This is a genomic window from Alteromonas australica (assembly GCF_000730385.1).
GTDB classification, from domain to species: Bacteria; Pseudomonadota; Gammaproteobacteria; order Enterobacterales; family Alteromonadaceae; genus Alteromonas; species Alteromonas australica.
Genome location: NZ_CP008849.1, coordinates 2190238 through 2247908 on the forward strand (window position 1 = coordinate 2190238; position 57671 = coordinate 2247908).

Annotated in this window: 41 protein-coding genes (1 of these 41 running past the window's edge); 33 read left to right on the plus strand and 8 right to left on the minus strand. The window is 44.8% G+C overall.

All coding sequences use genetic code 11. The annotated features are described in order from the left end of the window. Window positions 1-56: 56 nt before the first annotated feature. Window positions 57-758, minus strand: a complete 702-nt coding sequence (locus EP13_RS09645; RefSeq protein WP_044057107.1) for a sensor histidine kinase — start codon at window positions 756-758, stop codon at window positions 57-59. A gap of 241 nt (window positions 759-999) precedes the next feature. Between EP13_RS09645 and cysB the strand changes: the two genes are divergently transcribed. Continuing rightward, complete coding sequence (gene cysB / locus EP13_RS09650; RefSeq protein ID WP_044057108.1) at window positions 1000-1974, plus strand: HTH-type transcriptional regulator CysB; 975 nt, start codon at window positions 1000-1002, stop codon at window positions 1972-1974. A 78-nt stretch (window positions 1975-2052) separates the two neighbouring features. On the opposite strand, the gene EP13_RS09655 is transcribed toward cysB, so the two are convergent. From EP13_RS09655 to pabB, 3 genes are all read right to left on the minus strand, one after another. After that, complete coding sequence (locus EP13_RS09655) at window positions 2053-3426, minus strand: L-serine ammonia-lyase (protein WP_044057109.1); 1374 nt, start codon at window positions 3424-3426, stop codon at window positions 2053-2055. Between the two features lie 115 nt (window positions 3427-3541). Beyond that, window positions 3542-4114: a CoA pyrophosphatase gene (locus tag EP13_RS09660; RefSeq protein ID WP_044057110.1), complete on the minus strand. Its 573-nt coding sequence runs from the start codon at window positions 4112-4114 to the stop codon at window positions 3542-3544. Further along, entirely contained in the window at window positions 4101-5531 is a 1431-nt protein-coding gene (gene pabB, locus EP13_RS09665) for an aminodeoxychorismate synthase component I (protein WP_044057111.1), read from the minus strand. Before pabB ends, EP13_RS09660 begins: the two co-directional genes overlap by 14 nt. 181 nt (window positions 5532-5712) lie before the next feature. Here pabB and EP13_RS09670 point away from each other — a divergent pair, with 181 nt between their 5' ends. Both EP13_RS09670 and rmuC read left to right on the plus strand, forming a co-directional pair. Next, the gene (locus EP13_RS09670; protein WP_044057112.1) at window positions 5713-7242 is read left to right on the plus strand and encodes a fumarate hydratase; all 1530 of its coding nucleotides are present in this window, start codon (window positions 5713-5715) and stop codon (window positions 7240-7242) included. Window positions 7243-7331: 89 nt separating this feature from the next. After that, entirely contained in the window at window positions 7332-8720 is a 1389-nt protein-coding gene (rmuC, locus tag EP13_RS09675) for a DNA recombination protein RmuC (protein WP_044057113.1), read from the plus strand. Here the strand turns inward: rmuC and EP13_RS09680 are convergent. Next, on the minus strand, window positions 8699-9970 hold the full coding sequence (locus EP13_RS09680) for a GGDEF domain-containing protein (protein ID WP_044057114.1): 1272 nt from the start codon (window positions 9968-9970) through the stop codon (window positions 8699-8701). The two genes, rmuC and EP13_RS09680, sit on opposite strands and share 22 nt — an antisense overlap. Window positions 9971-10101: 131 nt before the next feature. Here EP13_RS09680 and EP13_RS09685 point away from each other — a divergent pair, with 131 nt between their 5' ends. Continuing rightward, window positions 10102-10839, plus strand: coding sequence for an SOS response-associated peptidase family protein (locus EP13_RS09685; protein ID WP_044057115.1), 738 nt, complete (start codon window positions 10102-10104; stop codon window positions 10837-10839). Between the two features lie 98 nt (window positions 10840-10937). Here the strand turns inward: EP13_RS09685 and EP13_RS09690 are convergent, their stop codons facing one another. Then, complete coding sequence (locus EP13_RS09690) at window positions 10938-14921, minus strand: S8 family serine peptidase (RefSeq protein WP_044057116.1); 3984 nt, start codon at window positions 14919-14921, stop codon at window positions 10938-10940. A 412-nt stretch (window positions 14922-15333) separates the two neighbouring features. Here EP13_RS09690 and EP13_RS09695 point away from each other — a divergent pair, with 412 nt between their 5' ends. The 28 genes from EP13_RS09695 (at window position 15334) to rmf (ending at window position 55202) form a co-directional block, all read left to right on the plus strand. Then, window positions 15334-16521 carry a thiamine pyrophosphate-dependent dehydrogenase E1 component subunit alpha gene (locus EP13_RS09695; protein WP_044057117.1) on the plus strand — a complete coding sequence of 396 codons (1188 nt, stop codon included), beginning with the start codon at window positions 15334-15336 and terminating at the stop codon, window positions 16519-16521. After that, a complete protein-coding gene (locus EP13_RS09700) occupies window positions 16521-17498 on the plus strand; it encodes an alpha-ketoacid dehydrogenase subunit beta (RefSeq protein ID WP_044057118.1) in 978 nt (325 codons plus the stop codon). The genes EP13_RS09695 and EP13_RS09700 overlap by 1 nt, the downstream gene beginning before the upstream one ends. Window positions 17499-17508: 10 nt before the next feature. Next, the gene (locus EP13_RS09705; RefSeq protein ID WP_044057119.1) at window positions 17509-19164 is read left to right on the plus strand and encodes a dihydrolipoyllysine-residue acetyltransferase; all 1656 of its coding nucleotides are present in this window, start codon (window positions 17509-17511) and stop codon (window positions 19162-19164) included. A gap of 108 nt (window positions 19165-19272) precedes the next feature. Next, a complete protein-coding gene (locus EP13_RS09710) occupies window positions 19273-20139 on the plus strand; it encodes a 23S rRNA (adenine(2030)-N(6))-methyltransferase RlmJ (protein WP_044057120.1) in 867 nt (288 codons plus the stop codon). A 2-nt stretch (window positions 20140-20141) separates the two neighbouring features. Next, entirely contained in the window at window positions 20142-21995 is a 1854-nt protein-coding gene (locus EP13_RS09715; RefSeq protein ID WP_044057121.1) for a protein kinase domain-containing protein, read from the plus strand. Next, the gene (tesB, locus tag EP13_RS09720; protein ID WP_044057122.1) at window positions 21988-22848 is read left to right on the plus strand and encodes an acyl-CoA thioesterase II; all 861 of its coding nucleotides are present in this window, start codon (window positions 21988-21990) and stop codon (window positions 22846-22848) included. Before EP13_RS09715 ends, tesB begins: the two co-directional genes overlap by 8 nt. 37 nt (window positions 22849-22885) lie before the next feature. Further along, complete coding sequence (locus EP13_RS09725) at window positions 22886-23413, plus strand: gamma carbonic anhydrase family protein (RefSeq protein WP_044057123.1); 528 nt, start codon at window positions 22886-22888, stop codon at window positions 23411-23413. 477 nt (window positions 23414-23890) lie between these two features. Further along, window positions 23891-25012: a pyridoxal-phosphate-dependent aminotransferase family protein gene (locus tag EP13_RS09730; protein ID WP_231497848.1), complete on the plus strand. Its 1122-nt coding sequence runs from the start codon at window positions 23891-23893 to the stop codon at window positions 25010-25012. 339 nt (window positions 25013-25351) lie between these two features. Further along, entirely contained in the window at window positions 25352-26053 is a 702-nt protein-coding gene (locus tag EP13_RS09735) for an SIMPL domain-containing protein (protein ID WP_052364354.1), read from the plus strand. Window positions 26054-26062: 9 nt separating this feature from the next. Next, a complete protein-coding gene (locus tag EP13_RS09740) occupies window positions 26063-26524 on the plus strand; it encodes a GAF domain-containing protein (RefSeq protein ID WP_044057124.1) in 462 nt (153 codons plus the stop codon). After that, window positions 26521-26811: a hypothetical protein gene (locus tag EP13_RS09745; RefSeq protein WP_044057125.1), complete on the plus strand. Its 291-nt coding sequence runs from the start codon at window positions 26521-26523 to the stop codon at window positions 26809-26811. Before EP13_RS09740 ends, EP13_RS09745 begins: the two co-directional genes overlap by 4 nt. Window positions 26812-26828: 17 nt before the next feature. After that, window positions 26829-27497, plus strand: a complete 669-nt coding sequence (gene proQ / locus EP13_RS09750) for an RNA chaperone ProQ (protein WP_044057126.1) — start codon at window positions 26829-26831, stop codon at window positions 27495-27497. 3 nt (window positions 27498-27500) lie between these two features. Then, a complete protein-coding gene (gene prc, locus EP13_RS09755) occupies window positions 27501-29543 on the plus strand; it encodes a carboxy terminal-processing peptidase (RefSeq protein ID WP_044057127.1) in 2043 nt (680 codons plus the stop codon). Window positions 29544-29626: 83 nt separating this feature from the next. Then, complete coding sequence (locus EP13_RS09760; RefSeq protein WP_044057128.1) at window positions 29627-30961, plus strand: sodium-dependent transporter; 1335 nt, start codon at window positions 29627-29629, stop codon at window positions 30959-30961. A 25-nt stretch (window positions 30962-30986) separates the two neighbouring features. Continuing rightward, window positions 30987-32462: a Na+/H+ antiporter NhaC gene (gene nhaC / locus EP13_RS09765; protein ID WP_044057129.1), complete on the plus strand. Its 1476-nt coding sequence runs from the start codon at window positions 30987-30989 to the stop codon at window positions 32460-32462. Window positions 32463-32495: 33 nt separating this feature from the next. After that, a complete protein-coding gene (gene pepN, locus EP13_RS09770; RefSeq protein WP_044057130.1) occupies window positions 32496-35093 on the plus strand; it encodes an aminopeptidase N in 2598 nt (865 codons plus the stop codon). Continuing rightward, the gene (locus EP13_RS09775; protein ID WP_044057131.1) at window positions 35074-35316 is read left to right on the plus strand and encodes a DUF2835 family protein; all 243 of its coding nucleotides are present in this window, start codon (window positions 35074-35076) and stop codon (window positions 35314-35316) included. The genes pepN and EP13_RS09775 overlap by 20 nt, the downstream gene beginning before the upstream one ends. A 295-nt stretch (window positions 35317-35611) precedes the next feature. Next, a complete protein-coding gene (locus tag EP13_RS09780; RefSeq protein WP_044057132.1) occupies window positions 35612-37687 on the plus strand; it encodes a DUF1302 domain-containing protein in 2076 nt (691 codons plus the stop codon). A gap of 12 nt (window positions 37688-37699) precedes the next feature. Then, window positions 37700-39067 (plus strand): DUF1329 domain-containing protein, encoded by a 1368-nt coding sequence (locus EP13_RS09785; RefSeq protein WP_044057133.1) that lies wholly within the window; start codon window positions 37700-37702, stop codon window positions 39065-39067. A gap of 75 nt (window positions 39068-39142) precedes the next feature. Beyond that, complete coding sequence (locus EP13_RS09790; RefSeq protein ID WP_231497849.1) at window positions 39143-40192, plus strand: WD40/YVTN/BNR-like repeat-containing protein; 1050 nt, start codon at window positions 39143-39145, stop codon at window positions 40190-40192. 14 nt (window positions 40193-40206) lie between these two features. Next, window positions 40207-42525, plus strand: a complete 2319-nt coding sequence (locus EP13_RS09795; RefSeq protein WP_044057134.1) for an efflux RND transporter permease subunit — start codon at window positions 40207-40209, stop codon at window positions 42523-42525. Window positions 42526-42697: 172 nt separating this feature from the next. Further along, a complete protein-coding gene (locus EP13_RS09800; RefSeq protein ID WP_044057135.1) occupies window positions 42698-47536 on the plus strand; it encodes an NAD-glutamate dehydrogenase in 4839 nt (1612 codons plus the stop codon). Window positions 47537-47611: 75 nt separating this feature from the next. Continuing rightward, on the plus strand, window positions 47612-48619 hold the full coding sequence (pyrD, locus tag EP13_RS09805; RefSeq protein WP_044057136.1) for a quinone-dependent dihydroorotate dehydrogenase: 1008 nt from the start codon (window positions 47612-47614) through the stop codon (window positions 48617-48619). Window positions 48620-48702: 83 nt separating this feature from the next. Continuing rightward, window positions 48703-50799: a bifunctional 23S rRNA (guanine(2069)-N(7))-methyltransferase RlmK/23S rRNA (guanine(2445)-N(2))-methyltransferase RlmL gene (gene rlmKL / locus EP13_RS09810; RefSeq protein WP_044057137.1), complete on the plus strand. Its 2097-nt coding sequence runs from the start codon at window positions 48703-48705 to the stop codon at window positions 50797-50799. Beyond that, the gene (locus EP13_RS09815; protein WP_044058886.1) at window positions 50796-51029 is read left to right on the plus strand and encodes a glutaredoxin family protein; all 234 of its coding nucleotides are present in this window, start codon (window positions 50796-50798) and stop codon (window positions 51027-51029) included. The genes rlmKL and EP13_RS09815 overlap by 4 nt, the downstream gene beginning before the upstream one ends. Then, complete coding sequence (gene uup, locus EP13_RS09820) at window positions 51026-52966, plus strand: ATP-binding cassette ATPase Uup (RefSeq protein WP_044057138.1); 1941 nt, start codon at window positions 51026-51028, stop codon at window positions 52964-52966. Before EP13_RS09815 ends, uup begins: the two co-directional genes overlap by 4 nt. A 12-nt stretch (window positions 52967-52978) precedes the next feature. Beyond that, the gene (locus EP13_RS09825) at window positions 52979-54733 is read left to right on the plus strand and encodes a DUF3466 family protein (RefSeq protein WP_044057139.1); all 1755 of its coding nucleotides are present in this window, start codon (window positions 52979-52981) and stop codon (window positions 54731-54733) included. Between the two features lie 292 nt (window positions 54734-55025). After that, a complete protein-coding gene (gene rmf, locus EP13_RS09830; protein WP_044057140.1) occupies window positions 55026-55202 on the plus strand; it encodes a ribosome modulation factor in 177 nt (58 codons plus the stop codon). A 93-nt stretch (window positions 55203-55295) separates the two neighbouring features. On the opposite strand, the gene fabA is transcribed toward rmf, so the two are convergent. After that, window positions 55296-55814 (minus strand): 3-hydroxyacyl-[acyl-carrier-protein] dehydratase FabA, encoded by a 519-nt coding sequence (fabA, locus tag EP13_RS09835; protein ID WP_044057141.1) that lies wholly within the window; start codon window positions 55812-55814, stop codon window positions 55296-55298. 130 nt (window positions 55815-55944) lie between these two features. Here fabA and EP13_RS09840 point away from each other — a divergent pair, with 130 nt between their 5' ends. Then, complete coding sequence (locus EP13_RS09840) at window positions 55945-56220, plus strand: hypothetical protein (RefSeq protein WP_044057142.1); 276 nt, start codon at window positions 55945-55947, stop codon at window positions 56218-56220. A gap of 63 nt (window positions 56221-56283) precedes the next feature. On the opposite strand, the gene EP13_RS09845 is transcribed toward EP13_RS09840, so the two are convergent. After that, a protein-coding gene (locus EP13_RS09845) for a cryptochrome/deoxyribodipyrimidine photo-lyase family protein (RefSeq protein ID WP_044057143.1) crosses the window boundary here: on the minus strand, window positions 56284-57671 show its 3' portion. Its footprint extends 145 nt past the window's final position; 1388 of the gene's 1533 nt are visible here — the last part of the coding sequence; its start codon lies beyond the right edge, outside the window; the stop codon is at window positions 56284-56286.

A 57671-nucleotide genomic window follows, 5' to 3' on the forward strand; every position in this document is an offset into this window, starting at 1 on the left:
TTATGTATTGCTATCGTTCGATAGTTATAACGTGTTTTCTATTCTATCGGCTAATGTTACGGTATTTTTACCTCAAAAACACTTCCACCTAGATCACCGCCGTTGGAAAGCGATATTTCACCACTATTTTCACCCTGTGAATGCGCGGCTGCAATTAAACGCGCAAAGAATAATCCTAAGCCCGTACGCCCTTGACTAAGTTGAAACTCAGACAAAGATTCGTGACTCTTTTCAAGCATGGATGGGGGATAACCCGCACCGTCATCTTCTACTTTAATGTTGAGGTGTGCGTTTTGCACTGAAGCCGAAATGATAATCTTCGAAGTTCCGTAACGAAGGGCATTGACTAATACATCGTTAATTAGCAAATAAATAAGTTCACTGTCTAAATACCAGCTTAGTTCGGAATCCACCTGAATGGTAATGCCAATTTTCTTTTGCTCTACGTACAGGCGGTTAGACCCCACCACATCATCTATTAGATCGGCGATGAAGCACTCATCCACAGTAATGGGTAAGCTTTCTAACTCTGAACGATATAACGACAATATTTGAACTAAGTTAGTATTTAACCGTGAGGCTTCGTAATGCACATTAGCGACTTGCTCTCGCGCTTCAACATTGTCAGAAGGCAATTCTCCCGCCAGGTTTTCAATGGACTGAATAAGTAAAAACAAAGAGTTTTTCATATCATGAACAGCAGCCGCTAATACGGATGAAAAGTCTATGGGAGAGGATAGCTGCTTATTATCAGTCATTTTTTTAACCTTATATTTTCTTCAACATAGTGACGCTACGCCACACTACATGCCGCTTATCGGCCAGAAAATAAAATACTCGGTAAGTTACAAGTGGTTAGTATCACTTATTTCGCTGTAAAATGCCTACCTTTTTCGCAGTCAAAACTGCTTTTTGTAATAGTGTATAGCAATAAATAGTAGTTTTGGTTATAAGGATAGCGTTATAGTAGTAGTACAACAATGACGAGTGGTGTTCACAATGAAATTACAACAGTTACGGTACATCGTAGAAGTACTAAACAATAATTTGAACGTATCTGCAACCGCAGAAAGTTTATTTACCTCGCAGCCGGGCATCAGCAAACAAGTGCGCATGCTGGAAGACGAGTTAGGCGTTCAGATTTTTGGCCGTAGCGGTAAGCACCTCACCCACGTAACCGATGCAGGGCATGATGTTATTAATATTTCTCGCGAAATTTTAGCCAAGGTAGAAAGCATCAAAGCCGTTGCCCGTGAACACACCTTACCCGATCAGGGTAAACTCAACATTGCAACTACCCATACCCAGGCTCGCTATGCATTGCCTGATGTTATTCAAGGGTTCATGTCAAAGTATCCCAAAGTTTCCTTACACATGCATCAAGGCACACCGTCTCAAATTAGTGACTTAGCGGCCAAAGGTGAAGCTGACTTTGCCATTGCCACTGAAGCTTTGCACTTATATAACGACCTGGTCATGTTGCCTTGCTACCACTGGAATAGAAGTGTCATCGTAAACAAAGATCACCCTTTGTCGAAAAAGGGCACTATCGACATTAGCGATATTGCCAAGTACCCCCTTGTGACTTATGTTTTCGGTTTTACTGGCCGTTCAGAGTTAGACCAAGCATTTGAGCGCGCTAACCTTACCCCTAAAATCGTATTTACCGCCACCGACGCTGACGTAATCAAAACGTACGTAAGATTGGGCGTGGGAATTGGTGTGATAGCGTCTATGGCAGTCAGTGAAGAGCTAGACGACGATTTAGTGAAAATTGATGCCAGCCATTTGTTTGATTACAGCACGACCAAAATCGGGTTCAGAAAAGGGTCGTTTCTACGCAGTTACATGTATGACTTTATTGAGCGCTTCGCACCTCATTTAACTAAAGATAAGGTGGAAAAAGCCATGATGCTTAAAAACAATGATGAAGTAGAGAAAATGTTTAAAGGCGTTACCTTGCCAGTGAAATAAGGCGAACGCTGTCACCAGTGCATTTAATATTACACACCAAGGTGTTCCATTAAATGTACTGGTCGATATAGACGCCCGTTAACACTCAATAATGTTGACTGCTAAACCGCCTCGTGCGGTTTCTTTGTATTTGGTTTTCATGTCGTTGCCCGTGTCACGCATGGTTTTAATTACCTTATCTAACGACACTTTGTGTTCACCGCTGCCTCTTAAGGCGAGTCTAGACGCATTTATTGCTTTAATTGCGCCCATCGCGTTACGCTCTATACAAGGCACTTGAACCAAGCCTCCCACGGGATCACAGGTCAGTCCAAGGTTATGCTCCATGCCTATTTCTGCGGCATTCTCAACCGCCGACACCGTGCCCCCCATAATTTCAGCGAGCGCGCCAGCAGCCATAGAACAGGCCACACCAACTTCACCCTGACAGCCCACTTCAGCACCAGAAATTGATGCATTTTCCTTGTATAAAATGCCTATTGCACCCGCCGTGAGTAAAAACCGACTTGCCAGTTCTTCATCAACAGGGCGAATAAATTTATCAACGTATTGCAACACAGCCGGCAAGATACCCGCAGCGCCATTAGTAGGTGCTGTGACCACTCGGCCACCCGCCGCATTTTCTTCATTTACCGCTAGGGCAAATAAATTTACCCAATCCATGGTTTGCATAGGATCGCTAGTGTGTTCCGTTTGCAAACGTCGATAAAGCGCAGGGGCTCTGCGCACGACTTTAAGTCCACCCGGTAATATGCCTTCCGTTTCGATACCACGTTGAATACAGGCTTTCATGGTTAGCCATATATGGTGCAGTTTTTGTTTTACTTCATGACGAGGTCGAAACGTAGTTTCATTGGCCAGCATCAGCGCGCTAATACTCAATCCATTGTTTTTACATTGAACGAGCAAGTCTGCCGCGCTTTTAAAGGGGAAGGGCACCTTTGACTGTGTCTCTGCCGCCAACGTCTTGGTTTCATCAAAGTCTTCATCTTTAATGATAAAACCGCCGCCAATACTGTAGTAAGTTTGTTCTGCCACTATCTGTTCGCCACAATAGGCATATAGCGTTAATGCGTTTGCATGCTTTGGTAATGTTTTACGACGATGAAATACAATGGCATTTTTATTGGGGAACGATATAGCATGCGATCCATTTAGCGCTAAGCGCTGTGTGGTATGTACCTCTTCTAATAGAGGGTCTATTTTATCGACATCAATAAGGTCGGGAAGTTCGCCGCATAAACCTAGAATAACCGCTTTGCCGGTTCCATGGCCCACGCCGGTTTGCCCAAGGGAACCGAACAATTCCACGGTAACTTTATCAATGGCGTTAAATTGGGCTTCATCATTAGATAATGTTTTCACGAAATCAGCAGCGGCGCGCATGGGTCCAACAGTGTGTGAACTCGAAGGCCCTATACCTATACTGAACATATCAAAAACACTAATCATTATAACAAACCTCAACGATGACTTAGACTTAAGATCATGCATGTATAGTAAGGATAGTACAATACAGAAAAGCTAATCAGATGATTAGAAATGCTAATGAGGTGTAAAGAAATATTTAAGGGTGGATATGATGTGACAAGTTCCGCAGTATGGCCGCGGTAACACCCCAAATCATTTTATCTTGCCAAGGTATAAAATAAATAGGAAAAGGGCGTTTGTCGCGATGAGTGGTATGAACCAGATGATTGCGCCTGTCTAATAAGTGGGCGAGGGGAACTTCAAAAGCACTTTCTACTTCATTGGCATCTAACTGTGGTTGAAAGTTCGGGTCGACAAAACCAATGACAGGGGCAACTTTATATCTGCTCACCGTTCTGTAGGAAGGCAATAAACCTATGACTTCCACATTTTGTCGCGGTAACCCTATCTCTTCATTCGCTTCCCTCATTGCCGCTTCGACTACAGTTTCGTCGCTCTCTTCAACTGCGCCGCCAGGAAAACTAATTTGTCCAGGATGATGTCGTAAATGATGCGCGCGTTCGGTTAGCAAAACATGCAATTTATCGCCGTAATCTAACAACGGAATAAGCACCGCCGCCGGACGAGCTTCAGCTTTAAGTGGGTAATCCGGCTCTCTTCGCGTTAACCGTAAATGATGAAATTGGTGTAAAAATTCAGTCCTTGTCACTATTGCTCCCAAACTGTGACGATAACACAGGGAGGATTTTTGAAACCTTATCTAATGTTTCCTGAAACTCATCCTCGGGCACAGAATCAAGAACTATCCCGCCGCCTGCCCAACAGTGTATTTGTTCTTTTTCGGCAAGTAAGGTTCGAATACAAATGCTTGAATCGAGATCCTCTCTAAATCCCATATAGAACATACTGCCACAATATATGTTTCTGCGGTGTATTTCTAGCTCATCAATGACTTCCATCGCGCGAATTTTCGGCGCTCCAGTAATAGAACCACCCGGAAACGCCGAGGCAAGTAACTTAAGAGGACTAACGTTATCATGGAGTACCCCTGTTACCGTGCTTACCAAATGATGCACGGCTTCATAGCTTTCTAGGGCAAAAAGCGAGGGCACAGTGACACTATGCGGTACGCAGTGCTTGGAAATATCATTGCGCAGTAAATCCACAATCATTAAATTTTCCGCCCGATCTTTTTCCGCCGTTAACAATGAGGACGCGCTTGCAGCATCTTCTTCTTTATCGGCAAAGCGTGGGCGCGTACCCTTTATGGGTTTGGTTTCAACGATTTTATTGACGACCTTTAAAAATCGTTCCGGGGAAATACTGGCGATACTGCTATTAGCAAGTTTCATATATGCCGAGAAAGGCGCTTGATTTGCCACCCTTAATGCCTCGTACGCTTGCCAAACAGAGCCGCTAAAGCCAGCCGTAAAACGCTGCGCAAAATTGACTTGATAGCAATCGCCGGCTTTTAAATAGTCATGTATCTTTTCGATGCACCTAATATAGGTTTCTTTGGATAAATTCGATTGCCAATCACTGGTAAGACGAAACCCTTGGTTATCGGCTTTCGGTACGCTATCGAAGGTTCGCAGATTCGGGATTGTGGTGCCATCTGCGCTACAGTAATACATTTTACCTGTTAGGTTGTCTTCAATTAATGAGTATAAATAAAGCCCAGCGGCGAAATCTTCTGTCTGGTAGTGGCTTTCAGCGTATGAAGGTAAAGCTTCGTAATAGCGTCCTGTGTCGTAACCAGCCATTCCAGCAACACCAATCATAAACGGCAACACGTTTGCAATATCAGGCGCTGATGGCGCTATCGATAGGTGTTTAACCATACTATGAAGGAAGTGCTCGGCTGCCTCAAAAGGCGGGGAGTCTATTTCTTCTTTCTTGTTTGTTAATAGGCAATGCGTGCGCGTTTGCCCTTGATATGCTGTTACCGTGCGAACAGGTTGCCACAGCATAATACTGAATCGACCATCGCTTTTTGTTGAATCACAATTATCGAACAAGATAGCCCAAGGATCGTTTGCATGTGGCGCAAATATATCCACTAAGCGTCTATTATGGGTGTCGTTGTATTCAGTTATGGTTATTGACGAGAGAGGTAACACGGACATGAAAATCTAAACTCTGCGCTAGGTAATGATAATAATAGTTAGAATACCCACCAAGGGTGTTGCTAATGCGCCCGAATCATCGCCAACTAAGGCTGTTTTCGTGGTGCGATTGTTTTAGATGCGCTAGTATACGCTTTTTTACCAAGCCAAGACCACGAAAGCTCAATAAAAAGAGGATGCCATGACCGTTATCCGTCAACAAGACTTCATAGATAGCATTGAAGATTCCCTGCAATTTATATCCTACTATCATCCGCTCGATTACGTAAAAGCAGTAGAAGAAGCTTATAACAGAGAGCAAAGCCAAGCTGCAAAAGATGCCATGGCGCAAATTCTCATAAACTCCAGAATGTCTGCTGAAGGTAAACGCCCGCTCTGTCAAGATACGGGTATTGTGACCTGCTTTGTTAAAATAGGCATGGGTGTAACCTGGGACAAAACCGACATGACGGTACAGGAGATGGTTGATGAAGGTACACGTCGTGCCTACCTGAACCCTGATAACCCATTACGCGCATCCATTGTTGCCGATCCTGCTGGCGCAAGAAAGAACACGAAAGATAACACGCCTTCTGTGGTGCATATTGATATGGTACCAGGGGAAAAAATTGAAGTCATGATCGCTGCGAAAGGTGGCGGTTCTGAAAACAAATCAAAAATGGTAATGCTAAACCCCAGTGATGATATTGCTGATTGGGTGGTTAAAACCTTACCGACTATGGGCGCTGGCTGGTGTCCACCGGGCATGCTAGGCATCGGCATTGGCGGTACTGCAGAGAAAGCCGCAGTACTTGCAAAAGAAAGCCTTATGGATCCGGTTGATATTCAAGAACTCATAGAGCGTGGCCCAGAAACCACCGATGAAAAGCTTCGTCTTGAAATTTTCGACCGTGTTAACCGTTTAGGTATTGGCGCACAAGGCTTAGGTGGGTTAACTACCGTGGTAGATGTTAAGATTAAATCACTGCCTACCCATGCTGCGTCTAAGCCAGTGGCAATGATCCCTAACTGTGCCGCCACCCGTCACGCTCACTTCTATCTTGATGGCTCAGGCCCTGCGGAACTTACGCCGCCAAAATTAGAAGATTGGCCAGAGGTCACATGGGAAGTGAGCGAAAACACCCGCCGCGTTAATCTTGATGATGTCACGAAAGAAGATATACAAGACTGGAAAGTCGGTGAAACCGTGCTTCTGTCAGGCAAGATGCTTACCGGTCGAGATGCTGCACACAAGAGAATCCAAACCATGATGGAAAATGGCGAAGGCTTACCCGAAGGTGTGGATTTAACCAATAGGTTCATCTACTACGTAGGACCCGTCGATGCAGTTGGCGACGAAGTCGTCGGCCCAGCAGGCCCGACTACGGCAACGCGCATGGATAAATTCACCGACCTTATGCTAGAAAAAACCGGCCTTATCGGCATGATTGGGAAGGCTGAACGTGGCCCAGCAACAGTAGATTCTATTGCCAAGCACCAAGCCGTTTATCTGATGGCGGTAGGTGGCGCAGCTTATCTTGTATCTAAAGCTATTAAGAAATCTCGTGTGGTCGCGTTTGAAGATTTAGGTATGGAGGCTATCTATGAGTTTGAGGTAGAAGATATGCCTGTTACCGTAGCCGTAGACAGTACCGGGGCAAACGCCCACAAAAATGGTCCAGCCATTTGGAAAGCGAAAATAGAAGATTTAGATAGCACATTGTCGAAATAGGCTAGAATCTCGCTTTTTTTTAAAAACAGGTGCCATTGGCGCCTGTTTTTGTTTATAGTGCTGTATAAAATAACAGTGCTCGTATTCATATGACTTTTGACGTTTCTAACCCCGTTTATCTTCTTTTCCCATTATTTCTTGTTCTCATCATAATGATCTGGGCGTTTTCAAAGCAGCGTTTAAAAACAATACAACAGCAGCTTGACGCCGCTAATGCATTGATTGAACAACACCAACACCATCAGACAACGCTTCAGAAAGAACTTGGCTCCCTCAGTGAAAAAGCGCGTCATTACGATATCGTGTTAGAAGAGAAGCGCGAGCTTTCTAATGCGTATAACAACTTACAGTCAAACTTTATGAAAGTTCAGTCGCAAAATGAAGCGCAAAAAGCGCGATTAGATGCTCTTATGCAAAGCCATGAAGAAAAATTGGCGCTAATGAGCAGTGCTGAACAACGTTTACAGTCGCAATTTGAAAATTTGGCTAATCGCATTTTCGACGAAAAAAATGCCCGCTACCATCAGCAAAGTAAGCAAGATATTGAAGCACTACTTGCCCCATTTAAAACCCAATTAGATAGCTTTAAACAACAAGTTACCGAGCAACACATCCGAGAAGGTCAAGAAAGGGCTTCCTTAAAAACCGAAATTCTTGGGCTAAAAGAACTGAATCAAAAAATCACTCAAGAAGCAGCTGCACTCACTAACGCGTTAAAAGGGGATAACAAAACCCAAGGAAATTGGGGGGAAGTGATCCTAGAACGAATTCTAAAAGAGTCAGGGTTACGTGAAGGTCATGAATTTGAAACTCAAGTAGCAGCGCAAAGCGAACAGGGGCGTCGATTACAGCCTGACGTCGTGGTTCATTTACCCAATGATAAAGACGTTATCATTGATGCGAAAGTGAGCTTAGCCAGCTATGAGCGTTATTTTAATGAAAGCGATGAAAACGTGAGAAAGCAACATTTGCTTGGCCACGTAAACTCGATTAAAGGTCACATTAAGGGGTTAGGGGCAAAAGATTATCAAGCGATTTCAAGTTTAAGAACACTGGACTATGTCTTGCTTTTTATCCCCATTGAGTCGGCATTTTTACTGGCAATTGAAGAAGAGCCTAGTCTAGTGTCTTTGGCATTAGATAATAATATTATGCTGGTTAGCCCAACAAATTTACTGGTTGCGCTAAGAACCATCAATAATATATGGCAGTACGAATACCAAAATCAAAATGCTCAGCATATTGCGGAACAAGCCGCCAAACTTTACGATAAATTCGTGGGCTTTGTAACCGATATGGAAAGAGTGGGGAAATCGCTAGATACAGCACAAAGCCATTACGACCTTGCCGTTAATAAACTCTCTCAAGGGCGGGGAAACCTACTGCGCCAAATTGAAAAATTCAGAGAAATGGGCGTTCAGCCTAGCAAAAAACTGTCGAATACTGGCTTAAAAATTCAGGAAAACGATGAAGAATAAGCCACTATCTGGTTTCTTCCACTTCGCTTAGCTTGATATAAAGCATCATCGGCATGGGACAGCAGTTGATCAATACTTTTGGTGTGGGTTGCCGTCTCACAGCCAATACTTAACGTTATCGGATTCGCGCCCTCGCGCCATACCGCTTTTGAAAAGTGATCACATATTGCTTCTGCTCGACGCAGGGCTGTGTCGTGGGTGGTATTGGTGAGTATAACGATAAACTCTTCCCCGCCAAAACGCGCACAATAGTCAGTTTCACGGACTAATTCAGACAAAGTTTGCGCTACAAATGTGAGGGCGTAATCACCAGCCTCATGTCCGAACTCATCGTTAATCTGTTTGAAATGATCAATATCTATCATTAACACACTGAAGTTGTTGTCTTTATGGACATCACTTTGGTTGTGCTGTAGGACACCTTTGGTTAGACGTAAATGGCGTTCCCGCTTAGTCGCCGAATGGTTATCACTGGAAAGTTTTAACCAGAGTGACACAAGCGTTTTGGAAATGGCGCGCCGATTTAGTAAACCCGTGAGTTGATCGTGTTCGGCTAAAAACTTCATTTTAAGCACTAACCGCATTACCGCAGCCGCCATGGCGGTAACATTGATTAGCAAAACTAAACCTATTCCGAACCACAGGGCTATATCCATGTTGAGCGATAAAGGCCATATACTTTCTGCAGTACTGAATATTAAAGATGAATAAGAGACGCCAGCAATGGCTAACACACCAATGAATAGCCCATCGGGTATACTTAACATTAACGCCGATAATGTATTAAATTCGCGCTTTAGCGCCGCATACTTAATAACAGTGCCGTTAAAGAAAATGGCCGCCGTCATGTAACATATTATGGCGAGGGATAAAGGCATCGCCATGGCGTTCATGAAAGGCAGTGCCGATGAAATACACACCAATGCAATGACCAAAGTTAAGCCAACCAACGACAAATGGCGTTTAAAAAGTATGCGGACACCACTTTGGTAAAGCAGTGCAAAGAGGAACAAACTTAAATGACTTAATAAACCACTGTGACTGAAAGCACCAATGGATGTGTTTTGATAGGCTATGATATAAAGAAACAGCGTCGCGTTTGCAATAGCAAAACGTTTACTAGCGTATCGGTACAAACGGAGAGGTTGCACCATTAGTAGCCAGGTACAGGTGGCCACAGCAGACAATAAGGCAATGACGTTGAGTAAACTCACACTGGGTGAAGACAACACGTGTGTAATTGCAGTCATATTGGTTAAAAATCACTCCCTTGATACGTTTATTCCCGTTATTACAACAGGCTACCTTTTTTGTTAAACGAATTAATATTACATGTGATTAACAAAATGTCTATGCTGATAGCCCAAAAGAAGGTGTAAAGATGTGTGGTAGATTAAACGTCACTGACTGCGAAGGCGTACGGGCCTTAATGGAAGGGCTTCAAATTCGTTTATGGCCTGAAACCGGCCCCATCTTTTCTAGGATTATCACTGCCGCGAACACGGTATCTATTGTGTTCGAAAACGCTCATGGGCAGCGAGAAATGCATAATGCGTTGTGGTGGCTTTTGCTGGAACCACGGATAAGCAACGGCACTGTGGTAGATTTTAAACCTTCGAAGTACACGTCATTTAATACACGTTACGATAAACTTAACGTGAAACGAAGCGCTGGCTATCAATCATTTCGAAGCATGCGTTGCGTTATTCCTGCCGCAGGCTTTGGCGAAACCGAGGGGAAGGGAAGTCAGGCCAGGTATACGGACTTCACGGTTTTTGCACAAGACAAGCCTCCCCATGCAATGGCCATGGGCGGGTTATACCGAATTTGGCAATATAAAGGGCAAGATAATACAAACCATTACAAAGTAAGCTGCTCAGTAGTAACCTTACCTGCACACCCAAAAATGGAAAAATACCACAGTAAATCCAGCCCCTTAGTGTTATCACATAACGATGGCAGTATTGATACTTGGCTAGATAGTGGTTTAACAGATACCCGTGCATTAGCGTGGTTACTTAAACCTAAGCTACGACACTCACTTGTGGCTCACCCCATTGTAAGGCCCACGCAACCCGAGTCAGTGGGGGAAGATACCTTATTAATGGCTGATAACTAGCAGCAAGGCAAAAAGGTTAGGGTGAACCACACCACTAGCAGTAATAAAAAAGGCCGCGTCATTCATAAGCGGCCTTTTTAATGGTGCACTAGCGGCGTCTAATGATAGCGCCGCGTATGGCGTCTTCGAATAAACAATAGAGGAACAAGAAGCACCGATAACCAACTTATCGCGCCGCCACTCTTTTCTTCTACACGTATAGTGACCGTTTCCGATGTCGTGTCTATGCCGTCAGTTGCCGACACCTGTAACGACACCGATGTTGCGGTATCATAACTCGGTGCAGTGCCAGTTAAACTGGTTCTTTCAACACCATCAATAGACACAACAACATCATCACCATCGGCATCACTCGCCGTTACACTTACCGAGTAACTTTCGTTTTCTTTCACGCTTGAAGGGGCACTGATGGTAACCACAGGCGCATCCTGAATACCCGCTACAGCTATATTAACCGTAGCTTCCCCTATCACTTGCCCATCAAGGGGGTCGTCACCGCTCGTTGACGTTTCGGTGCTCACCGTATATTTGAAGCTATCTTCACCAAAAAAGTCAGCCGTGGGAGTATAGGTTATGGTGCCGTCACCGTTGGTGGTTGCTACTCCATTTTCAGGCGCGACTGAAATGGTGACAGAATCTATATCAAGCGCATCTTTATCAATGGTGATGGGCGTAAAGGTTCGATAATCACCTGATAAGGACGCCATTGTAAATGTATTGACGATAGTGTCGTCTGCTTCATTAGCGATGACATTTGCAGTAATGCTAGCATCTTCATTCACGCTGAAACTATCATCCATGTAATCGGCAACAGGTAACACTGTCCCTTCGAACGAAATGGACACCTCATCGCCTTCACTGTATGCAAGTACATATTCGCTACCTTCTGTCGGCAAGCTCCCCTGAGAACCGTCCTCGGAATAATAGGCTAGGGTTGCGCCTACAGTACCGAAGCTGTTTTCAGCCCCCACTACAACTGGGTCTACTGGCGTATCCATTGCACCGTAAACAAAGTGGAAGCTTTCATTAGAATAGTCATACCAAATTTGGAAGTTAAAACTGGTCCCTGGTTGGTCCCAAAGCTGCGCATTTGCCCACTCCACAACCAGGTAGCTACCGCCGCCAAGGATGGCCACGTACATGTCACCCGTACCATCGTCGTTCGCGTCAGTGCCGTCTAAATCTAAATCTGTCCAATAGGGCGCGAGAATATTGTTTGGATCGTCAGAGCCTGGCAATTGCTCCGCAAAGGGAGAAGACATATCTCCAGACTCAGCTCCCATGGCCATAAAACCATTTGAGGATAGTTGAATGGTTGTGTAACCCTCACCTAAATAACGTATTTCAGGCACCCCACTAAATACAATTGACGTATCATCACACAGTGAAGTACAGGACACGGGGGTGACCCCTAACGATGCCAAAGGAAGATAATCGCCTCCTGTTACCGCTGCTATTCCAGTATCCTCATTGAAGTTGATACTGGCGATATCTAACGAACCTTCCCAGGTGAGCACATTGGTTTGCGCATCAAAGGTCACCGTGTCTTGTGAGCCGTTTTTCATGGCCGTTATCGAGTCCGTGTTAACAGACAGCTTTTCGTCTATTTGCCCTGTAATACTGGTTACGCCAGTGACACCTTTATTATTTGCATAAATTGTAGTGGTGACATTATCTCCCGCTTCTACCGTGCTAACACTTACTTCGCTGTTCAGCAAAGAAGGTTCATCTGTACTCACAGAATAGATCGCCATTGGAATATAGTAATCCGTGGTAGCGTCATCACCGTCAGACCAATTTGCACCACCCAATAACCATTCACTGGAAGCAGCATTTGCCACATCAAGGGTTAATATCACTTCCTCAGACGACCCTGGTGCAAGCGTGGTCAAAGCAGGAGTGAGATACCCATCCGTACCATCATCGCTAAACAACAGGCTACCACTAAGCGTCACGGCGCTGTCAGTCGTATTCGTCAGGGTGATTGACAAGTCACAGGTAAGAAAGCATTCGGCCGACACCAAACTCAGTTCGCTGAAGGTGACTTCTACTGTGCTAGCCCGAGATAAATCGAGCCGTCCCGCCCCCATGTCGAAGTTGTCAGCTTGTGTAAGACCATCTTCTTTCAGTACGTCGCGAATAGAGGAAGTGACCAAGGCACTTTTTATTTGCTGTGCACTCCATTCAGGATGCATTTGTTTTAGCAATGCGGCGGCACCAGCAACATGGGGAGACGCCATGGAGGTACCGTTTTTAAACGAAAAGTTTTCACCAATATGATCCGGGGCATCTGGCGACTCACCGGAAAAAATACGCACACCAGGAGCCGCAATGTTTGGTTTCAAGAAACTCGGGTCGCCGTTAGGCCCGCGAGAACTAAAGTCACCCATAATATCCGCTAAACTATCGGAATAGGACGCAACCACCTCGTTGCCGATAGTCACAATAACATCCTCATCGGTGGCGCCAGCTAATTCAGCGAGCGCTAATCCCTGTGTGGCGGGCAGCATGAGTGAGGGAACTGTTTGCTCTGTACTTAGCCCGCCCATAATAATGGGCGCTTCACCGCGGCCCTCTTCGTTAAACACCAAAACCGCCAGTGCGCCCGCGGCCTCAGCGTTGGCAATTTTATCGACAAAGCCACACGTGCCTCGGCTAATTAAAGCAATGGCATTTTCAAAGGTAGAGTCATCTGCGTAAGCCGAACACCCTTCAATGTTAGCTTCATCAATTTCCCCCGCGTATATCACAGGTGCCGTTAAGGGGCTGGTAAATGTAATGGCAGCATTACCAACAGAATAGAGGGCTGGGATAGCGCCGATACTGGTATCGCCGTCAACCGTGACTTCGTTTGCAAACAAACGGTTGGTTGAGGTGGCAGCAACTGTTAAGACATCTTTTGAACACCCGGGACAACCTATTGTGGTGGCTTCGGGGCCTTCATTGCCGGCGGAAAATACCGTCACTACGCCTGCTTCGTCCATAGCAGCAAATATATCTTCATAAACGGAACCCACTGGGCTTGCGCCACCATCTCCGCCCCAGGAGTTATTGATGATGTCAGCGCCATCTTCTAGTGCTGCCTCAAGCATTTCCAATAACATGGAGGTCATGCCGCTTGAGGAGGTAGGGTCGTCAGGCGTCGCATACAAACCTTTATACACCATTAGGTAGGCGGCAGGTGCCACTCCTGATATTTCTGCGGTCGCTCCATCTCGTGATGCGGTAACGCCCGCATTGCCCACCGCCGTTCCCGCTACGTGGGTACCATGGCCATTATAACCAAGAGGGGAAAGATACTCGCCATCAACAATGTCAAAACCGTCTGGTATCGACGCATAACGTGCCACAATAAGCTTATTGTTACAGAAATCTGGCGTGTCTGAGCAATAGTCATCAGAGGGCAGGGTGGATGCGTCCGGTGCGTCAAAATCATCACCGCTAAAAAGCGCGTTTTCAGGCCGTATTCCACTGTCTATAATGGCGACGCGAATGCCTTTCCCTGCGTTTTCTGCGCCCCCCAACTGAGTCCATGTATCAATTGCGCCAATTAAATCCAAACTTGCGTCCATCTGTGCGCGGTGCATCACATCGGGGTAAATCGCCTTTACCTCTGGCAAACTCGCTAGGTTGTCTAACGCGTGTTTACTCACAATGCCAGACACACCATTAAAGGAAGCGGTAAAGGATTTATCGGCTTCAAAGGTAGGGTCAAAGTTGTGTATATCCTCAACCAGGCTTCGCTGCTTGTTCTTAAGTATTTTTTTGTAGCTTATGGCCGCGTTTGATGAGAAATCTACCTTTGCGCCTTGTTGGGCAGACGCGCTTCGTACGCTGGGGTTAACCCCACTAAACTGAGCTAAAGGTGAATCATGCAACTGCACAATAACTCTAACTTGATGGTCATTAACCTTAACGGCATTCGCAAGAATATTTTTTTTGTCGAAAGACGCTTCAATTGGATTGTTTTGCTCTAGCGTATGGCTTGCCATGATGTTCGATTTCACATCCTGAGCGGACAACATCGATGGCGTTGCAAATAGGGTAGAGGCAATGATGGTACTCAAGAGTTTCTTTTTCATACTAAGTCTCATAATGATTGTTCCCTGGAGCCCCGTTTTTTATTATTAAAATAACCCATTTACCTGCCAGCGCTTCAATAAAAAAGCAAGGGAATATAAACAGAGTTTCGTTCGAGGATTAATGCATTTCTAACACAGTTGATGACCGTTTGTAATGAACAAAGGCGTATTAAATTTAATACATCTATCCAAATACAAAAACGCCAGGTCACCAAATTTCACGCAAATATCGCAATTCATTAACATTAAATTAAAACATTAGGATGCTAATCATGTTTAGCTCCTAAAAAGAGTATAGATGTTCCTTTTAAAACTACTTTTCGTGGAGAAATAGCAAGAAAGTGCCAGCGTGAGTCTACTAGCATATTCATTCTAAATTCGTGGAAGCTTCCCACTGTTTCTGGAGAAAATAATGAAAGACAGAAACCACCTAGCACAAGTAACAACTGTTGCCGATGTGAATATTATAGATAACGGTATTATTGACATCCCAATGCTGCAAATTCTCGACGAAAACGGTAAAGCAACGCCGGAGGCAACCTTACCCGACATTAGTCAAGCGCAAGCGTTAAAGATTCACGAGACCATGGCCTACACGCGGGTGCTTGATGAACGAATGGTGGCGGCTCAACGCCAAGGGCGTATTAGCTTTTACCTTGCAAGTACCGGCGAGGAAGCCGCAACGGTAGCAAGCGCAGCGGCACTAAGTACCGAAGACCTCATCATGTCACAATATCGTGAGCAAGGGGCATTGGCTTATCGAGGATACACCACTGATCAATTCATGAATCAGATGTTCAGCAATAAAGACGACCCTAATAAAGGCCGCCAAATGCCGATTCATTATGGTGATAAAGCGCTAAATTTCATGACGATCTCATCTCCCCTTGGCACCCAAATACCGCAAGCTTCCGGCTATGCGTATGGTCAAAAAATGGCAGGGAAAGACGCAATTACCATATGCTATTTCGGAGAAGGTGCCGCGTCAGAAGGAGATTTCCACGCTGGGCTTAATATGGCAGCGGTACTTAGCTGTCCTGTCATCTTTTTTTGCAGAAATAATGGCTACGCTATCTCCACACCAGCAGAGGAACAATTTGCAGGTGATGGCATAGCGTCTCGCGGGTTAGGTTACGGAATAAAAACCATTCGGGTAGACGGCAACGACGTATTAGCGGTTTACGCGGCAACGAAACGGGCGAGGGAAATCGCTCTTGCAGAACAATGCCCTGTACTTATTGAAGCGATGACCTACAGGTTAGCCGCCCATTCTACCTCCGATGATCCTAGCGGTTACCGCTCAAAAGAAGAGGAAGAAAAATGGCGCACAAAAGACCCTATTACTCGGTTTGCCAACTGGTTAACCCACAAAGGCTGGTTTAACGAACAAGACAATGAAAAACGCCTTACCGCAATGCGCCAAGAGGTTTTAGCGTCAATGAAGCGGTGCGAAACCACCGAAATTTGTCCTATCGATGACATTGTGAGTGATGTCTATGATTCAGTGCCTTGGCACCTTGATGAACAACTTCAAGACCTTAAACAACACATTAAAAAATACCCACACATGTACCCTAAAACGTCAGGGAGAATGAAATAATGGCACAAATGAATTTACTACAAGCCATCAATAATGCCCTCATTACTGCCATGACAGACGACGATAAAGTCATGGTTTTTGGTGAAGATGTGGGTCACTTTGGGGGCGTGTTTCGCGCTACCAGTCACCTTCAGGAAAAATTTGGAAAGGGACGCTGCTTCAATACCCCCCTAACCGAACAGGGTATTATAGGTTTTGCCAATGGTTTAGCAGCCCAAGGGTCTGTGCCTGTCGCTGAAATTCAATTTGGTGACTATATCTTCCCCGCATTCGACCAAATTGTGAACGAAACCGCTAAGTGGCGTTATCGTTCTGGAGGACAATTTGATGTAGGCACTCTGACTATTCGTACCCCCTATGGCGGCGGTATTGCTGGCGGGCACTACCATAGCCAATCGCCAGAAGCGTTTTTCGCCCACTGCCCGGGCCTAAAGATAGTGGTGCCTAGAAACCCGTATCAAGCCAAAGGGCTGTTACTGGCGTCTATTAGAGACAAGAATCCTGTGTTGTTTTTAGAGCCTAAAAAGCTCTATCGTGCGTCAATCAGTGACGTGCCAGAGGAAGATTATCAGTTACCCTTGGGTAAAGCAGATATTGTTCAAGAAGGTTCAGATATCACATTGTTAGGCTGGGGCGCACAAATTGAAGAGCTTCAAAAGGCGGCAGCAACGGCACTAGATGATGGCGTTTCCTGTGAAATTATCGACTTGCGCAGTATTTTACCCTGGGATGCCCACACAGTAGCTGCATCTGTCATGAAAACAGGGCGTTTACTTATTAATCACGAAGCGCCGCTCACGGGCGGCTTTGCCAGTGAAATAGCGGCAACAATTCAAGAGAAGTGTTTTTTATATCTGGAAGCGCCGATTGCTCGGGTGTGTGGCTTAGATACGCCTTATCCACTGGCGCACGAAAAAGAGTATATGCCAGACGCGACTAAAATCTACGAAGCCATTAAGCGCACACTTCACTACTAAGGGGCCCAGCATGACTATTGACTTTATATTGCCTGACATTGGTGAAGGCATTGTTGAATGTGAGCTTTTGGAATGGTTAGTGTCCGAAGGCGACGTCATTGAAGAAGACCAGCCTGTTGCTGAGGTCATGACAGACAAAGCCACGGTTCAAATTCCGGCAATGCATAGCGGCACAGTCACCAAGCTTTACTATAAGGAGGGCGATATTGCAGCCGTGCACGCGCCATTATTTGCCATGGAGACGACAGGGGGGCTATCCACTGAACCGACCTCCACAGCAGATGCCACTCAAGAAGACGCAGTCCCACCACACCAAGATGATTCTCCTACTCAAGAAAATCTTGGTGATCAAGAAGCCGTTCATGAAGATTTCATTTTACCTGATATTGGTGAAGGTATCGTTGAATGTGAAATCGTAAAATGGAATGTAAAAGAAGGCGATCTCATTGCGGAAGACCAAAGCGTAGTTGAAGTCATGACCGACAAAGCGGTGGTTGAAATCCCAGCCAAGCATTCTGGCGTAGTGGGCACGCTGTATTATGCCCAAGGAGACATCGCTAAAGTCCATAGCCCGTTGTTTTCGCTCATCAGAAAACCCGAAACAGGCGAATTAAAAGGGCAGGAAAGCGCGGGCAGTGAATATTGCGAACCGTTAGCGGCAAACCAAAATATGTGTCACGGAAAGAGTGAAAACAACAGCAGAGACAACGCGCCCGTAAAAGACGATAAGTGGCCATCAGGTGACTTTGAGCCTCCCGTGGTTATTCCCGGTAAAGTCTTAGCTAGCCCTGCTGTTAGACGAATTGCCCGAGAACAAAGCCTTGACCTAGGTGACATAAAGGGGACAGGAAAAAAAGGAAGAATTTTAAAACAGGACGTACTGGCGCAATTAACAAAAGGAGCGAAGGACTCGCACACACCAACCCTAAAGGAGATGCCTAACCAGCCACAAGAAAACGACCGTGTGAAAACAGTAAAAGTACGCGGTGTTCAGGCTGCCATGGCTAAACAGATGGTGGCCTCAGTTTCCACCATCCCGCACTTTACCGTAAGTGACGAACTGGTTATGGACAACCTAATCGCGCTTCGTCAACGCTTAAAGCCAGTATTTGAGGAAAAAGGTGTGAAACTCAGTTTGATGCCATTCTTTATTAAAGCCCTGTCGTTGGCCTTAAGCGAATTCGAAATTATCAACAGCCAGCTTAATGATGATGCCACTGAGCTACGCTATTTTTACGATCATAATATTGGTTTTGCTGTAGATACGAAAATAGGCTTGCTCGTCCCCAATATTAAACAGGTTCAGCAATTGTCTATTTTTGATATAGCGACACAAATGCAAGAAATTATAGATGAAGCAAGGAAAGGGCAGATAGCTAGCCATCACTTAAAAGGCGGCACGATTAGCATATCTAATATCGGCGCAATAGGGGGCATAACCGCAACGCCTGTCATTAATAAGCCAGAGGCCGCTATTGTTGCATTAGGCAAAACACAGTCGCTTCCGCGGTTTACTCCCAAAGGTGAGGTGGTAGCGCAGCAAATCATGATGATTAATTGGTCAGGAGATCATCGCATTATTGACGGCGCAACCATGGTTAAATTTAACAACCTTTGGATGAGCTACCTACAAGCACCAGAAAAAATGCTAATGCATTTGCGCTAGGGCTACAGAATGCCTGACGCTGTACTTGTCACTGCTAAGCGTCAGGCGTTACTATTGCATGCTAAATTAGCTTATTCGTGGAATTTTCCACTGAGAACACGGTAAATTGTGCTTAGTTATCAACATGCATTTCATGCCGGCAATCACGCCGATGTTATAAAACACCTGTGCTGGATAGGTGTCATTAATCATTTAAAGAAAAAAAATAAACCCTTCACCCTGTTTGATACCCATAGTGGGGCCGGTGAGTATCAACTTGATCACGCCATGTCTGCTAAAAATAAAGAGTACGAATCAGGGGTAAGTAAAGTGGCTCAGCTTTCTCCTCAGTCCTCTTTACTTAACCACTACCACACGTTGATTCAAACGTATTTCGACAAAGGGATGTACCCTGGTTCGCCTATGTTAAGTGCTAACCTTGTGCGCGAAATGGACAATGTGCATTTGATGGAACTGCACCCCGCAGAATTTGAGAAGTTAAATCACGTGATATTTTCTCAACAACATGCCGCTAAAGTGGGGGGAAGTTGCCACGTGCATCAGCGGGATGGCTTTGAAGGCATTAAAGCGCTCACACCTCCCCAGCCTAATCGTGGTGCTGTACTTATTGACCCACCTTACGAGCGTATCCAGGAATACACTGATGTATCAGTCACCGTTAAATCGGTATTACAGCGCTGGCAACAAGGGCAAATTGTCATTTGGTATCCGCTATTGTCTGCCAGGGCAGACAAAAAATCCCAGGCGTGCAGTGCGATGATAGCGAGCTTAGTGGAACTTGGTATTCCTTGTTTTCAGGCCGAACTCACGGTAATTGAAAACACAGAAGAAGCGGGCATGTATGGCTCAGGCGTATTGGTGCTAAATCCACCTTGGCAGCTCGACGTTCAGTTAAATGATGCACTCCAAGAGGTCGCTCCCCATCTAGGAGACAATACAGCGTTCCATCTTACCTGGCTGGTTAACGATAATTAGGTATGCCAAATCCAAGTGACATCAAGCATTTTTACATTCCCGAAGAGCAATCCATTTATTTGCTTTCTCATGCGGATGCTAAAAAATTAAAAGACTGGGTGGCCTTGTGTATTGCACAGTTAGAAAACCTTGGCTATCGCTCGTTGTCACTTCTAGGTAAAGGTGCCTTTGGCTTTGCTTTTTCCGGTGTCACCTCGTCCGGGGAGGCGCTTGTGTTTAAGTTTTCGCGAATTAATCTGCCGCAGCATGTGCAAGATAGACTGGAAGAAGAAGCTTTTATGCTGTCCCAAGTTGTGCACCCTTTCGTGCCAGACTTCAGAGCTTTCCAGCAAATAAAAAAGCAATCTATCTTAGTCATGCAGCGAGCAATTGGAGAAGACCTCGAAAAAGTAAGTTTAAAGCAAGGGCCTCTGCCCCCGCGAATCATCGTAAAAATTGCTGTGCAGGTGGGGGAGTTGCTGTTAACACTGAGAAGCAACACTCAGCACGGAAAAGAGAAGCCTATTGTTCATGGCGATATTAAACCTTCCAACCTAGTTTGGGACGCTCACCATGAGACTATAAGCTTAATCGATTGGGGGTCGTCTGTTTTTGCGCAGGTAGACGCCAATGGGCAATTTATCGGTAGTAATGTCATGGATCTCATGTCCAGCGAGTTGCAGCAAACTAACGCAAGGTTAGGCGATGTTTACTTTATTGGCGAAGAGCAATTAAACGGCGCATTGTCCTCGCCGCGCTTTGATGAACAAGGCTTAGCAAGTACTCTTTACGCTTTAGCGTCAGGGCAATCTTGCCGTTATGGTGCCAGTGTTATTCGCCCGATATCACTGGGTTTACCTAAAATGTTGGCAGATATACTCACCTTCATGCTATCTGAGGATCCTCTTAAGCGACGCCAAGGCGGCGACTACTTTCTAAAGCACCTTCATGTACTCAAAAATATGGTGTTTACCGAAGACAAACCAACACGCTACCAGGCCAGCATTCCTACGTGGATAACAGAAACATCCAATGAAATAGAGACTGTGGTATACAGTTCAAGAAAGTCATACCTTCGTCAACAAGCTGACCTTCACGAAGATACTTTACGCTACATCAATGATGCGCAGTTCGATCGCTACTATAAAAACTACCTGCAAGGTATGGGAGATACAGAAAAAGCGTTTATTTCTGCCATTGGCAGATTAGGTCGTTACCCTGTGGTAGGCGGCATGGCCATTCGATGGGAACCCAATGGCGTTTATATTGATTCCAGCTTAAATTTGTACGACAGAACACTTAAGCCAGCGTTTGAGATGGCGGTGAACAATGTCATTGCGTTGGCTCGCGCTATTCATAAAGTTGGGGTGTTCAAATGTTGTATGTTTAACGCTAAAAATACCCTACATATAGAGCGCGAACATGTTAATCATGATTTTATTCCCAATGAAGACTGCCGTATACCCTTTGAAATATCTCAAGTGTCTGTTGCCAAAGATCAAAGTAGGCACCATTCTTACTTTGAAGACGGTGACGACCCCGACGAACTTTTAAAATTGCCCAACAGCATAATTTCTTTAATAAAATCCCTGAATAATATCCATCATACTGGGTGTATTATTTTTGAAGCACTACCACATCATTTGAAAGTGCATAGCTACTACACACTACTGGATCACAGTAAAACACATCAATTTGAACAGTTGCTTCATGCACTGGTACAAGAAATCCCGACCATAAAAGGGTTAGGCATTTCCGGCTTTATGAAGTTACCCTATAAAGATACACGCTTTTTTGAGCACAGCCCGTGTCTACCGGAAAAGTACTACCCAAGAAACCCAAGAGCAGAACAAAGAGAGAAAAATCAGCATGTCTGACGTTAAACTATCTTCACTTTTTGAGTTAGAAACCGTGGAGCAAAACCTTTATCGCGGCGAAAGTTGGGATTTAGGCTTTCGCGCATTATTTGGTGGGCAAGTCCTTGGTCAAGCCCTTGCGGCCGCATATGAAACCGTAGATAAAGACAGGGTGGCGCATTCATTTCATACCTATTTTTTGCTTCCTGGAGATGCTAAAAAACCCGTGGTTTATGATGTTGAAGTGGTTCGTGACGGTCGTAGCTTTTCAGCTCGTCGTGTAAAAGCCATTCAAGACGGTAAAAGTATTTTTTATATGACAGCGTCTTTCCAAGTGCCGCAAGACGGTATGCATCATCAAGCACCAGAAATGCCAGATGTCCCTCCTCCCGAGGCAGTTCAATCGGACATTGAATTTTATGAAGCCAATTTCAATAAAATAGCGCGGCCCATGCGCGAAGCATTAAGTTATCATCGACCGGTAGATATACGTACAATTGATGCAGCAAACTCATATCAAGCGGCTAAACGCCCGCCAACGCGCTATATCTGGATGCGAGCTAGAGATACCTTATCGGGCGCTCTGTCGATTCACCAAGCGGCGCTTGCTTATGCATCAGACTATCATTTTTTAAGCACCTCTTTACAGCCTCACGGTATTGCGGTTACCGATAAATCATTAAGAATTGCGACGATAGATCATGCTATGTGGTTCCATCGTCCAGTTAATTTCAATGAGTGGCTGTTATATGCAATGGAAAGCCCATTTAGTGGCGGCTCTCGTGGCATAGTAAGGGGACAAATTTTCAATCAAGCTGGCGAACTTGTCGCATCAACAACCCAAGAAGGCTTAATGCGAAATGTGGATGTGTAATCTAGCGGAAAACACGCTTGCAACAAGGGAAATCTAAATGCGCTATCAATTAAATGACCGAAGCCCTCAATGTGCAGATGACTGCTTTATTGCGCCAGGCGCACAGGTTATTGGTGATGTGGAACTGCATGAAAAAAGCAGTGTTTGGTTTAACGCTGTAATACGTGGAGATATGGATAAAATCTGTATAGGTGAAGCGTCGAACATTCAAGATGGCAGTGTTCTGCACACCGACCAAGGTATACCATTACACATTGGCAAAGGGGTAACGGTAGGACATAAAGCAATGTTGCATGGGTGCACAGTAGGGGACTATTCCCTTATTGGCATCAACGCGGTTGTGCTAAACGGCGCAAAAATAGGCAAATATTGCGTCATTGGTGCGAATGCGTTGATCACTGAGAAAATGGACATCCCCGATTACAGTTTAGTGGTTGGGGCTCCGGCAAAGGTCATTAAGCAACTAGACGCGAGTGCAGAAAAGCAATTACAAGGCTCTGCACAACATTATGTTGAAAACGCGGTTAACTACCGACAAAATCTTAAACTGATCTCTGAAACATAAAACTGACGGGCGCGTGTTTCCACTCTCTTATTTTTACAGTCGCCCATAAAAAATGCCCAGAACTGACGTTCCGGGCCTAGGGGAATGGCTCATTACTGAGCCGTGCGCTAACTGTTGCAAGGGAGAAGCACTCGCTAAATCTCTCAAGCGGACTGTCATTATAGTTCACATTTGTTCAATTTATAAACAAATTATTTGTGAAATTTATCTTACAGACTGAATTTTATTTAAAGGTAGTCAAAAAAGCTCAGAATTTCAAAAAGTTCCTACTGGTCGGACTTTATACTTAAAAATGCCCACCAATGATCACTGAGTTGTTCAATATTTACCCACCCGTTATTCACAACCCATCCACCGCTACCTATGAATACAAATCCTTTCCCCCATTCATTTCATTTATGTTGAACACAGACGGTTGTACCCACGCGCTATCACTGTAAGAATGCCACCAAACAACATTGATAATTCGAGGCCTACATGAAGCAACTGTCTACTTTTCTTCCCCCTGAACGCACGTTAATGGGCCCAGGACCATCAGATGTCTCACCGCGCATTCTTAATGCAATGGCACGCCCTACGCTAGGTCATTTAGACCCGTTATTCATTGAGCTAATGGATGAAACAAAATCATTGCTGCAATACGCATTTCAAACAGAAAATGCGTTAACCATGCCTATTTCCGCCCCTGGCTCTGCAGGCATGGAAGCGTGCTTCGTTAATTTGGTTGAACCCGGCGACAAAGTGTTGGTTTGCGTTAACGGCGTGTTTGGTAACCGCATGGTTGAAAATGTAGAGCGATGTGGTGGTGAAGCCATTGTAATCAATAATCAGTGGGGCACACAAACGGATCTCAATACGGTTGAAGACCTATTAGCTAAACACCCTGATATCAAAGTATTAGCGTTTGTTCATGCTGAAACTTCTACCGGCGTAAGAAATGACGCCAAAGCATTATGTGAATTGGCCAACAAATACCAGTGTTTAACCATTGTAGACGCAGTAACGTCGTTAGGCGGTATTGAGTTGAAAGTGGACGATTGGGGCATTGATGCCATCTATTCAGGCTCTCAAAAATGTTTGAGTTGTGTACCGGGTATTTCACCCGTGTCGTTTAGTGATCGCGCAGTCAACCTTATTCAAAACCGAAAAACCAAAGTACAAAGTTGGTTTTTAGATATGAATTTAATTGTAGGGTATTGGGGAAGTGGTGCGAAGCGAGCCTATCACCATACGGCCCCCGTAAATAGCATGTACGCCATGTACGAATCCTTATTGATGCTAAGAGAAGAAGGGCTTGAAAATGCATGGCAACGTCATCAACGAGGCCATGAAGCGCTAGCGCAAGGACTGGAAGCATTAAATCTCACCTTAGCAGTAGATAAAAACTACCGCTTACCACAATTAAACGTAGTAGAAATTCCATCGGGCGTAAATGACGCCGATGTGCGTCAACGCTTGTTGAACGAATTCAATTTGGAAATAGGCGCTGGACTGGGCGAATTTGCCGGGAAAGTATGGCGAATAGGGCTGATGGGCTATGCCTGCAAACCCCGCAATATTGACCACTGCCTTGCCGCGCTAAAACAGGTTTTAAAATAACGGCGTATTCACCTGCGTTAACCATGCAGACCCGTGTAGCTTCAACGAGTCGCAAAATACTGAATTCGTCTTCTAAAAGCCTTACTTTAATGTAAGGCTTTTTGTTTTTTGCGACTAGGCATTATCAACGTTATCTATAGACCATTCACCTTTCATTCAGCAACCGTAGCGTAGTGTGTCATAACCCAAACGCGACGCCTTAAATTTTTGGTATAGATTAACGCTAATAATGGCTATGCTTGAATGATATCAAGGGCTGCGTATTTCAATACAGCCGGAATGTACAACGTTAACGTCAGCGATAACCGTCGTTGTATAGGCAAAGCAAAAGGAATAACCATGATCAAAAAAATTCTTACACACACTGTTTTTGCTATTACTACGCTCTTATTTGTAGGCGCTCTCCATGCCCAAACACAAGAGCAAACACCGCAAATTCACGTACAAGGTTCAGGCGCGGTTAGCGTCACACCCAATGCTTATCGAGTCACGTTTATTATTGAAGCGCAAGGGAATACAGTAAGTAAGCTTAACGGAATGGCCAACAGTGAAATTAACAACGTGGTTAACTTTTTGCTTTCGATGGACATTCAAGAGCAAAACATTCAATCAATGCAGGTTCGGTTAAACCCTAGATACGTCAATGGGCCAAATGGTCGCATTCAGGATGGATTTACCTTAACCAGAGAAATTGTGGTGACCGATTCAAACATAGATCATTACGATCAAGTATTAGATGGCGTGCTAAAACGTGGGGTAGATCGGATTCAACAGTTCAATTTTATATCCCAAGGGCAAAATAACGCTTATGATGTTGCTCTTGTTGCTGCGGTTAAGGATGCAAAGGCGCGGGCGACCCTTTTAGCCAAAGAATTAGGGGTAGAAATAGGGGAAGTAGTTGCAATCTCTGAATCTGGTGGCAATATGCCCGTTCCAGTTATGCGTGCAGATGCCTTTCTCAGTGAAAAAGTCACCTCTTTACCTGGTCAGGAAACGGTAGAAGCGCGAGTAAATGTTAGTTTTCGTATTATTCAAAATTAGGGTTACTCCTTGAAAGAAGAACACTATACCCAGTTAGTAAGCCAGGCGAAAAGCCTGGTTTCTGGTGAGCACGATTTAATTGCCAACATGGCAAATGTGAGCGCGCTGCTATTCAACCAGCTTGAAGACGTCAATTGGGCTGGTTTTTATTTCCACAAAGAATCTCAGTTAGTACTAGGGCCGTTTCAAGGTCAACCCGCATGCATACGTATACCAATAGGTAAGGGTGTATGTGGCACTGCTGCAGAAACCAGAACCATTCAACGTATTGACGATGTACACGCCTTCTCAGGCCATATCGCATGCGATGCCGCGTCTAATTCAGAAATTGTTATTCCCCTTATTGTGAACGACGAATTAATCGGTGTGCTAGATATTGATAGCCCCAAATTTGGTCGTTTTGACGCCGATGATGAGGCGGGACTTAAACAAATCGCTGATATTCTAATTGAATCTCAACGTACATTATGAAATACAATGTAGATATTCACGTTGTTCTTTCTACGTTCGAAGATATGGACGACTTTCATGACGATCCAGATGAAGCATCTGAGCGTCTGAATTTCATTCTTCATGCTATGTATGACAGAGCCGACGAAGATATTGAGACCGAGCGTCTCGAAAAACTGTTACACCACGTATGGGAATCTTGGCAACAAGATAGCCATTTATTAGAAATTGATGATGATGAATTGCTCGATTGGGTTGACCACACGCTGGCAACTTGGGATGATGCGGGTAATGAAGAAATCTCTTAAATAATTTAGAAAGTTTAATGGAATCACCACAGAAGTTTACCAATAGTAAGGAAGTCATAGCTTTCCTTGCAGAAACCTTTCCGAAATGCTTCAGCGTAGAAGGTGAAGCTCGCCCTCTTAAGATTGGCATTTTTCAAGACTTAGCGGAACGATTGAATGATGAAGAACGTGTTAGCAAAACGCTTCTACGCTCAACCCTTCGTCATTACACCAACAGTTGGCGCTACCTTTACAGCATTAAAGAGGGCGCACATCGTGTGGATCTTGATGGTGCTGAAGGCGACGCTATCGAGAAAGAGCATGCCGAACACGCCCAAAAACAACTAGAAGAAAGTAAGGCGAAAGCGGCAGAAAAGCGTAAAGCTAAACAGGCGCAGCAACCTAAAAACAAAGAAAGACGCCAATTTTCTCGTCCAAAAGGTGAAAAATCGGTCAGTTCAGGCCATGCTGATAATAAGCAGGGAACTAAACCGAAAATTAACAGACCAAATAAAACACCACCCGCAAAACTGACTGATGAAGATTTGCAGCAGGGTACAAAAGTAACAGTTAAGCTAGGCAAAACACCTATGCCGGCTGTTATCACTGAAGTAGCCAAAGACGGGATCCATGTTCAGCTAGACACGGGCATGGTGGTAAAAGTAAATGCAGATGCTTTACGTTTGGCGCGTTCCAAGAGGTCGTAATATATGAAAGATATCCTTCGAATTTCCATTGCCAGTGCGTTTCTTACCGTTGGGGTAGGCGCCGGCGCTGTCACAACCACGCCTGATGTTGAAGAGCTTCCCATACTCCAACAAGAAACTCAGCACAGTGTTGCAGCAAAGCGAGTGAGCGCCTTATTTACCCGCGCTCACTACAAGGAAATTTCGTTGGATGACGCTCTCTCTGCACGTATTTACCAAAAATTTGTTGATTCGCTAGATCACAATAAACAGGTTCTCATGTTGTCTGATGTGGTGGCGTTTGAAAAATACCGCACTGCATTCGATGATGCATTAAAGAAAGGTAACCTTTCTATTGCATACGACATGTATAACGTAAGTGCAAAACGCAGAGTGGAGCGCTACGAATACGCGCTCTCCTTGTTAGACAAGGGGCCATTCGACTTTGAAAAAGCAGACGATAAGTTTTATTACGATCGTGAAGAAGCCGATTGGCCAGCAAATCAACAAGAGCTAGACGAAATCTGGCGTCAACGGGTTAAGTACGATGCACTTAACCTGATCCTCGCTGACAAAACCTGGGAAGAAGCCAAAGAGTTATTGCAAAAACGTTATAACCGCGCAATTAAACGCACAAAACAGGCGAAAAGCGAAGACGTTTTCCAAACTGCAATGAATGCCTTTGCCCGAACAGTAGAAGCGCACACCAGTTATTTATCGCCCCGCAATGCAGATCGCTTCCAAATGGAAATGAATTTGTCGTTTGAAGGGATTGGTGCCGTATTGCAAAGTGAAGATGACTATACCGTTATCAAAAGCATTGTACCTGGCGGCCCAGCCGACGAATCTGGTGCACTTAAACCTGAAGATAAAATTATTGGCGTTGCGCAAGAAGATGAAGAATTCGTCGATGTTGTAGGTTGGCGGTTAGATGAAGTGGTAGAACTCATTAAAGGGCCGAAAGGCAGTACAGTGCGTTTACAGGTTCAAAAAGGGGTTACCGACGGTAAAACCAACTCTGTGGTTAGCTTAACCCGAGACAAAATTAAACTTGAAGACCGTGCTGCGAGTTCTGAAGTGTATGTTCCAGACAGTGGTCCACACGCAGATGAACCGCTAGGGGTTATCACTATCCCAAGTTTTTACAACAACCTGCATGCTGACGTTGCTAAAGAAATCGAAAGCCTTAAAGCACAAAATGTGAAAGGTATGATTGTCGATTTGCGGGGTAACGGTGGTGGTTCACTGACTGAAGCCACTTTACTGACCGGTTTATTTATCGAAAAAGGACCTGTGGTTCAAATACGTTATGGCCAAAACAAAGTCAGCGTCAATAGAGACACAGACGGTATGGTGGCGTATGACGGCCCGCTAACCGTGCTGGTTGACCGCTACAGTGCATCAGCATCAGAAATTTTTGCTGCCGCCATGCAAGACTACAACCGTGCCTTAATTATTGGCGAACAAACCTTTGGTAAAGGTACGGTACAACAACACCGTGGCCTGGGTAAAATCTACGATTTGTATGATAATCCGCTAGGCAGTGTTCAATTCACGATTGCAAAATTTTACCGTATCGACGGTGGTAGCACACAGCATAAAGGCGTAGTACCAGACATTCTTTATCCGTCAGCAGTTGAGCCTGAAGAGTGGGGCGAGGCTAAGGCAGAAAATGCATTGCCATGGGACAGCATTAAACGAGCGAATTATACTACCTTCGCTGATGGTCAAGCTGCATTAGACGTATTAACGGCGAAGCACAATAAACGTATTATGCAAGACCCTGAGTTTTCTTATATTTATGAAGACATTGAAGAATATAAAGAAAACAAAGATAAAAACTATATCTCGCTAGTAAAGTCTGAGCGAGAAGCCGATAAGAAAGAAGCTGAAGAAAAGTCGCTAGCGCGCGCTAATGAGCGTTTACAGCGCCTTGGTATGGAAACCGTGGCTTCGTTAGACGATTTGCCTGAAGACATGGATGAGCTTGATCCTTTCTTGGATGAAGCAGCAAATATCACCTTCGATATGATTCAAACAGGCAGATACGCAATAACAAGAAATTAAAGGTTGTCGATGAAGGGCTGGTCTATGGCCAGCCCTTTTTTTGTGTCTGACATCCGCATACAACAATAATAAAGGGAAACGACATGGCTATCAGAGGCGAATTCTCTTCGCGCATAGGGTTTGTGTTGGCCGCGGCAGGGTCAGCAGTGGGATTAGGCAATATTTGGGGGTTCCCGACGAAGGTGGCAAGCAATGGCGGTGCCGCTTTTGTATTAGTTTACCTTTTACTCGCCTTCGTATTGGCCTATCCAGTATTAATGGCCGAACTCATCATAGGGCGAAGTTCTCGCGCTAATATGGTGGACGCGCTGGGTAAAATTTCCGGCAATTTCGTTGGCCGAGCCACAGGTTTGTGGGGGTGCGTAACTGTCTCCCTTATTCTCGCGTTTTATGCCATTGTGGGTGGTTGGATGCTAGTGTATTTCGCCGACGCCGCCGTAAGCCTGTTCGGCTTAACCAGTGCAAGCGAGTGGCTGCTTACTGATTCAGTTACGCGTAACGTGATATTCTGTTTTCTTTTCATGGCATTAACGGCGTTTATCGTGGTGGGTGGTGTAAAAGCCGGAATTGAGAAGTGGTCTGTTCGTTTAATGCCCACATTGGTTCTGCTCATCATAGCACTGATTGTTTACGTAAGTTTTCAGCCCGGCGCCATTGAAGGCTGGAGCGCTTATTTAGTGCCTGACTTTTCTCGAGTGCTCGATCCTGACTTACTTATCAATGCCATGGGGCAAGCATTTTTCTCTATGTCGTTAGGTGTTGGTACCATGCTGGTCTACGGTTCCTACTTAAGCAAAAAAGAAAACCTTCCCTCAATCGGTGCATCTGTTGCGCTAGTGGACATTGGTGTTGCCGTTATCGCAGGTATGCTCATCATTCCAGCCATGTACGTGGCACTTAATAACGGTGTAGAGATCTTTACGCCAGACGGCGCGCTTATCCAAGGCGACACACTCATTTTCAAGGTTTTGCCTGCATTATTTGATACTATTGGCGGTGTCGGCATTTTTGTTGCTTTTACTTTCTTTGCGTTAATGGCCATTGCGGCAGTTACGTCTTCAATTTCGATGCTAGAAGTGCCTGTCGCTTACATGGTAGAAAGCAAAGGGTTAGTAAGAAAGAAAGCGGTTTTGCTCATGGCGTCAATTATCTTTGGGTTGAGCTGCATTATCATTGTCAATTTCTCAACCTTATTTGGATTTGTCATCGCACTAACAACAGAATACAGTCAGCCGCTACTCGGCCTTGTATTATGCATCTTTGCGGGTTGGATTTGGAAACGCGACGCCATTTTAGCGGAACTCAAAGAGGGTGATGAAAACGCTGAACACAGTGTTTTTTGGAAAATTTGGCCTTGGTATGTTCGTTTTGTCTGCCCGGTCATCATTGCGCTCATGTTTTATCGCTCCGTAATGTAAACAGTAGGTTTTTAAAAATATAACAATGAAAAAAGAACTAAAAACACCATCATTACTTGATGCACTTATCCCCATAGTTTCCTTGGTTATCATGATGGGAAGTGCCGTTTTCCTATTTGAAGATGACTCCTCTTATGGTCCTAATCAAATCGCCTTGCTTTTGGCGATGGGCTTAGCCGCTATCATTGGTATGAAAAACGGCCATACTTGGAAAGCCATTGAAAAAGGCATCGTAGACGGTATATCCATGTCACTAGGGGCCTGTCTAATCTTGCTGGCAGTCGGCTCTTTGATTGGGACATGGATGCTAGCGGGTACGGTGCCCACGCTTATCTATTTTGGCTTAGAACTCCTTAATCCTTCGTTCTTTTATGCTGCAACCTGCTTAATTTGCGCTGTAGTAGCAATGAGTATAGGCAGTTCATGGACAACCGCTGCAACGGTTGGTGTGGCACTCATGGGGGTTTCTGCAGGCATGGAAATGTCTACCGCGATTACTGCAGGTGCAGTGGTATCGGGCGCTTATTTCGGCGATAAAATATCACCGCTATCCGAAACCACTAACTTAGCGCCAGCAGTAGCAGGCACCGATTTGTTCGAGCACATCCGTTATATGCTTTGGACCACCATACCCAGCTTTGTGATTGCTTTATTGTTGTTTGTATTCTTAGGGTTTAGCGAAGTAGGTGAAGCGAAAGCTGAACGTATTGAGCAAATGCAATTACTCTTAGGTGAATCGTTTGACCTTAGTTGGTACATGCTCGTGCCCTTAGTGGTTCTGTTAACCTTAGCGGTGAAGAAAATGCCAGCCTTTCCCGCGGTATTTATTGGTGCGTTGCTAGGTGGTGTTTGGGCGGTCGTTTTTCAATGGGATTTAGTTTCATCAATGGCAAGTGAAGGCGACAGTGCTAGCATAGGTGCGCTAAAAGTCGTTTGGATTGCCTTGTTTGACGGCGTGAGCTTTTCTACCCCAGATGAAAACCTAAATAGTTTGCTTTCTCGCGGCGGCATGTCGTCCATGCTCAATACCATCTGGCTGATTATTTGTGCTATGTCATTTGGCGCAGTACTTGAACGAGTAGGGCTATTAAAACGTGCTGTTTCGGCCATTCTGCTCGGTGCAAAATCGGCCGGTGATATGGTTAGCAGAACCATACTAACTTGCTTTGCCACTAACTTAGTTACAGCAGATCAATATATTTCTATCGTCATGCCAGGACGTATGTATAAAGAAGAATTTAAAAAGCGCGGACTAGACCAACTTAACCTATCTCGCAGCTTAGAAGACGGTGGCACATTAACCTCGCCACTTATTCCTTGGAATACCTGTGGCGCTTACATGCACAGTGTTCTACTGGTCAATCCATTTGATTATATTTTCTATGCATTCTTCAATGTTATTAATCCAATATTAGCCATCATTTATGCTTACCTTGGAATAAAGATACTTCGTTTAACACCACCGCAAGGTTCAACAGGTGCCAACGAAGCTAGTCAGTAATGTTGTTGCGTAGAATTTCTGTTAGGAGAATCTATGTCAGTACACGTAAAAAAGAGGGCGGATTATCAACCGCCCGCTTTCCTTATCTCAACGGTCAATTTAACCGTTAATCTTCATCCAACTGCCACCCGCGTCGTCAGCGTACTCACTATCAACAGGCAGGGTGACCACAACAAACCATTAGTATTAGATGGGGATAAATTAACGCTCAAATCCCTACTGTTAAACAAAAATGACTTTTCAGATTTCACACTCAGTGACGAAGGTCTCACCATTAATACCGACGAGGATACGTTCGAATTAGAAATTCACACAGAAATAGACCCTAAAAATAACAAAGCGCTTGAAGGCTTGTATTTGTCTGGTGGCGCCTATTGTACGCAGTGTGAAGCAGAAGGGTTTCGTCGTATTACCTATTTTATGGACCGACCAGATATTTTGGCCGTTTATACGGTTACTGTGGTGGGCGACACTGATTTACCCATGCTATTGTCTAACGGTAACCCCGTGGATAAAGGCCAAATTGACGACGGCAAACATTTTGTCACTTGGCACGATCCGCACCCTAAACCCAGTTACTTATTCGCGTTAGTCGCAGGGGACTTTGATTTACTTTCCGATACGTACACCACCATGAGCGGTAAAGAGGTGGCACTCGAGTTGTATGTCGATAAAGGAAAAAAAGCCCAAGGCCATTTTGCCCTCGCTTCACTTAAGCGCGCGATGAAGTGGGATGAAGACGTATTTGGGTTGGAATATGACCTAGATATTTACATGATTGTGGCCGTGGACTTTTTCAACATGGGTGCAATGGAAAACAAAGGTTTAAATGTTTTCAACAGTAAATTTGTACTCGCTGAACAAGCGTCTGCCACCGACGATGACTTCTTCAATGTAGAATCTGTAATAGCCCACGAGTATTTCCATAACTGGACAGGTAATCGCGTGACATGCAGAGACTGGTTTCAGTTAAGCTTGAAAGAAGGCTTAACTGTGTTTAGAGACCAGCAATTCAGTGCCGATATGACCTCGCCACTAAGCAATAGAATTAAGCATGTACGGGTAATGCGTGAACATCAGTTTGCAGAAGATGCCAGTGCCATGAGTCATCCCATTCGCCCTGATGAAGTCATCGAAATGAATAATTTCTACACAGTGACGGTATATGACAAGGGCGCTGAAGTAATTCGTATGTTCCATACCTTGCTAGGTCCAGAAGGCTTTAGGCGTGGCATGGACGAATACATTAAACGTCACGATGGTCAGGCCGTCACCTGCGATGATTTTGTGGCAGCTATGCAATCTGCCACAGAGATAGATTTGAGTCATTTCGCACTGTGGTATAGTCAATCAGGTACGCCAGAAATCAGCTTAAGCCACCAATTCAATGCGCAAACAGGCAAGCACAACTTCACGCTTTCACAGACGACACCTGCCACTGCCGATCAAGCAACTAAGCAACCTCTTTATATTCCTGTTGCCATAGAAATTATTGATGAAGACGGCAATCAGTATGTTGATGAACAAGGTCTCATTAACAATGGGCTTATCATTCTGGATACCCCTTCGCTCAGCTTTTCAGTAAGCGCAACCACAGAAAAACTAACCCCTGTTTTGTTAGGTAATTTTTCTGCACCTGTGAAGGTAGATAATCCCCTTGAAACAGACGGTTTACTGACAATATTTACTCACGGTAAAGACCCCTTTAACCGTTGGGATGCCATGCAAACCCTGTATAGTCGCTGTATCAGTGCATTGTATGATGACGTAACGGCACCTATAGAAGCCTCATTGTGGACAGATCTGGAATCAGCGATAAAAAGCGAGCAGGGCAATTTAGAATTGCTAGGCGAGTGTTTAGTTATTCCCACCTTTGAAACGTTGTGTCAAACGAGAAAAGACATTGATGTGGCGCGCCTCGTTGCCGCTAGAAACCAATTTTGTCTTCTCTTTGCACAGCAATTAAGTAAGGTGCTTAACCATATCTTTTTGCACATTGATACCGGGGACTACGCCTATAACCAAAGCGCGGTAATAGCACGACGTTGTAAAAATGTGATTTTGGCTCACTTAGCGAGATTACCTGAGTTTGAGCATGTCGTGGTTTCCCAATTTGATAACGCCGATAACATGACAGATTCTCTCGGCGCACTTAAAGCGGCGCAGTATACCCGTGTTTTCGAGACCTTGATGGCGCGCTTTGAAACCCAATGGTGTCATGACGCATTAGTGTTAGATAAATGGTTTGCGTTACATGCCACCCAACCAAAAGACGATATTTTAGCGACCATCACCATGCTAAGCGAACATCCGCAATTTAGTCTGGGTAATCCTAATCGTGTACGTTCTCTGGTGGGTAGTTTCGCTTTTTACAACAGTGAAAAGTTTCACGCGCTAGATGGAAGTGGCTATAAATTTGTGACTGATTACTTATTAAAGCTTGATGGGATTAACCCGCAAGTGGCAGCGCGAATTGTGACGCCTTTAACTCAATGGCAAGGGTTCAATGCAGATCATCAGCAATTGATGAAAGCACAATTAGCGCGATTACTGAATCATAAAGGCCTTAGCAAAGATCTTTTTGAAAAGGTAAGTAAAAGCCTCGCTTACGATGAACAACACAACCACTAATTCAACGTATTACTTTTTCTCAATCAATGTGCCTTACAGTCAATGTGAGGCACTTTATTCTCCTTCTGCGCCTAATGTAGTATTGGTCGCTGACAATGGTGTTAAAGTGCAAGTGCCAACCAGTCGACTTAGACAATTTATCACCTCACAAGGTGTAAAAGGGCGCTTTAGAATGACAGTGAACGCACAACTTAAAATTGTCGCTTTCGAACGCGTTCGGTAATTACCAAAACGCAAACAGCGTCACACACATCTTATACTTATTCTCAATTTCATTCTTCCGAGAACTGCGTAATAGTAGTAAATGTTAAAAGCTGTTTATTTTTTAAACATGAAAATAAACAGCTTTTATACTCTTACTGCAGCATTAACTATTTGATACCACTAATGTTGTAAATTTTGTTAACTGGTAGGATTAGTTCTTGCGGTTCTGACAAAATGATGTAATCATTTTGTTAATCGATATGATTGATCACGTTGTCACGCAATCTCACGCGTAGACTTGGGAGTATAAAAATATGATAAACAGGCCTAGCGCTTTCAAAATGTCACCCGTTGCTGCTGGCGTACTCACGCTATTAGGTGCAGTAAGTCTTCCCGCACACGCTGCAAACTGGCAGGTCGGTGACGCCACCATTTCACTGGATTCAACGTTTACACTCGCGACGAGTATACGCACAGAAAGTCGTGACTATAGTTTAATAGGTAATAGTAACCACGCGCAGTTTGATTGGTCTGGTTATCATGCAGCTTTTAATCCGCTTTATGCTAGCAGTGACGTATGGGCACTTGCCGATGGCGGATACTCTACGAATGGCGATTTAGGTAATTTATCCCACGATCCCGGTGATGCGTTCGCGACGCAAATTTCCGGTAGCCATGAACTTGATATTAATTTTGGCGACTACGGCTTCTTTGCCCGTGGTTTCTGGTTCTATGATTTTGAGCAAATGGATGGCGATCGTCCTTACTCAAATCCCATTACTGGCGTGCAGCACGATTTATGTGAAGACCCTGCAGCCGAAGATTTACTCTGTACTGATGTTCGCCTTTATGATGCCTTCTTCTATGGTGATTGGTGGATTGGCGATAAGCCCTTCACATTACGTGTAGGCCGCCAAGTTATCAGCTGGGGTGAAAGTACCTTCATTCAGCACGGTATTAATACCACCAACCCTGTTGATGTTACTCGTGCTCGAGCGCCTGGTGCGGAACTTAAAGAAGTCTTTTTACCGGTAGGCATGGTTTACGCCTCACTAGGTATAACAAACAACGTGAGCATTTCAGGTTATTACCAGTATGAATGGCAACGCAGTTGGCTACCTGTTTCAGGAAGTTACTTCGCCGGCAATGACTTTGCAGGCGAGGGCGGTCAAAGCCAAAATATTCAGTTAGGCTTTAGTGGTAACCCTGATATTGACCTAGATCACTTACTAGAAGTGCTCAATCAGTACGGTGCACTGCTTAATGCGGGTACTAGCGAAACCGATTTGTTAGGCGCTTACGCACTTTACGGCACAAAAGTGGCCATTCGAGGCTATTCTGATGAAGCCCATAACGACGCTGACGACCAAGGCCAATATGGGTTACGTTTAACGTGGTTTGCTGAAAACTTAAACGAAACTGAGTTTAGTTTTTACCACATTAACTACCATAGCCAACGCCCTTTGATTTCAGGTAAAACATCTGATTTCTCTGCCGCAGGTATTTTCACTGACTTAGCGTACTTAAAAGAAAATACCATCACAAAAGACAATATCACCGACTTAGGCGTGTTTACTCAATCAGAGTTTTACTATCCTGAAGATATTGGCCTGTATGGCATGAGCTTTAATACCAATATCGGCACAACCGCCTTTGCAGGTGAATTTGCTTATCGTGTGGATGAGCCTCTACAAATTGATGATGTTGAACTCCTTTATATGGGTATGCCTGAACAGTTAGCTAACTCAGATATTGACGCTTTACGTCGTGACGACTTAGCCGGCATATCACAGCTTAACAACATTGGCCGTACGGTAGGACCTGGCGAAACAGCCGAAGGTTATCTATTTTCAGATACTTGGCAAATGCAATTTACAGCATCTCATGTGTTTGGCCCTAAATTTGGCACTGACAACTTCGTACTTTTAGGTGAAGTGGGTTACGTCAATATTGTTGATATGCCAGACCCGGACGTTATTCGTTTGAACGCGCCAGGCACGTCACGTACCCCCTCGCTTGAGCCTACCGCCGATGGTAATACCCGTGACGGGCTACTCGTTGGCTTGTCAAATGGCCCAGAAACCAATCCATTTGCCACTGAAGATGCGTGGGGATACCGTTTACTTGCGGTGGCCGATTGGAACGACGTAATGGCAGGCATTAACCTGCGTGCAAGAGCAACGTTTTCTCATGATGTAGATGGAACCACACCGGATCCACTATACCTTTTCACCGAAGATGTTAAGTCAGCGGCAGTATCTTTGACATTTGACTACTTAAGCAAATGGTCAGCAACCGCTTCTTACAGTGCTTTCTGGGGCGGCATAGGTACAACGAATGCGCTTTCAGATAGAGACTTCATTTCGTTTAACATCAAGTACGCAATTTAAAGAGTGGTATTTATGATTAAGAAACTAGGAATTATCGCAGCGGCAATGTCGCTAGCACTCACCGGAACGCATGCGTTAGCGAAAATCACTGAGGCTGAAGCAAACAAGCTTGGCAACGAATTAACGCCATTGGGTGCAGAAAAGTCGGGCAATGCTGATGGCAGCATTCCCGCTTGGACTGGCGGTATTACCAAAGCACCTGATGGGTATTCAGTGGGCGACCATCACCCTGACCCTTATCCAGAAGATAAAGTGCTTTTTGAAATAACCGCACAAAATTACAAAGAGTATGCTGAGTACCTTTCTGAAGGCCAAATTAAGTTATTTGAAGCCTACCCAGAAACGTTCCGTATGCCGGTTTACCCAACCCGTCGTTCAGCCTCTAACCCGCAAGAAATTTATGAGGCCACTAAGGTAAATGCTACCCGCGCAGAATTGCTAGATGGTGGTAACGGTATTAAAGGCGCGGTACTCGGTATTCCATTCCCTATTCCAAAAAATGGGTTAGAAGCGATTTGGAATCATATTCTTCGCTATCGCGGTGAAGCCGTACAACGAAACGGCGGTCAAGCAGCAGTAACCACCTCGGGTGATTACAACGTTATCGGTTTCGATGAACAGCTTATGATTAAATACGCTGAAGAAGGGGCAACACCTGAGAAACTGACTGACGAAAACGTATTATTCATGTTTAAACAGAAAGTGACTAAGCCTGCACGTTTGGCCGGTACGGCACTATTGGTACATGAAACGGTTGACCAAGTTAAAGAGCCTCGCAAAGCATGGACTTACAACACTGGTCAGCGCCGTGTTCGTCTAGCACCAAACATTGCTTATGACACGCCGGGAACCGCAGCAGATGGCCTTCGTACTACCGATGACTTCGATATGTTTAATGGTTCACCTAACCGTTATAACTGGAAGTTAGTTGGTAAAAAAGAGATGTATGTTGCCTATAACAACTACAAGTTACACTCTGAGAACGCAAGCTATGAAGACATCTTAACGCCAAACCACGTTAATCCTGATTTAACCCGTTGGGAAAAGCACCGCGTTTGGGTGGTTGAAGCAACGCTAAAAGAAGGCTTCCGTCACATTTATCAAAAACGCGTATTCTTCATTGATGAAGATAGCTGGCAAGTACAAGTGGCTGATATGTATGATAACCGTGGCGAACTTTATCGTGTTGCTGTAGCTTATGGTGTTAACTACTATGAAGTACCAACACAGTGGTCTACCCTTGATGCGTATCACGATTTAAATTCTCGTCGTTACTTGGCTATTGGGTTAGATAACGAAGAGTCTATGTACGACTTTAGTGTACGCCCAAGAGACGTTGAATTTACGCCTCAGGCGTTACGACGAGAAGGTATGCGCTAATCACCTTTCACAACAAACGGTTGGCACTGCCAACCGTTTTTGTTTTTGGACAATTAAAATTTAGGGGAATGGTTAATGATAAAAAGAACCATTGCAGCCTGCATGACAGCAGCAATCGCAGTAAGCTATTCATCTAAGCTGCACGCGGAAGAAGCGTTTATCGCACCTTTGGTTGAACAGTCCGTACTGCTTGATGTGGACGCAGGTAATTTTGTGGTTATTGTCGGTGAAAGAGGTCACATCCTTATTTCTGAGGATGGTAAATCGTTCAAACAAGTTGAAGTGCCTAGTCAATCAACGCTTACCGCAACCACCATTGTGGGCGATAACATTTGGGCAGTAGGGCATGATGCCGTTATTTTACATTCACCGGATAAAGGTGAAACCTGGCAAGTTCAAAACTTTCAGCCAGAATTACAACGCCCATTTCTTGATGTATTATTCTTCACCGCCGAACATGGCATTGCTATAGGCGCTTACGGCCTTTTCTATCGTACAACAGACGGTGGTGAAAACTGGGCAGCAGAGAGGCATGCCAGTTTATTAGACCCTTATGACCTTGAATACTTAGAAAGTGTTCGGGAAGAAAGCGAAGCATTTTACCAGCAAGAACTAGAATCAATACTGCCTCACTTAAATAGAGTCACAGGCTCAGCGTCAACATTGTACTTGGCTGGCGAAGCTGGATTATTGGCTAGCAGTACAGACGAAGGTAAGACCTGGCAACGCTATACCGTGGATTACACCGGCTCATTTTTTGATATCAAACCGTTAGATGAGACCACAGTGCTTGCCGTTGGGCTAAGAGGAAATGTGTTTGTTTCAAGAGATAATCAGAATTGGGACTACATCAATACCTGCTCTACTAGCACTTTGAATTCTATTTACGTTGGTAATGACAATCAGGTTTTCGCCCTTGGTAACAATGGTATTTTAGTGTCTGCAGAGCGTCCATTTGAAACCAGTTATCACGACCCATACGCAAGCCCTTCCAATTGTGAACCCGCTAAGGGCGTTGCAACTCAACAAGTTGCAGATAAGGCAGCATTGCTTAATGCTGTGTCGTTTAAGGGCCAGACCATTGCTGTAACAGCCAATGGTATTAAAACGCTAACGTTAGAGTAGGGTAGCACTAGACAATGACCCAATTTATAGAACATCTTGTTTTTGCAAATCGCAAACTATTGGTTGCTATCTTCGCACTTGCAACCCTTTTTCTCGGCTATCAAGCCTCACAAATGCGTTTAGACGCAGGTTTCGAAAAAAACATCCCACTGAATCATGAATACATGAAAACCTATATTGAACACCGCAAAGACTTTGGCGGTGCAAACAATATTTTGGTTTCGGTGTGTGATAAAGACGGTGATATCTTTAACACGAACTTTTTCGACACGTTAAAAAATGTGCACGATCAGCTGTTTTTTATAAACGGTGTGAATCGTTCCTTGGTGGTATCACTTTTTTCTCCTTCTACGCGATTTACCGAAATTGTAGAAGGGGGCTTTGCTGGCGGCCCCGTCATTCCAGCAGACTTTAATTCGCAAAGTGACGACGCCCTTGCATTGGTGGCCGCCAACATTGAAAAAGCCAACATTGTTGGACGTCAAGTGGCCAGCGATTACAGTTGCGCCATGGTCACGGCACAACTATTAGACATCGACCCGCAAACAGGCGAACCTTTAGATACCCTTGCGTTAGCCGCTGAATTGGAAGAGCAGCTCCGTACCCAATACGAAAATGATCGCATTTCCATTCATATCATCGGCTTTGCGAAAATGATTGGTGATGTGGCTGACGGAGCGAAAGATGTATTACTGTTTTTCGCCATCGCTATCGCGATTACCGCTGTCATGGTGTACTTCTTCTCGCGCAGTTTAATGCTGACTTTACTGCCTTTACTTTGTTCGGTAATTGCCGTCATTTGGCAATTAGGGTTGTTAACCTCGTTAGGCTTTGGCATGGACCCCATGTCAATATTAGTGCCTTTCTTAGTCTTTGCCATTGGCGTCAGTCATGGCGTTCAAATGATTAACGCTGTTGAGAAACAGGCCGTTACCGGCATTGGCGCGAAGCGAGCCTCAATGGCAGCATTTAGAAACCTGCTTATTCCAGGGGGCATAGCTTTGCTTTCTGACACCGTAGGCTTCATGACATTATTGGTTATTGATATCGGCATTATTCGAGAACTCGCCATTACCGCCAGTATGGGTGTGGCAGTGATTATCTTGACGAATTTGGTGCTGTTACCAGTGCTGATGAGTTTCTTAAAGCTTGATAAAATGTATGTAGACAAGTTTGCCGGTAAAGAAAATGCCAATGCTCGTTTTTGGGCAGTGATTGCGGCGTGCTCTCGTAAAAAACCAGCGGCAATTATTTTAATCATCACCGGCATCTTGTTTGTATTTGGGCATTTCCAGGCACAAAACATGAAAATAGGTGATTTACATGCCGGTGCGCCTGCGCTTCATGAAACATCGCGCTATAACCAAGACACGTTCCTTATTACGGACAAATATGAAGTTACTGTTGATTACATTTCTATCTTGGTAGAAACCACGCCTGAAGCTTGTACGTCACACAGCGTGATGCGAGCCATGGATGATTTCCAATGGAAAATGGAGAATGTTAAAGGTGTGCAGTCTACGGTTTCACTCGCGTCTGTGGCGAAAATTGTCAACGCAGGGTACAACGAAGGCAATGTGAAATGGCAAGTATTACCACGTAATCAGCAAACACTGGTACAGGCTATTTCGCGAGTACCAACCTCATCGGGTTTACTGAATGGCGATTGCTCTGTCATGCCAATCATTCTCTTTATGGAAGATCACAAAGCCGAAACCATTTCTCGCGTGGTTGAAGCGGTGAAGGATTATCGCGATGAGTACCAAACCGATGACATGTCATTTAGCTTAGCTTCGGGCCCTGTTGGCGTAATGGCGGCGACGAATGAAGCGGTTAAAGCAGCCCAAGATCCCATGATGCTTTACGTATTTGGTGCGGTTATTGCGCTTTGTTTAATAAGCTTCCGTTCTATACGAGCAACGCTTGTAGTGGTGATCCCACTCTATGTGGTGTCGGTTTTAGCGCAAGCCTTAATGACATATCTTCAAATTGGTCTCACCGTCTCTACGCTACCTGTTATCGCACTAGGAGTGGGTATAGGTGTGGACTATGGTATTTATATCCTTTCTACGAAGAGTTTAATGCTGAAAAAAGGTGCCACCGTTCAGGAAGCTTACTTAGCGGCATTAAAAGAACGGGGAAGTGCGGTCCTCTTTACGGGGATTACACTAGCAATAGGCGTGAGCACGTGGGTATTCTCATCGCTTAAATTCCAAATGGACATGGGAATTTTGCTCACCTTTATGTTTGTTGTGAACATGTTAGGGGCCATTATTGTGCTTCCAGCCTTAGCGCGTTTCCTCTGGTGGAATAAAAACGACCCTGACGCATAATTATTTTTGCGTAAGCATGCAAAAAAAAGGGCCGTTAGGCCCTTTTTTGTAGGTGTTTTCTGCATAGTTATCTATGCTGTTAATATGACGTTAAAAAGGGCTTTAATTCACTGTTCGTTTTAGCGAAAATAGCTTTGTAACTCAGCACTTACGACATTTATAAGGTTTACTAATGACAGTCAACTCACAGCGACACTCAGTACTGCTTGATAACGTTTATTCACTTATCGATAAAAAAGTGGATGCGCAGCAGAAGTCTCTTGTGCAGCAATTCGGCCGCCTGTTGTATAAAAACATTTCTAATGATGATTTAGAAAACCGCAACGACAGCGATTTGTACGGTGCCACACTCAGCCTATGGAGTGGGTTGGCAAAATTTAAAAGCACGGCCCCCTACATTCGTGTGTTTAATCCTGAAATTGAAAAACACGGTTGGCATTCAAGCCACACCATTGTTGAAATTATTGTCAATGATATGCCGTTTCTTGTGGATTCGGTAAGAATGTCTCTTAACCGGCTTAATATCACGGCCCATCTATTTTTACACAGCCCTATTGCGATTAAGCGAAATGACAAAGCGCAAGTCTCTGCTTTTGCCGAGCCGGGTAAAACCCTTGAAGGTACACGCAAAGAAACGGTAATTTTTATTGAGGTTGACAGGCAAACAAGTAAGTCTGATATCGAGACCTTAACCAAAGAGCTGCATTCCGTGGTAGATGAAGTGTCGCTGGCCGTGGCTGACTGGCAAGATATGACAGGTAAGCTGCAGACGGTGATTAAAGACACGGCTAAATTTAACTGGCCGGTATCTGCTGCCCACAAAAAACAAACCAAAACCTTTTTAGAGTGGTTGAGCGATCACAACTTTACCATGATGGGCTATCGCTATTATGAGGTGAAAGCCATTGAGGGAGACCACAGATGGATCCCCGCTAACGACACCAGTCTAGGGCTATTGAAAAACTCAATTAACGACCGTGAACGCTTGCTTTCCAAGTTACCTGCCTCTGCCAGAGAAGAAGCATTAAGCGACCACCCGCTTATTCTGACGAAAACCAACTCACGTTCACGTGTTCACCGTCCAGCCTACATGGACTACGTAGGCGTGAAAGTATTTAACAAAGACGGCAATGTCGTAGGCGAGCACCGCTTCTTAGGCTTGTACTCTGCGTCTTTCTACAACATGAGTGTAACGCAACTGCCTATTTTGAAAGAAAAGGTGCAAGAAATTTGTGCACTATCAGGCTTTGAGCCAGGCACACATGCGTTTAAAGCGTTTGAAAACATTGTTGAAACTTACCCGAGAGACGAACTGCTGCAAACACCGGCGGACGAACTGGCTCAAATTGTTATGGGTATCTTTCAGATGCAAGAACGGGGTATATCTCGGCTATTTATTCGCAAAGATGTCTTCGGTCGTTTCTTTTCGTGCATGGTATTTGTACCTAGAGAACGCTACAACACGCAGTTGCGTAAAGAAACACAAGCATTATTGAAAGCCTCGCTGGGTGCAAAAGAAGAAGTTGAATTTACCACCTTCTTCTCAGAGTCCGTGTACGCACGCACCCATTACATCGCCAGAGTGAAAGATAACAATGCGGAATATGACGTGAAGGAAATCGAAAAAAACATCATTGAATTAACCAAAACCTGGAATGACAGGTTAGCGTCATCGATTTCTGCAAATTACGGTGAAGCGTCTGGTAAGGCTTTAGAGCGCAAGTATAACAATGCGTTTTCCCGTAGTTACATGGAGCATAACCTACCCGGAGCTGCACTTGTAGATATTGGTAAACTTGAGCAACTGAGTGACGAACGTACTTTAGATATGCTGTTTTATCGTCCTCAAGAAGAGCAAAACGACAGCCAAATAGTTAAACTAAAACTGTTTCATCGTGCAGAGCCCATTCATTTATCTGACGTACTTCCTATGTTGGAAAACTTCGGATTGCGGGTTATTGATGAAAGCCCTTATAAAATCACATGCTCGAAAGGGGAAAAGAATTGGGTAATGGATTTCACCATGTTGCACAAAAGTGGCCAACACTTTGACATGGAAAATGCCCAAATACTCTTTCAAGATGCCTTTGCGAAGGTGTGGTACAACACCCTCGAAGATGATGCGTTCAACCGCTTAATACTAGGTGCAAACCTTACAGGCCGTAAAGTCACGATATTGCGTGCTTACGCAAAATACATGCGCCAAACCGGCAGTTCGTTTAGCCGCGACTACATTGCAAATACATTAGCGAATTACCCTGACATTGCCCGTTTGTTAGTTAGCTTCTTCGATGTGCGTTTTAACCCCGCGAAAAAACGCAATGCTAAAAAAGAAGAAAGCTTACTTGATAACATCAAGGCGCAATTAGACAACGTGGGCAACTTAGACGACGACAGAATTATCCGTCGCTACTTAGATATGATGTCGGCCACGCTAAGAACCAACTTTTATCAAAATGATGCGCAAGGCAACGAAAAATCCTATGTTTCATTTAAGATGGCGCCAGAACGTATCCCTGATATGCCATTGCCGCTGCCTAAATTTGAGGTGTTTGTCTATAGCCCACGTGTAGAAGGTGTGCACTTAAGAGGTGGGAAAGTCGCCCGCGGCGGTTTACGCTGGTCTGACCGCCAAGAAGATTTTAGAACAGAAATTCTTGGCTTGGTAAAAGCACAGCAAGTTAAGAACACGGTCATTGTCCCCGTAGGTGCAAAAGGGGGCTTTGTATGTAAAAAGCTTCCTGTGGGTGAAGGGCGTGAAGCCATTCAAGCGGAAGGCCAAGCCTGCTATAAGATTTTCATTACCAGCCTTTTAGACATTACAGATAATATTGTTAACGGCCAAATTGTCCCCCCCGTTGATGTCGTGCGCCTTGATGAAGACGACCCTTATTTAGTGGTAGCTGCCGACAAAGGCACGGCCACATTCTCTGATATTGCCAATGGCATCGCTGAGGATTTCGGTTTCTGGTTAGGGGATGCCTTTGCCTCAGGTGGCAGTATTGGTTACGACCATAAGAAAATGGGCATTACCGCACGTGGTGGTTGGGAGTCGGTTAAACGCCACTTCAGAGAAATTGGTATTGATTGTCAGACTACTGACTTTACCTGTGTGGGTGTCGGCGATATGGCCGGCGACGTGTTTGGTAACGGTATGCTGTTGTCGAAGCATACGCGGCTTATTTCAGCGTTTAACCATTTACACATCTTTTTTGACCCGAATCCCGATGCGGCCGCTAGCTACGAAGAGCGTATGCGTTTGTTTGAAAACCCACGGTTAACCTGGGAAGACTACGACACCAAGCTTATATCCAAAGGCGGTGGTGTATTCAGCCGTGCTGCAAAATCCATTAAACTAACCCCTGAAATGAAAAAGTGGTTAGGCACACGTCAAATGACAATGACGCCGAATGAGCTAATTCATAACATTCTTAAAATGCCTGTTGATTTGCTTTGGAATGGCGGCATCGGTACCTACATTAAGAGTAAAAAAGAATCCCATTCTGATGTGGGCGACCGTGCCAACGACGATTTACGGGTTAATGGACAAGATGTTCAAGCGAAAATTGTCGGTGAGGGTGGAAATTTAGGTCTCACTCAACTTGGTCGAATTGAATATGCTGCACATGGCGGCCGTGTTAACACAGACTTTATTGACAATGTGGGGGGTGTTGATTGTTCAGATAACGAAGTTAACATCAAAATTCTGCTAAATGGTTTGGTGAACGATGGTGAATTGACCCTCAAGCAACGCAACAAGTTACTGTATGACATGACTGACGATGTTTCTCGTATCGTACTGAAAGACTGTTATCGCCAAACGCAATCCATCTCTATCACGGAATTGGCAGGCGTCAAACAGCTGAAAGAACAATTGCGGTTTATCCATGGCTTAGAGCGTGAAGGTCAGCTTAACCGAGAACTGGAGTTTATCCCAAGTGATGATGAAATTTCAGATAGGGTGGCCTCAGACCGCGGCCTTACACGCCCTGAACTTAGCGTACTTATTGCTTACGGCAAGATGGTGTTAAAAGATGAGCTGAATATTCCTGACATTACGGATAACCCATATCATGGACGCTTACTCATTAGCGCTTTCCCTGAAGTGCTCAGACAGAAGTTTCAATCTCACATGCAGCAACATCCGCTGCGAAGCGAAATTATTGCCACAAAATTAACCAATAATATGGTTAACGACATGGGGCTTAACTTTGTCTTCAGATTACAAGAAGAGACGGGCGCTAGTGTGCAGGAAATTGCTGACGCTTACGCGATAGTGCACGGTATTTTCAATATGGACGAATTGTGGTCACAGATTGAAAACCTAGACAATGTGATTGATGCCAAATTGCAGTTACATATGCTAGACGAAGCTAGACGTATTATGCGCCGCGCCGCGCGTTGGTACATTAGACACGGCAATAAGTCACTGAGTATTGAAGATGCCATTGCAAGCTACAAAGACACCTTCGAAATCTTGTCTAAGAACCTACAAGATTATTTAGTCGAAGGGGAGTACACCCAATTAGAAGATAAAACCAGCCGCTACGCGAGCCAAGGTGTACCACAAGACATCGCTTACAAGGTGGCAAGTTTCTCTAATATGTTCTCAAGTTTCGATTTAGCTCAAGTGGTTAGCTCGAACAAACACAGCACAGACGTTATCGCGCGCTTATACTTCCAGTTAGGCTCTCGTTTAGAACTTCACTGGTTCTTAGATCAAATCAACAACCAAGCGGTCAGTAACCATTGGCAAGCCCTGGCCAGGGCATCTTACCGTGAAGAGCTTGACTGGCAACAGCGCTCAATTACAGCAAATTTGTTGCACTCTAACCCAGATATTGACGATGCCGATCAAATTCTCGATGAATGGATTGAGAGTAATCAGGTGTTGTTGAAGCGTTGGTATCACATGATGTCTGAGTTTAAAACCAGTACAACTCACGAATTTGCGAAGTTTTCTGTCGCATTACGTGAATTGATGCTTTTAAGCGTGAAGTCTAACCATTAGAATACACGCATTCAGAGATGTTCAAGCCCTGTTTATCAGGGCTTTTTTATACCAATTAAGTGATCGAAAACACCCATGCAATCATTAGTGCAAAAACTACTGCTTCAATGCGAACCTGAAAAAAGTCACGATTTCACCATAAACTGGCTAAACAAAACGCAACATACGCCATTAAAATGGATGTATAGCACCACAACTGTCAAGAAACCGGTGACGGTAGCAGGGATCACATTTGATAACCCAGTAGGCTTGGCGGCTGGGCTAGATAAAAACGGGGATTGTATCGATGCGTTTGCCCAAATGGGGTTTGGATTTGTAGAAATTGGCACAGTGACGCCTCGCCCTCAGGCAGGAAACCCGAAGCCTCGGTTATTCCGCATCCCTGAAAAACAAGCCATAATTAACCGCATGGGGTTCAATAATAAAGGGGTAGATCACCTCGTAGAACAGGTAAAAACGGCGCAATTTAAAGGCCCAATTGGCATCAATATAGGGAAGAATAAAGATACTGAAGACGAGAAAGCGTTAGACGATTATCTCATTTGCTTGAACAAGGTGTATCCTTATGCCAGCTACGTCACTATCAATATTTCATCTCCCAATACACCTGGGTTAAGAAATTTGCAATATGGTGCAGCGCTAGATGCATTACTTGCAGGGCTGAAAGCCGCACAAGAAACCTTAACGCAAACCCACGGTAAATACGTTCCCTTATTTATTAAAATCGCGCCAGATCTTAGCGACGATGAAATTACTAGCATTGCAGCCTCATTGATAAACAGTAAAATGGACGGCGTGATAGCCACCAACACGACCTTGTCTCGTGAGCAAGTGAAAGGGTTACTGCATGGCGACGAAACCGGTGGCCTTAGCGGGTCCGTACTGACTGACATGAGTTTAAATGTTACCAAGAAACTTTCTGCCGCATTAGACAGAGCTATCCCTATCATCGGAGTAGGTGGCATAGATTCACCAGAAACGGCAAAAGCCCGACTGGATGCTGGGGCATCATTAGTACAAGTGTACTCATCGTTTATTTATCAAGGCCCAAGCCTCGTTAACCGAATTGTAAAAGCGTTATAATAGCGGCAAAACACTGTCGCTAAAAAAACACCAAAATTGACAAAATCGCGCACACCATGGTGTGCGCTCTATCAGGTAATTGAATGAATACTATTCTGGTAACAACCAGTCGCGGATTAGATGAACTTCTTAAACAAGAAATTCTGACCTTGTGTCCTGATGCGCAAATTAAACAAGCGCCAGGCATGATGCAGTTTGAAGGCAGCAAAGAAGACGCTTATCGGCTTTGTCTGTGGTCTCGGCTAGCCAACCGAGTCATTTGGGTACTCGCTACCGGTAAAGCCAATGATGCCGATGCCCTTTATGACACGGCCATGTCGGTGGACTGGCAGTTACACATGGCATCATCCCATACCTTATCTGTACAATTTATTGGTACCAACTTTGCCATAAAAAATACCCAGTTTGGCGCAGTTAAAATAAAAGACGCCATTGTGGATCAATTTGTAGAGCAAGGGTTGGCGCGACCTTCTGTCGAACGTAAATTACCAGATTTCCCTGTTTATGCGCGGCTGCAAAGGGATAACGTTATTATTGGTCTAGACATGGCAGGAGCCAGTCTCCACCAACGCGCCTACCGCCAACAAACCGGTGATGCGCCCCTAAAAGAACATATTGCCTGCGCGATGCTTATGCGTAGTGGCTGGACGGAAAATACCGAAGCCCCACTTACGGATATCATGTGCGGATCAGGCACTATAGCCATCGAAGCCGCCTATATTGCCCGCAATATTGCACCAGGTATGAAACGACAGTTTTGGGGTTTTAACAAATGGCTAGGACACGAAGCCGCCATTTGGGATGCCTTAGTTGAAAGTGCCCTTGCTTCACAAAAGCCCGCCGCAACCGGCATTTACGCAGCGGACTCCAGCCGTAAAATGGTAAGTATTGCAAAAGCTAACGCTGACTTTGCCGGCGTGTTTAGCGATATTTCCTTTAGTGTACAAGATGCAACAAAATCTTCTCCGCCCACGGCCGTTCCGGGGTTTGTAGTGTCAAACCCGCCGTACGGTGAACGATTAGGTGAATTAACCTCACTTATTCCACTTTTCAATGACTGGGGCAAACGCTTCAAAGAAGCATGGAAAGGCTGGCATGTTACCTTGCTGAGTAGTAACCGCGATTTATTACGCGTACTTAAACTTCGCGCCTCGAAAGACTATGCCATGAATAATGGAAAGCTTGAGTGTCGACTTGTTAATTATGCATTGAACGAAGAAAACGTGGTGCAGTTTAATGAGGATGCGGGTGATCATGAGTTTGCCAATAGACTCAAGAAAAACCTGAAACGATTGAAAAGCTGGATTAAAAAGACCGATACCAATTGTTACCGAATTTACGATGCAGATTTACCTGACTATAACGTGGCCATTGATCGATACGATGATTGGCTTGTGGTGCAAGAGTATGCGCCACCTAAAACCGTGTCAGAAGACAAAGCCCGTAAACGTTTGCAAGAAGTGTTGTTGTATTTGCCAACCGTTACTGGTGTTTCGCCAAAACAGATTGCATTAAAAGTACGCAGCCAACAAAAAGGTACAAAGCAGTACGAGAAATTCAATCAAACTGGCGAAATGATGACGGTGCACGAAAACGGCGCTCAGTTTCTTGTCAACCTAACCGATTATCTCGATACGGGTTTATTCTTAGATCATAGAAATACCCGCCAAAAAGTGATGCAACTCGCGAAGGGAAAAGATGTTTTGAACCTCTTTTCCTACACAGGCAGTGTGTCGGTATTTGCCGCTAAGGGCGGGGCGAAATCGGTGACCACCGTAGATATGTCTAAAACCTATTTAGACTGGGCAAAAAAGAATGTCGCATTAAACAAACTGCAAGGCCCTCACGCGTTTATTCAAGCGGATTGCACCACCTGGTTAAGCGACCATAAAGGAAAGTACGACTTAATCTTTATTGATCCACCGTCGTTTTCTAATTCAAAGCGAATGCAAAGCACATGGGATGTACAACGAGATCACATTATGATGCTTACCCATGCGCACAAATGCCTAAATGAAAAAGGCACGATTATCTTTTCTAATAATAAACGTGGTTTTAAACTGGATAGCGCAGCCCTTGAAACTCTAGGTTTCCAAATAGAAAATATTACCAAGGAAACCATTCCAGAGGACTTTGCCCGCAAAGGAAACATCCACCAATGTTGGGTTTTAACGTTATGAAAATAGTGTTTTACACTGGCCCGCAGTGCAGTTTGTGTGATTTAGCGGAATTAGAGTTAAGCAAAACCGCGATGTATTCCGCGTTAGACATTGAAAAAGTCAATATTCGCAACGATGCCAACTTATATCATTTGTACGGCGCACGCATTCCCGTACTAAAACGTGCAGACAATAACCGTGAGATAGGTTGGCCATTTGACAGTAGTACCTTGGAGATATTTTTACAGTGAGTATTTTGCAGTTAAAAAACATCACTGTTATTTACGGTAATCCCCCTTTGCTTGATGGTGTAGAACTGCTGGTTCAGCCAAAAGAACGGGTATGTTTAGTGGGCCGAAACGGCAGCGGCAAATCCACCCTAATGAAAGTGATAGCGGGTGATATTATTGCTGACGACGGCCAGCGTATCATCGAAAATAACACTATTATTGCGCGGCTTGAACAAGATCCGCCTCAAACAACCGATGTAACCTTGTTTGACTATGTGGCTGAGGGGCTCGCAGATATTGGGGAAACATTAAAAGCTTATTTCCATCAAACTCGGTTAGTCGCCGAAGATCCGAGTGAAGTGAACCTGAATAAACTTCAGTCGCTACAAGAGATATTAGAAGCGCGCGATGCGTGGCAGTTTGAACAGCAAATTGAACAAACCCTGACCATGCTAAAACTCGAGCCAGAGATATCATTATCCACCTTATCTGGCGGATGGCGCAGAAAAGCGGCTTTAGCCCGCGCGTTAGTTCGCCAACCCGATTTGTTGTTACTGGACGAACCAACTAACCACCTTGATATAGAAATGATTCGCTGGCTTGAATCGAGTTTGTCTAACTACAATGGCGCCATTGTTTTTGTTAGCCATGACCGCGCGTTTATTCGCAGTATGGCTACCCGTATCGTAGATTTAGACAGAGGGACAATCACCAGTTATCCCGGCAACTACGAAACTTATTTAGAGAAGAAGCAACACGACCTGGAAGTCGAAGCGGCACAAAATGCGGAATTCGATAAAAAGCTAGCCCAAGAAGAAGTGTGGATTCGTCAAGGTATAAAAGCCCGACGCACCCGCAATGAAGGGCGTGTTCGTGCACTTAAAAAGTTACGCGAGGAGCGTCATGCCCGACGCGCTGTACAAGGGAATGCCGTGGTGGGCCAACATCAGGGCGCACGCTCAGGCAAAATGGTATTTGAAGTCAAAGATCTTGCGTACAGTATTGGCGGAAAAACCATTGTCAAACGGCTTTCGCTCAACGTAATGAGAGGCGACAAACTCGCGCTTATCGGCCCTAATGGTTGCGGTAAAAGTACCCTGATTAAACTTCTTCTTGGTGAGCTACAGCCTAATAACGGAATAGCGAAACAAGGCACTAACCTTGAAGTGGCTTACTTTGACCAGCATAGACACGGGCTGGATTTAGAAAAAACCGTCATTGATGCGGTAGGTGATGGCAAGCGTGATCTTATGGTGAATGGTCATCCACGTCACGTCATCAGCTATCTCCAAGACTATCTGTTCACGCCTGAACGCGTAAACGCACCGGTTAAATCACTGTCTGGTGGTGAAAAAAACCGCCTTATGCTTGCCAAACTCATGCTTAAACCTAGCAATGTTCTTGTTCTCGATGAACCCACCAACGACCTTGATGTAGAAACGTTGGAAATGCTGGAAACCTTATTGAATGAGTATCAAGGTACTGTGTTATTGGTAAGCCACGATAGAGAATTCGTGGACAACGTGGCTAACAGCTGTGTGGTATTTGAAGGAGAAGGGGAGTTAAGAGAGTTCATTGGTGGCTTTACGGATGTTGAGAATTGGTACAAAGAAAGAGACGCTCAACGTCAGGCTGTGACGAAAGAAGAAAAAGCTAAAGTAAAGAATGAAACTAAATCAACAAGTGATAGTCCTAGCCATAAGTCTTCTCCCCGTAAGACGAAAAAGTTATCATACAAAGACCAACGTGAACTAGAAACACTGCCCGCTGACATAGAACAGTTGGAAAGTGACGTTGAAGCGTTACAATTGCAAGTGAATGACCCTGAATTTTTTAGACAGGACAATGACACCACTGCAGAAACATTATCGCGCTTAGCAGATAAAGAAAACGCCCTAGCCCTTAAGTATTCGCGCTGGGATGAATTAGAAAGTATGCTGGAAGATAATCAGCAGTAAATAGGATTTTAGATGAAACGAACTCAGCTTGCCGCCGCCGTTCTGTTGGCAACAGGAAGTGTTTCGGCCGTAGCCGCAACCTATTCAGTGACGCCTCTTCCTTTAGAGGACAAAAGTAGAAATTACTTTGCCACCTCAATTGATAACGCTGGCAAGATGCTAGCCACGGTAGAATCGGAGTACAACCCACCGGTAGATGTGGAACAATTAGAAGACGATACCACCTTCTTCGACCTCTACGGCGGCTCGTTAGAAAATGAAGACGATGCACGTCAAGGTGTATTCACTGACGCTGACTATACGTTTATTGTAAGCTACCTCATTAGCAACCAAAGCGCCTCTGTAGGGCAAAAGCTAACGAGCTATCGTACCTATATGACTGACACCAACGACTTTGATTTGGTGCCAGGGCTGGACGAAGTCACCGACAAGTTTGACGATTACACGCAGTCGGTTGAAGCCATTGGTCAAGATAGCTTAAACGGTAACTTCATCGTTGGCGACTCAACAGGTCTGGTTATTTTAGATGAATACGAAGATGAAGATGGCAATACCATCAACTACACGTATCCTGAATCAACACAGCAAGCCTTCGTACAATCCTCTAATAACACCAGTATTTTAACGCCCGTTGATGACACGCTAGGTGGTTTTGCTTCTGCCCGTGCCATTAACAGTAACCTGCAAGTGGCTGGGTTTAGTACGGTGAGCTTTCTAGATACGGTGGATGATGCCATCGAAATCTGTGAAGACGATGAATTGCGTGGCGATATCCCCGAAGGGCGCTGTTACTACAACATCTACGCTGGCGACTTTAACGTGCCACGTATTTCAAGTTACTTCGTTACCAATTCAACTAGCTTTATGTCGAGCTTTATCCTTGCCTCAGAAGTGAATGCTACGATTTGGCAAATTGACGTTAATGGCGACATCATTAGTACGGATACCTTCCCGTTATTGTTCGACCCTGATGAAGACAGCACAACCCATTATTTTACCTATGCTTATGATATTAATAACCAAGGCATTGCTGTGGGTGAGGGTTTAACCGGCGACACGGTTACCATTACTCGCCCTAACTCTTCGGGGTTAACGGAGAGCGAACGCGTTGCCACCGTATTTCGTGATGGTGAAACGGTGGAATTACTACCACGGGAAGAAAACTTGCTTAGCCAAGCGATTGCCATTAACGACAATAATTGGGTAACAGGTGCGGTTTTACGTGCGTCCAGCGATATTGCTCGTGCGCGATTATTTGCTTACAACCTAGACACCACAGAACAAGTTTACCCCGATGGCTTTTTCACGACGTCTGCGGTTATTGCCAATGCGATTAACAACAACAATATCATTGTAGGTAAAGCTGATATTGAAGCAACGTCAGATACATTGCGCGAAACACATGCGTTCATGTACGACATTGAGACCGAAGAATTTACTGACCTTAACGATCTCATTTCTTGTGATAGCGACTATGAGCTAGTAGAAGCGTTGGATATCAATGATGACGACGAAATTATTGCTAACGCGAGGATCAAGAAAGCAAGCACCTATATTACAGGGGTTGAAATTATCAACTCTGAAGGTGAGACGGTAGAAGTGGATTCAATTGTCGCAGTAAAACTAACCCCCTCGACAGGCACCATTGAAGACTGTGATGTGGAAGAAGAGGATGAGCCTTATGAACGCTCAGGGGCAAGTTCCTCTCAGTTAGGGTTATTACTACTTGCTGGTATGGCCTTCATCCGCCGACGCTGGTTCAAGTAAAAGGGTTAAGAAACCTGTTTTGAAGCCGCTCTTTCTAGAGCGGCTTTTTTATTACTTATGCATTTAAAAAATGAAATATTTATGCATAAAAAGTGTAACAACAAAATCCTTAAATCTTCATCATCTTATGGTTTGTCAAGCCATTTAACTTGTAATTTATCTTGAACCATTTGGTCAATTGCACTATCACAGTAGTGTGCACTAAAAAATTTTCCGGCACTATCGACAAAATAGATGTAGAGCGCCTAGGAAAAGTTTTGTTGCACATCCAACAAAGACAAGAGGCTAATCAATGAAAAGACAAAAAAGAGACAAACTGACACGCGCCCATTCAAAAGGGTATCAGGCAGGAATTAGCGGTCGTTCTAAGGACATATGTCCTTTTCAACAGAACGATGCGCGCTCTCAATGGTTAGGAGGCTGGCGTGAGGCAGTAGAGGATAGGCACATAGGACTGAGCGTCAAGTAACGCCTTCTCTTTTAATGATTATGCATGTAAAAGCCCCTAGCGGGGCTTTTTTCATTATAGGGGCAACAACGTGTGCGCCCTTAGCGAAACTGGCTAAAAGTTTGAGGTATCTTGGAACAAACCGACTTTTAAATCTTTCGCTACGTAGATTTCTCTACCGTCAACTTCAACCACACCATCAGCCATGCCCATAAACAGCTTGCGCTTAATGACACGTTTCATGGTGATTTTGTAAGTCACTTTTTTCGCTGTTGGTAAAATTTGGCCGGTAAATTTCACTTCACCCACACCAAGCGCTCGCCCTTTACCTGGACCGCCGCTCCAACCTAAGAAAAAGCCAACTAATTGCCACATGGCGTCTAAGCCCAAGCAGCCTGGCATGACGGGATCACCAGGGAAGTGGCAATCGAAGAACCAAAGGTCTGGTGAAATATCCAATTCGGCGATAATTTCACCCTTACCGTGCTCACCGCCGTCTTCTGTTATAGACACAATACGATCCATCATTAGCATATTTGGCGCAGGTAACTGACTGTTTCCCGGGCCAAACATTTCACCGCGGCTGCAGGCTAAAAGGTCGTCTCTATTAAAACTGTTTTTCTGTTCTGACATTCCCAACTCGTTGTTTTAAAAATTACGATGCTAATTTAGCGAACACTTGTAAGCCAAACAACTCTGAACAGTCATTTTTCTTCACAAAAACGCATGGTAAACTCGAATATCTAACGAGCTTGTGATTACTATGACAGAAAAAACCAAAAAAAGTACAGTAAAAGACAAAGCAAAAGCGAACGCTGATAAGCAACGTCGCTTTCGTGAACGCCAACGAGAAGCAGGTAAAAAACTGGTTCGCGGTTATGTCTCGCCAGAAGCAAAGCTTTGCTACGATGAAATTCGCGAAAAAACCGGATGGAGTGACAGTGAAGCAGTGTCTAATTCAGTAAGGCTAATGTATGCCGCGTACAAGTGTGGCCAAATTAAATTGTTAAATGAGTGGTTAAGAAAAAATAACCGCTAGCCCTCATGATGTCATGAATAGTGAAACTCATGGCACAGCGTAACAGTGCACCGAGCGTAATGATCATTTCGTTTTGCGCATCTGTTGACTTACCCATTGTCGAGACGGGCTATGGCTTAATGTATGACGCCTAACAATACGTTGCGCTTCTTGTAAGACATCGTCTCGTTCTCGGTACTGCCATAAACGGTCAGCCGTTAACTTTGAGTGATAAGAAATGTCGAGAATGGGCGGTAGATAATCACGAACAAGGTCAAAATCTAGCATCACACACTCTAACGGACCTAACATCCAAGGAGCATGACAGGCGTCGGAAGGCAACAGAGAAAGCTCTGGCACCCATCGCTTAATAAACTCTCCATTAGGGTCTAGCCGTTGAGATTGCGTATGAGGATTATACAGGCGAACAGTGTGGACGCCTGTTACGCTAGCCTGCATCTGAATTTGTGGATAATGAATGCCTGGTTCAAAGTCTAAAAACTGGCTCGCTAAATAGTGAGCAGCCTTTAGCCAATGCACATTTAAGTGATGGCATAAAAAGCTGGTAACCATGGCACGCATTCTAAAATTCAAATAGCCCGTGGCTTTCAACGCCCGCATGCAGGCATCGACCAACGGATAGCCTGTGCGTCCGTTTTTCCAAAGGTAAAAGCGCCGCTCTGCCTCTGGGCCATCAATGTATGGAAATTGGTTGTATGCCTTGTTAATAGGCCGACACTCCATGTCGTGTTCACTTTCAAATTTTTGAATAAAATGGCAATGCCAGTGTAACCGCGAGAGCAGGGCGTTAATGGCGCTTCGCCACGATTTCGTCGTGTGTTCTTTCGCTGCCTTCTGGTGTACAACAAACTGGTAAACCTGCTTAATCGATAGATTTCCCCACGCGATGTAGGGGCTTAATCGTGTGCAGGACGTGCGCGAAGCTAGCGGTGCAGAAATATCGCGGTGGTACCGTTCGCCTCTACCTTTAAAGAAATGATGCATGACGTGCCAACCGCGAGGTTCCCCCCCGGGTTGCATTAGAGCATGTTGTACTAGCGAGGGTTGATACACACGGGTTTTCATCACTGGAAGATGCTGCCAAGGGAACCAATTAGCTTGGGATAAATCAGGGTCTAGAGTAGGGGCATGCATGGTCAATTCCCAATGACTTTGCCACGCTTTTCTGTTCGGCAATCCTCTGATAACCGCGCCGCTTTTGGCTTCATGCCATGTCACTTGATTCCGGGTACACCACTCGGCCACTGCCAAATCTCGGTTATGCGTAACCGAAACGCCGATTTCTTGGTGACTTCTGATACGCGTAACCCCAACATGTTGGCTAAGAAAGTCCAATGCCGCCAACATTTCCATATGAAGCTGCAATACGCTTATTGAAGCCGGCACTTGCGCGTTTATGGCCTCTAAACTCTGGTGTACAAACTGCCAGTGCCGATCAGACATATGCGGGT

Excerpts from the sequence above, each read along its gene's own strand:
- EP13_RS09645 (WP_044057107.1), bottom strand. The coding sequence starts at position 758 with ATGACTGATAATAAGCAGCTATCCTCTCCCATAGACTTTTCATCCGTA.
- cysB (WP_044057108.1), top strand. The coding sequence starts at position 1,000 with ATGAAATTACAACAGTTACGGTACATCGTAGAAGTACTAAACAATAAT.
- EP13_RS09655 (WP_044057109.1), bottom strand. The coding sequence starts at position 3,426 with ATGATTAGTGTTTTTGATATGTTCAGTATAGGTATAGGGCCTTCGAGT.
- pabB (WP_044057111.1), bottom strand. The coding sequence starts at position 5,531 with ATGTCCGTGTTACCTCTCTCGTCAATAACCATAACTGAATACAACGAC.
- EP13_RS09670 (WP_044057112.1), top strand. The coding sequence starts at position 5,713 with ATGACCGTTATCCGTCAACAAGACTTCATAGATAGCATTGAAGATTCC.
- rmuC (WP_044057113.1), top strand. The coding sequence starts at position 7,332 with ATGACTTTTGACGTTTCTAACCCCGTTTATCTTCTTTTCCCATTATTT.
- EP13_RS09680 (WP_044057114.1), bottom strand. The coding sequence starts at position 9,970 with ATGACTGCAATTACACACGTGTTGTCTTCACCCAGTGTGAGTTTACTC.
- EP13_RS09685 (WP_044057115.1), top strand. The coding sequence starts at position 10,102 with ATGTGTGGTAGATTAAACGTCACTGACTGCGAAGGCGTACGGGCCTTA.
- EP13_RS09690 (WP_044057116.1), bottom strand. The coding sequence starts at position 14,921 with ATGAAAAAGAAACTCTTGAGTACCATCATTGCCTCTACCCTATTTGCA.
- EP13_RS09695 (WP_044057117.1), top strand. The coding sequence starts at position 15,334 with ATGAAAGACAGAAACCACCTAGCACAAGTAACAACTGTTGCCGATGTG.
- EP13_RS09700 (WP_044057118.1), top strand. The coding sequence starts at position 16,521 with ATGGCACAAATGAATTTACTACAAGCCATCAATAATGCCCTCATTACT.
- EP13_RS09705 (WP_044057119.1), top strand. The coding sequence starts at position 17,509 with ATGACTATTGACTTTATATTGCCTGACATTGGTGAAGGCATTGTTGAA.
- EP13_RS09715 (WP_044057121.1), top strand. The coding sequence starts at position 20,142 with ATGCCAAATCCAAGTGACATCAAGCATTTTTACATTCCCGAAGAGCAA.
- tesB (WP_044057122.1), top strand. The coding sequence starts at position 21,988 with ATGTCTGACGTTAAACTATCTTCACTTTTTGAGTTAGAAACCGTGGAG.
- EP13_RS09725 (WP_044057123.1), top strand. The coding sequence starts at position 22,886 with ATGCGCTATCAATTAAATGACCGAAGCCCTCAATGTGCAGATGACTGC.
- EP13_RS09730 (WP_231497848.1), top strand. The coding sequence starts at position 23,891 with ATGAAGCAACTGTCTACTTTTCTTCCCCCTGAACGCACGTTAATGGGC.
- EP13_RS09735 (WP_052364354.1), top strand. The coding sequence starts at position 25,352 with ATGATCAAAAAAATTCTTACACACACTGTTTTTGCTATTACTACGCTC.
- EP13_RS09745 (WP_044057125.1), top strand. The coding sequence starts at position 26,521 with ATGAAATACAATGTAGATATTCACGTTGTTCTTTCTACGTTCGAAGAT.
- proQ (WP_044057126.1), top strand. The coding sequence starts at position 26,829 with ATGGAATCACCACAGAAGTTTACCAATAGTAAGGAAGTCATAGCTTTC.
- prc (WP_044057127.1), top strand. The coding sequence starts at position 27,501 with ATGAAAGATATCCTTCGAATTTCCATTGCCAGTGCGTTTCTTACCGTT.
- EP13_RS09760 (WP_044057128.1), top strand. The coding sequence starts at position 29,627 with ATGGCTATCAGAGGCGAATTCTCTTCGCGCATAGGGTTTGTGTTGGCC.
- nhaC (WP_044057129.1), top strand. The coding sequence starts at position 30,987 with ATGAAAAAAGAACTAAAAACACCATCATTACTTGATGCACTTATCCCC.
- pepN (WP_044057130.1), top strand. The coding sequence starts at position 32,496 with ATGTCAGTACACGTAAAAAAGAGGGCGGATTATCAACCGCCCGCTTTC.
- EP13_RS09775 (WP_044057131.1), top strand. The coding sequence starts at position 35,074 with ATGAACAACACAACCACTAATTCAACGTATTACTTTTTCTCAATCAAT.
- EP13_RS09780 (WP_044057132.1), top strand. The coding sequence starts at position 35,612 with ATGATAAACAGGCCTAGCGCTTTCAAAATGTCACCCGTTGCTGCTGGC.
- EP13_RS09785 (WP_044057133.1), top strand. The coding sequence starts at position 37,700 with ATGATTAAGAAACTAGGAATTATCGCAGCGGCAATGTCGCTAGCACTC.
- EP13_RS09790 (WP_231497849.1), top strand. The coding sequence starts at position 39,143 with ATGATAAAAAGAACCATTGCAGCCTGCATGACAGCAGCAATCGCAGTA.
- EP13_RS09795 (WP_044057134.1), top strand. The coding sequence starts at position 40,207 with ATGACCCAATTTATAGAACATCTTGTTTTTGCAAATCGCAAACTATTG.
- EP13_RS09800 (WP_044057135.1), top strand. The coding sequence starts at position 42,698 with ATGACAGTCAACTCACAGCGACACTCAGTACTGCTTGATAACGTTTAT.
- pyrD (WP_044057136.1), top strand. The coding sequence starts at position 47,612 with ATGCAATCATTAGTGCAAAAACTACTGCTTCAATGCGAACCTGAAAAA.
- rlmKL (WP_044057137.1), top strand. The coding sequence starts at position 48,703 with ATGAATACTATTCTGGTAACAACCAGTCGCGGATTAGATGAACTTCTT.
- EP13_RS09815 (WP_044058886.1), top strand. The coding sequence starts at position 50,796 with ATGAAAATAGTGTTTTACACTGGCCCGCAGTGCAGTTTGTGTGATTTA.
- EP13_RS09825 (WP_044057139.1), top strand. The coding sequence starts at position 52,979 with ATGAAACGAACTCAGCTTGCCGCCGCCGTTCTGTTGGCAACAGGAAGT.
- rmf (WP_044057140.1), top strand. The coding sequence starts at position 55,026 with ATGAAAAGACAAAAAAGAGACAAACTGACACGCGCCCATTCAAAAGGG.
- fabA (WP_044057141.1), bottom strand. The coding sequence starts at position 55,814 with ATGTCAGAACAGAAAAACAGTTTTAATAGAGACGACCTTTTAGCCTGC.
- EP13_RS09840 (WP_044057142.1), top strand. The coding sequence starts at position 55,945 with ATGACAGAAAAAACCAAAAAAAGTACAGTAAAAGACAAAGCAAAAGCG.